32 protein-coding genes and 1 pseudogene are annotated in these 40,597 nt (G+C 69.8%); 23 read left to right on the forward strand and 10 right to left on the reverse strand.

All coding sequences use genetic code 11. The annotated features are described in order from the left end of the window. Positions 1-254 precede the first annotated feature (254 nt). Positions 255-1,409 (forward strand): glycosyltransferase 87 family protein, encoded by a 1,155-nt coding sequence (locus ACQEVZ_RS60285; protein WP_433386360.1) that lies wholly within the window; start codon positions 255-257, stop codon positions 1,407-1,409. A gap of 118 nt (positions 1,410-1,527) precedes the next feature. Here the strand turns inward: ACQEVZ_RS60285 and ACQEVZ_RS60290 are convergent, their stop codons facing one another. After that, positions 1,528-2,553 carry an NAD-dependent epimerase/dehydratase family protein gene (locus ACQEVZ_RS60290; RefSeq protein WP_433386362.1) on the reverse strand — a complete coding sequence of 342 codons (1,026 nt, stop codon included), beginning with the start codon at positions 2,551-2,553 and terminating at the stop codon, positions 1,528-1,530. 113 nt (positions 2,554-2,666) lie between these two features. On the opposite strand from ACQEVZ_RS60290, the gene ACQEVZ_RS60295 reads away from it, so the two are divergent. Genes ACQEVZ_RS60295 through ACQEVZ_RS60305 form a run of 3 tightly spaced genes read left to right on the forward strand, consistent with a single transcriptional unit; the run spans position 2,667 to position 4,736 of the window. Further along, positions 2,667-3,338 carry a glycosyltransferase family 2 protein gene (locus ACQEVZ_RS60295; protein WP_433386364.1) on the forward strand — a complete coding sequence of 224 codons (672 nt, stop codon included), beginning with the start codon at positions 2,667-2,669 and terminating at the stop codon, positions 3,336-3,338. Continuing rightward, positions 3,335-3,970 carry a TIGR04282 family arsenosugar biosynthesis glycosyltransferase gene (locus ACQEVZ_RS60300; RefSeq protein ID WP_433386366.1) on the forward strand — a complete coding sequence of 212 codons (636 nt, stop codon included), beginning with the start codon at positions 3,335-3,337 and terminating at the stop codon, positions 3,968-3,970. Before ACQEVZ_RS60295 ends, ACQEVZ_RS60300 begins: the two co-directional genes overlap by 4 nt. Positions 3,971-4,028: 58 nt before the next feature. Then, a complete protein-coding gene (locus tag ACQEVZ_RS60305; protein WP_433386368.1) occupies positions 4,029-4,736 on the forward strand; it encodes an alpha/beta hydrolase in 708 nt (235 codons plus the stop codon). Between the two features lie 270 nt (positions 4,737-5,006). Here the strand turns inward: ACQEVZ_RS60305 and ACQEVZ_RS60310 are convergent, their stop codons facing one another. From ACQEVZ_RS60310 to ACQEVZ_RS60320, 3 genes are all read right to left on the reverse strand, one after another. After that, entirely contained in the window at positions 5,007-5,918 is a 912-nt protein-coding gene (locus ACQEVZ_RS60310) for a slipin family protein (protein WP_433386370.1), read from the reverse strand. A 948-nt stretch (positions 5,919-6,866) separates the two neighbouring features. After that, on the reverse strand, positions 6,867-8,036 hold the full coding sequence (locus ACQEVZ_RS60315; protein ID WP_433386372.1) for a hypothetical protein: 1,170 nt from the start codon (positions 8,034-8,036) through the stop codon (positions 6,867-6,869). A gap of 297 nt (positions 8,037-8,333) precedes the next feature. After that, positions 8,334-9,578 carry a DUF6880 family protein gene (locus ACQEVZ_RS60320; RefSeq protein ID WP_433386374.1) on the reverse strand — a complete coding sequence of 415 codons (1,245 nt, stop codon included), beginning with the start codon at positions 9,576-9,578 and terminating at the stop codon, positions 8,334-8,336. Between the two features lie 271 nt (positions 9,579-9,849). On the opposite strand from ACQEVZ_RS60320, the gene ACQEVZ_RS60325 reads away from it, so the two are divergent. Continuing rightward, positions 9,850-10,155 (forward strand): hypothetical protein, encoded by a 306-nt coding sequence (locus ACQEVZ_RS60325; protein WP_433386376.1) that lies wholly within the window; start codon positions 9,850-9,852, stop codon positions 10,153-10,155. A 37-nt stretch (positions 10,156-10,192) separates the two neighbouring features. On the opposite strand, the gene ACQEVZ_RS60330 is transcribed toward ACQEVZ_RS60325, so the two are convergent. Continuing rightward, a complete protein-coding gene (locus ACQEVZ_RS60330) occupies positions 10,193-10,861 on the reverse strand; it encodes a TetR/AcrR family transcriptional regulator (protein WP_433386401.1) in 669 nt (222 codons plus the stop codon). A gap of 90 nt (positions 10,862-10,951) precedes the next feature. Here ACQEVZ_RS60330 and ACQEVZ_RS60335 point away from each other — a divergent pair, with 90 nt between their 5' ends. The 4 genes from ACQEVZ_RS60335 (at position 10,952) to ACQEVZ_RS60350 (ending at position 15,131) form a co-directional block, all read left to right on the forward strand. After that, a complete protein-coding gene (locus ACQEVZ_RS60335; protein ID WP_433386378.1) occupies positions 10,952-11,944 on the forward strand; it encodes an alpha/beta hydrolase in 993 nt (330 codons plus the stop codon). A 9-nt stretch (positions 11,945-11,953) separates the two neighbouring features. After that, positions 11,954-13,312, forward strand: coding sequence for an ABC transporter substrate-binding protein (locus ACQEVZ_RS60340; protein WP_433386380.1), 1,359 nt, complete (start codon positions 11,954-11,956; stop codon positions 13,310-13,312). A gap of 200 nt (positions 13,313-13,512) precedes the next feature. Further along, entirely contained in the window at positions 13,513-14,310 is a 798-nt protein-coding gene (locus tag ACQEVZ_RS60345) for a carbohydrate ABC transporter permease (protein ID WP_433386382.1), read from the forward strand. After that, positions 14,307-15,131: a carbohydrate ABC transporter permease gene (locus ACQEVZ_RS60350; protein WP_433386384.1), complete on the forward strand. Its 825-nt coding sequence runs from the start codon at positions 14,307-14,309 to the stop codon at positions 15,129-15,131. The genes ACQEVZ_RS60345 and ACQEVZ_RS60350 overlap by 4 nt, the downstream gene beginning before the upstream one ends. A gap of 112 nt (positions 15,132-15,243) precedes the next feature. Here ACQEVZ_RS60350 and ACQEVZ_RS60355 read toward each other — a convergent pair whose 3' ends face one another. Both ACQEVZ_RS60355 and shbA read right to left on the reverse strand, forming a co-directional pair. Further along, complete coding sequence (locus ACQEVZ_RS60355) at positions 15,244-16,020, reverse strand: anti-sigma-D factor RsdA (protein ID WP_433386386.1); 777 nt, start codon at positions 16,018-16,020, stop codon at positions 15,244-15,246. A 46-nt stretch (positions 16,021-16,066) separates the two neighbouring features. Further along, the gene (gene shbA / locus ACQEVZ_RS60360) at positions 16,067-16,645 is read right to left on the reverse strand and encodes an RNA polymerase sigma factor ShbA (RefSeq protein ID WP_344508913.1); all 579 of its coding nucleotides are present in this window, start codon (positions 16,643-16,645) and stop codon (positions 16,067-16,069) included. Positions 16,646-16,809: 164 nt separating this feature from the next. Here shbA and ACQEVZ_RS60365 point away from each other — a divergent pair, with 164 nt between their 5' ends. The 13 genes from ACQEVZ_RS60365 (at position 16,810) to ACQEVZ_RS60425 (ending at position 36,138) form a co-directional block, all read left to right on the forward strand. Further along, a complete protein-coding gene (locus ACQEVZ_RS60365) occupies positions 16,810-17,763 on the forward strand; it encodes an ABC transporter ATP-binding protein (RefSeq protein ID WP_433386388.1) in 954 nt (317 codons plus the stop codon). Further along, a complete protein-coding gene (locus tag ACQEVZ_RS60370) occupies positions 17,760-18,521 on the forward strand; it encodes an MlaE family ABC transporter permease (RefSeq protein ID WP_344508909.1) in 762 nt (253 codons plus the stop codon). Before ACQEVZ_RS60365 ends, ACQEVZ_RS60370 begins: the two co-directional genes overlap by 4 nt. Position 18,522: 1 nt before the next feature. Next, positions 18,523-19,326 carry an MlaE family ABC transporter permease gene (locus ACQEVZ_RS60375; protein WP_354903933.1) on the forward strand — a complete coding sequence of 268 codons (804 nt, stop codon included), beginning with the start codon at positions 18,523-18,525 and terminating at the stop codon, positions 19,324-19,326. Further along, positions 19,323-20,615, forward strand: a complete 1,293-nt coding sequence (locus tag ACQEVZ_RS60380) for an MCE family protein (RefSeq protein WP_433386391.1) — start codon at positions 19,323-19,325, stop codon at positions 20,613-20,615. The genes ACQEVZ_RS60375 and ACQEVZ_RS60380 overlap by 4 nt, the downstream gene beginning before the upstream one ends. 80 nt (positions 20,616-20,695) lie before the next feature. Further along, positions 20,696-21,733 (forward strand): MCE family protein, encoded by a 1,038-nt coding sequence (locus ACQEVZ_RS60385; protein ID WP_354903931.1) that lies wholly within the window; start codon positions 20,696-20,698, stop codon positions 21,731-21,733. Continuing rightward, on the forward strand, positions 21,730-22,719 hold the full coding sequence (locus ACQEVZ_RS60390; protein WP_433386017.1) for an MCE family protein: 990 nt from the start codon (positions 21,730-21,732) through the stop codon (positions 22,717-22,719). Before ACQEVZ_RS60385 ends, ACQEVZ_RS60390 begins: the two co-directional genes overlap by 4 nt. A 1-nt stretch (position 22,720) precedes the next feature. Next, positions 22,721-23,953, forward strand: coding sequence for an MCE family protein (locus tag ACQEVZ_RS60395; protein WP_433386014.1), 1,233 nt, complete (start codon positions 22,721-22,723; stop codon positions 23,951-23,953). Then, positions 23,950-25,362, forward strand: a complete 1,413-nt coding sequence (locus ACQEVZ_RS60400) for an MCE family protein (RefSeq protein ID WP_433386011.1) — start codon at positions 23,950-23,952, stop codon at positions 25,360-25,362. Before ACQEVZ_RS60395 ends, ACQEVZ_RS60400 begins: the two co-directional genes overlap by 4 nt. Continuing rightward, positions 25,359-26,588 (forward strand): MCE family protein, encoded by a 1,230-nt coding sequence (locus ACQEVZ_RS60405; protein ID WP_433386008.1) that lies wholly within the window; start codon positions 25,359-25,361, stop codon positions 26,586-26,588. Before ACQEVZ_RS60400 ends, ACQEVZ_RS60405 begins: the two co-directional genes overlap by 4 nt. Positions 26,589-26,611: 23 nt before the next feature. Continuing rightward, positions 26,612-27,433, forward strand: coding sequence for a hypothetical protein (locus ACQEVZ_RS60410; protein ID WP_433386005.1), 822 nt, complete (start codon positions 26,612-26,614; stop codon positions 27,431-27,433). 15 nt (positions 27,434-27,448) lie between these two features. Then, positions 27,449-27,940, forward strand: a complete 492-nt coding sequence (locus ACQEVZ_RS60415) for a hypothetical protein (RefSeq protein WP_433386002.1) — start codon at positions 27,449-27,451, stop codon at positions 27,938-27,940. A 324-nt stretch (positions 27,941-28,264) separates the two neighbouring features. Continuing rightward, the gene (locus tag ACQEVZ_RS60420) at positions 28,265-35,623 is read left to right on the forward strand and encodes an FG-GAP-like repeat-containing protein (protein ID WP_433385999.1); all 7,359 of its coding nucleotides are present in this window, start codon (positions 28,265-28,267) and stop codon (positions 35,621-35,623) included. 68 nt (positions 35,624-35,691) lie between these two features. Further along, entirely contained in the window at positions 35,692-36,138 is a 447-nt protein-coding gene (locus ACQEVZ_RS60425) for a hypothetical protein (protein ID WP_433385996.1), read from the forward strand. Positions 36,139-36,610: 472 nt separating this feature from the next. Here the strand turns inward: ACQEVZ_RS60425 and ACQEVZ_RS60430 are convergent. Next, positions 36,611-36,863, reverse strand: a pseudogene (locus tag ACQEVZ_RS60430) (site-specific integrase); the annotation flags it as partial. A 262-nt stretch (positions 36,864-37,125) separates the two neighbouring features. Further along, positions 37,126-38,517 carry an IS1380 family transposase gene (locus ACQEVZ_RS60435; RefSeq protein ID WP_433385993.1) on the reverse strand — a complete coding sequence of 464 codons (1,392 nt, stop codon included), beginning with the start codon at positions 38,515-38,517 and terminating at the stop codon, positions 37,126-37,128. A gap of 655 nt (positions 38,518-39,172) precedes the next feature. Here ACQEVZ_RS60435 and ACQEVZ_RS60440 point away from each other — a divergent pair. After that, entirely contained in the window at positions 39,173-39,871 is a 699-nt protein-coding gene (locus tag ACQEVZ_RS60440) for a reverse transcriptase domain-containing protein (RefSeq protein ID WP_433376118.1), read from the forward strand. A gap of 16 nt (positions 39,872-39,887) precedes the next feature. Here the strand turns inward: ACQEVZ_RS60440 and ACQEVZ_RS60445 are convergent. Next, on the reverse strand, positions 39,888-40,597 hold a 710-nt coding region (locus ACQEVZ_RS60445), incomplete at its 5' end, for a tyrosine-type recombinase/integrase (protein WP_433386393.1).

A 40,597-nucleotide genomic window follows, 5' to 3' on the forward strand; every position in this document is an offset into this window, starting at 1 on the left:
CGGTCCTGCCAACTGCCCACTCGGCAGCCTGGCAAACGTGAACCCGGAGCCCGCCGCCATCGGTTGAAGGATTACTCCGGGGCGGGGCGTCTAGCGTGGACCGCGTGATCAGGACGGTCGTGGCGCTTCTCGTGCTTGTCGGCTGTGTCGGCGCTGCCATGCATCCGCCCGACGGGGTCGGGAACCCGGCTCGGGCACCGATCCTACTGGGCGTCGCGTGGCTGGCTTTCGGTCTCGCCGTGTGGTGGCTACCGGTGCGGCGCCTCGTTCCGCTGATCCTTGGCGGGGCGGTCGCGCTGCAGTTGGCCGCCGGGTTCGCTCCGCCACGCAGCAGCGACGACCTGTACCGCTATGTCTGGGATGGTCGCATCCAGGTTGCCGGCATCGACCCGTACCGGTACCCACCCGCCGCACCGGAGTTGCGGGAGCACCGTGACCCGGACTTCCTGTGGGCGCCGGACGGGAGGTGGTGTGCGGCCGACGGCTGCACACTGATCAACCGGCCGGCCGTGCCCACCATCTACCCGCCGGTCGCGGAGGCGTACTTCACGGTCGTGCACGTGCTGTCGCCGCGCGACGGCCGGACCGGTCCGATGCAGTTCGGCGCCGCCCTGTTCGCGCTGGCGACCACGGCGCTGCTGTTGTGGGGCGGGCACGGACGGTCCGTGGCGCTGTGGGCCTGGTGCCCGACGGTCGCCGTGGAGGCCGCGAACAATGCCCACGTCGACGTTCTCGCTGCCTTCTTGACGGCGCTGGCGATCCTGCTCGTTGCGCGCAGGCGGGTCTGGGTCGGCGGCGCCGCTCTCGGCCTGGCGATCGCCACGAAGGTCACCCCGCTGCTCGTGGCTCCGGCCCTGGCCCGGCGCCGGCCGCTCGCGGTCGCGGTCGCCGCGGTCGGCGCGGTCCTGGCGGTGTACGCGCCGCACGTCGCCGTCGTGGGCCCGAAGGTACTGGGCTACCTGCCCGGTTACCTGCGGGAGGAGGGATACGCCGGTGGCCGCCGGTTCGCGCTGCTGACCCTGCTCGTCCCCGGACATTGGGCCGCCCCTGTCGCAGCTGTGATCCTGGCGCTCGTTGCGGTGTGGGCGGCGCGCGCGGCGGACCCGGACCGGCCGTGGTCTGCCGCTGCGGTCGTGGTCGGCGCGGCGCTGCTGGTGTCCGCACCCGGCTATCCCTGGTACTCGCTGCTGCTCGTGCTCCTGGCAGCCGCGGGCGGGCGGGCGGAGTGGCTGGGCGTCGCGGTCGCCGGCAGCCTGGTGCTCTACGCCGCCGACATCGGCCTTGACACGCTGCTGGCCCAACGGCTCGGATACGGCGCCGCCCTCGCCGTCGTTGTGGCTGTTGCCGCCTGGCGCAGGCGAACCTCCGCCGGCGCGGGCTTGACGTCTCGCCCCAGGTCGCGGCCGTAGTCGGCAACGAACGCTGAGCCGGCCACGTCCACCGTGGACCCGGCGGGACGAGGGTGCCCGACGGCGAGCGGCAGGGCGATCAGTCCCGTGATCGCCGACGCCCACTGTGGGTGCAGGTTCAGCAACGGAGGGCCGCTGCCGCGAAGTCACGTAGACCCTCTTCCAGGCCGATCTGTGCGACGAAGCCCAGTTCGGCGGCTGCCCTCGTCGGCGTGGCCACAATATGGCGGACGTCGCCGGCGCGGAACCGTCCGGTCACCACCGGTGGGGGGCCGGCCATGGCCGAGGACAGGCCCGCGGCCATCTCACCCACCGTCGTGCTGATCCCGGAGCTGACGTTGTACGCGCGGAAGCCGGGTCCCACACTCAACGCCAGCAGGTTGGCCCGGGCCACATCGGTCACGTGGACGAAGTCGCGGCGCTGGGCGCCGTCCTCGAAGACCTGGGGTGCGCGGCCGGCTTCCAGGGCGGAGCGGAAGATCGCGGCGACGCCGCTGTAGGGGGTGTCGCGGGGCATGCCGGGGCCATAGACGTTGTGGTAGCGCAGAGCGGCGACGGCACTGCCGCTTTCCCGCGCCCAGGCGGACGCCAGGTGTTCCTGCGCCAACTTCGTCGCCGCGTAGACGCTGCGCGGCTCCAGCACCGCGTCTTCATCCACTGTGGATGATTCGAGGAACCGCCCGCAGCGCGGGCACGGCGGCTCGAACCGGCCCGCGTTGAGGTCCACTGTGGACCGCGGGCCCGGGGGCACCGACCCGTCAGCCGGGCAACGGTACGCACCCTCGCCGTAGACGACCATCGAACTCGCCAGCACCAGCCGGCCGACCGCGGCGCGGGCCATCTCCGCCAGCAGGACGGCGGTGCCGAGGTCGTTGTTGCCGACATACTCCGGTAGGTCCGCCAGGTCCACGCCCATGCCGACCATCGCCGCGTGGTGCACCACGGCGTCGACCCCGACCAGCGCCTCCCGGACCGCTGCCGCGTCGCGTACGTCGCCGCGGACGTCCGGCAGATCAACGGGTTCGGCCGGGTGAGCCACGGGGTGAAGGGCGTCGAAGACGACCACGTCGTGTCCGGCCTCGCGCAGGATGGTGCTGACGTGGGTGCCGATGAAGCCGGCTCCGCCGGTGACGAGAATGCGCATGCGCCGACAGTATGCGTCGGGACCCGGTGCCGCAGCCGGACGTTCGGGGTTCGTAGTGGTTGGTTGTCGCGAGGTAGGAACGATACGACCGGGTGAGAGACACGCTTCCGATCATGAGTGACGTCGTGTTGCCGTGCCTGAACGAGGCTGCGGCGCTGCCCTGGGTGCTGTCCCGAATCCCCGGCGGTTACCGCCCGATCGTCGCGGACAACGGCTCCACCGACGGCTCGCCGGAGATCGCCGCGGCCCATGGCGCGACCGTTGTACATGCGCGCCCGACAGGGTTCGGCGCCGCCGCACACGCCGGGCTCGTCGCCGCCACCGCCGACATCGTGTGCTTCATGGACGCGGACGGCTCGTTCGACCCCGCGCAGCTCGACCGAGTCACCGCGCCGGTTCGGGCCAGCGCCGCCGATCTCGTGCTCGGACGGCGCCGTCCGACCGTCCGCGCCGCGTGGCCTGTCCATGCCCGCGCCGGCAACGCGGTGCTTGCCTGGCGACTGCGCTGGGCCAGCGGCCTGCGGCTCTTCGACCTCGGCCCGATGCGCGCCGCCCGCCGAGCGGACCTGCTCGCCCTCGACCTGCGCGACCGCCGGTTCGGATATCCGCTGGAGATGGTGCTACGCGCTGCGGAGGAGGGGTGGCGGGTGCGCGAGGTCGACGTCGACTACGCCCCGCGCGCCGCGGGCAGCAGGTCGAAGGTGACCGGCACGGTCCGCGGCACGATGCGTGCGGTGCGGGACATGAGCCGCCTGCTGGCCAACGCGGGCGGGGCACGTCGATGAGGAGCCAGCTGCTGCTGATCGCGAAGACGCCGGTTCCCGGCCAGGTCAAGACCAGGCTTTGCCCGCCGTGCACGCCGGAGCAGGCAGCCGACCTCGCCGCCGCCGCGATCGCCGACACCGTTGCCACGTTGAGCGCCGTTCCGGCCACCCGGCGCACGGTCGTCCTCAGTGGACAGATGACGGTCCCGCGCGGCTGGTCGCGGGTCGAGCAGCACGGCGACGGCCTTGGCCACCGGCTCGCCAACGCGTTCGCGGACACGGCCATGCCCGGCACGGCCAGCGTGCTGGTCGGGATGGACACCCCGCAGCTGAGGGTTGACCTGCTGTCCGCCGCCGCGTCGCTGCTCGACGATGCCGACGCGGTGCTCGGCCACGCCGAGGACGGCGGCTGGTGGGCACTCGGGCTCCGCGATCCTGCCGCGGCCCGCGTCCTGCGTAACGTGCCGATGTCGACCGCCGAGACCGGAGACCGCACCGCGCGGGCGTTGCAGGCCCTGGCACTGCGGGTCGCGCCGCTGCCGGTGCTCCGCGACGTCGACACCTGGGCCGACGCCGAGGCCGTCGCCACCAGCGCTCCGCAGGGCCGGTTCGCCGCCGTGCTGACCGCGATGCGTCCACAGGGGACACGATGATCTCGGCTGGAGCCGGTCCTGGTTGAGCTCGCTCGGCAGCTGGCGTCGTCGGTGGGACTTGCATGGAGGGCGAAGCGGCGGGCACCCGCCCGGCGCCGGACCCGAGGAGCACTCCAAGACTCGCAACGTCGTGCTCGTGCACGGTGGGTTCGTCGACGGATCGGGCTGGCTGGGCGTACACCGGCTGCTGACCGCCGACGGGTTCACCGTCAAGATCGTGCAGAACCCGACGCTGTCGCTGGAAGGCGACGCCGCCGCTACCCGCTTCGTCCTCGACGGCCTCGACGGCCCGGCCGTGCTGGTCGGACACTCGTACGGCGGTGCGGTCATCAGCGAGGCCGGCACTCACGACGCCGTCGCGGCGCTGGTCTACATCGCGGCGTTCGCCCCGGACAAGGGCGAGTCCGTCAACACGCTGATCGCCGACCCGCCGCCCGGCGCGCCGGTCCCACCGATCCTGCCGCCGCGCGACGGGTTCCTGTTCCTCGACCGGGACAAGTTCCACGCCTCGTCCGCCGCCGACCTGCCGGAGGACGAGGCCACGTTCCTGGCCGACTCGCAGGTGCCGTGGGGCGTCGACGCGCTCGCCGGGGCGGTCACCGAGCCCGCCTGGCGGCACAAGCCCGGCTGGTACCTCGTCGCCACCGCCGACCACATGATCCCGCCGCCGGCCCAGCGCGCCATGGCCACTCGCGCAGGCGCGGTCACCGCGGAGGCGATCGGCAGCCACGCATGGCCCCACCCAGCACATCAGCAACTTCAGTGAAGTGAGGAACTCACCATGGCATCGAATGTCTCACGTCGTCGGCTGTTAGAGATGGTGCGAGGCCAGGAAACGTGCACCAGGCTTCAGCCATTTGAAGTAACTCTGGCCGACTTCACCTCATACCGCACGGCTGCGGCCTGAGGCGGTGCGGCAGCGCCGCCGCCGAGCGCTACCGCGGCGAGCCCGAATGGCATTGCTGTTGTTCTGCCGATGGCCGGCACCGGGCCGACCGGCGCGCCGCTGCTGGGCCTTTTCGGGTCATCTTCGTGTTCACGATCGCCGAGTCGAACCGTTCCCTACCGCTACGTACCTGCGCTGCGCGCGGCGTCGAGACTTGGGTTGCCCATTTTCGCTGCCGCGCAGGCTGAGGTGCGGCGTGGAGCCGGACAACTCGGTGGCGTGCTCGGTCTCTGATACCGGGGCCGGCGCTCGCGCCGACTCCGGCTTGTCCAGAAAGCGCAGCAGTTCGACTGGGAACGGCAGGACCAGCGTCGAGTTCTTCTCGGCCGCCACCTCGACCACCGTCTCCAACAGCCGCAGTTGCAGCGCGGTCGGTGTCCGCGCCATCGCGGCCGCGGCGTCGGCGAGCTTGTGCGACGCCTGCAGCTCACCATCCGCGGTGATGATCCGCGCGCGCCGTTCGCGCTCCGCCTCGGCTTGCCGGGACATCGAGCGTTTCATCGACTCCGGCAGCGAGACATCCTTGATTTCCACGCGGTCGATGTGGATGCCCCATTCGATCGCCGGGCTGTCGATCATGACCTCGAGGCCCTGATTGAGTCGTTCGCGGTTGGTCAGGAGTTGGTCGAGGTCGCTCTTGCCGATGATCGAGCGCAACGACGTCTGTGCCACCTGGAGGACCGCGAACATGTAGTCCTGCACGTTGATGGCGGCGCGGATCGGGTCGAAGACACGGAAGTACACCACCGCGTCGACTTTGACGGTCACGTTGTCCCGGGTGATGCCGTCCTGTGCCGGCACCGGCATGGTGACGATCTGCAGGTTGACCTTCTGCAGCCGGTCCACCCCGGGCACGATCAGGACCAGGCCGGGCCCACGCGTCTCGTCCCGCAGACGGCCAAGCCGGAAGATCAGACCACGCTCGAACTGTCGGACGATCCGGACGCTGGTCACAAACCCGGCTATCGCCAGGAGCAGCACCGTTATAAGTAGTGGACCCATGGCATGTCGCCACCATCCGTGCGCGTCGGGTTCCCAATAGCCACTATAACGCGGTGTGCGCAGTGCGCTTCGCTGCGCCACAGCGTCGTGTAGCGCCTCGCTCCGTCCGGGTGGAAAACCCCGCATCCTAGCCGTTGTAGACCGCGACGGCGCGCGCACGGGGAACGACGCCATCGCGCGTACTGGCGCAGGGAGAGCGGTCAGGCGGGCCCCGGTGTCGGGTGCTGATTCGAGGTTGGTGTCGATGCCCTCGGACTTGAGGATCTCCCAGACGGTGGAGGGGGCGACCTTTGATGGCGAGGGTGGCGAGTTCGCCGTGCACCCGCCGGTACCCCCCAGTTCGGGTTCTCCCTGACCAGGCGTAGGAAGAGGGCGCGTATGGAGCGGACGGTGGGTGGGCGTCCGGGCCGCTTGGGTCGGCAGGTGCGCGCGTGACGCTGATGCATCAGGTCGCGGTGCCAGCGCAGGACGGTGTCCGGGCGCACCAGTAGTCGCAGCTGGCGCAAGAGGTGGCGGGGGAGGGGAGCGAGAATGGCGGCGAGGAAGGCCCGGTCCTCGGGTGTGAACTTCACTCGGTCAGTGCCGAGTTGCCGTTCCAGGACGGTGATCTGATGTCGCAGCGCCAGAATCTCGACGTCTTTGTTCCGGTCGCCCATCGGCAGTAGCCGCAGCGCGGCGAACGTGTTCGTGACAGTCAGGTAAGCCAGGCGCAGCAGCACGGGAGCTCATCCTGCCGCGTTCCGATCCGGTCTTGCCGGCCGGGCGACGTGTTGGCCTGGAGGAAGCGGACGGAGCCCACCACCTGCATGGATGGCATTCTCGGCAGGCGCAGAGCGCGGGTGGCATGAATTGGCCCCGCCGGTGGGTTTCCGGCGGGGCGTGGGTGTTCATGCTGTCGTTGCGCCGCTCATTCTGTCGTGACTTCGGTGACCGCGGCGCCGCGAATCGTTATTCGGCGATGCGGGCGAGGTAGTCCGACCTGTCATCGGCATTGACGGCCTTGTGCGGTTCGCCGTTGGCGTAGGGCCGGCAGCGGTCGGCGAGATGGGCTGGTGTGGCGTTGCGTTCGGCGAGCCACTCGGTCCAGTCGGGGATCAGCGCGATGAGGTCGGCGGCGAAGTCGTCCTGGTAGTAGCCGCGGATGTGTTCCACGGCGAGCGCGACGCGGTGTGGCGAGCAGGTGCGGTACAGCTGGCCGGACTCGCCGATGTGCCAGGAGTCGGCCAGCTCGGTGACGAGTTCTTCAAGGTTGGGCCGGGACCGGTCGGGCCGGTGTTCTTGCAGCCATGCGGCGAACGGGGCTGCGGCGGTCGTCCGGCCGAGGTCGGATGGTGCTGAGGTCCGATGCGGATGTGCCGGCTCGATCGCGTCGAGGACGGCTTCGGCCAGTCGTTTGCTGCGGTGGTACTCGGCGAACTGCTCGACGCTCTCTCCGCCGGGCCGCAGCATGCCCTGCTCGCGTGGCATGAGCTCGTCGAGCAGCCACGGGTCGTCGACGGGGGCGAAGACGGTGCCGTCCGCGGCCGGCGCGCCGACACCGGCCTGCCAGTCGGCCAGGGCTTCGGCCGGGTCGGTGTGGTATCGGCTGTGCACAGTGAAGGTGTCATGGCCGCAGCCGTCGATGTCCCACAGGTACCATCGGTCCGGACCATCGGCGGTGCGGAAGGGCGCGGCGACGCCGAACCGGCTGCCGTAAGCGTCCCGGGTCCACAACACCGGCCCGGTGATGGTGGGCCCGGTCGGCGTCTGTGGCAGGCGTTCCGCGCCGGGCAGTGCGCGCAGGTCGTCGATCGATTCGTTGGCGCGTTCGCCGAGCGGGTGATTGAGGATTCCCGTCGTGGCGATCAGCACGCGCCAAGCGTGCGTCCAGCCGTCGGCCGCCCCGGCGAGCGCGGTGCTGACGGCCTGCACGGCGGCGTCGGTCAGAGCGGCGGCGAACGTGTTCGGGCCGATATGATCGTCGATGGGTGCGTCGTCCAGCTCGGTCAGTGTCCTGCCGATCCGCGCGCACAGCTCGTCCTCAAGATCTGCCTCGGAGCTGGTCGCCGCAAGCCCGACCAACTCCGCGATCATGGGTGTGGCCGCCGCTGCGGCGAGGGACGCTCTGCGCTCGTCCATCTGCCGCCGGTACTCCCCGAACCCTGCCATCGCGTCGGCCAGTTCCCGCTGTTGGTCGGTGGGTCCGCCAGGCCAGGTGTTGATTTCCGGCCGGGGCTTTCGGCTGGACTTGCGGGTTTTCTTCCGTTTCCGCGATACCGGCATCGGGAAATGATAGGCCAGCTTCGAACTGGGGGCGGGTGGCACGCCGACATGACCACTCCGATCTGGCCCGGCTCGGTTGCACCCGTCGACCCGGTCGAGCCAGCACCTGAGTTCGCCGCTGTTCAGCGCCGCGATCATCGAACGGTCGCCTGGTCATGGGAGGCCGGCGGTGTCGAACTCGCGTTGAAGCCGTGGCCGGCGGCGATGCTCGTCGCGGAGCGCGGCGATCAGTTCGTCGACCCCGCTTGCCTGATCGGTGCCGGCGGCCAGTCTCCGCATCCGGCCCAGCCGTCGGGCGGCATGACGGTACCCGCGTGCGTCGGCATCGCGCAGGTCGACGAGCACGAGCTCGCGCAGCACCGGGAGCACGCCGAGCGGGTCGACCTTCTCGTAGGCGTCCGCGAGCTGTGCCCAGGTGTGGGTGTCGGTCAGCCCGAGGTTGTGCGCCAGGGTCCAGGCGAGGTTCACGTCGCCGAGGTGGTGCTGGGCGAACGCCACAGCGTCCCGAGGGGAATGCGCGAGTGTGTCGAGGACCTCGTCGCGGTGCACCGGCCACGCCTGCCCGGACGCCCGGCGCAACCGTTCCGCCGTCGACGATGACGGCCAGCGGCGGAACACTTCCAGCCGGGCCGCCGCTTCGTGGTCCGGCCGGTGCAAGGCGAGCAGGTCACACCAGTAGCCGGCGGCCTGCAACGCCTGATGCCCGCCGTCGAAGTCGGCGGCCTGCTTCGCCCAGTCGATCGCCAGGTCGGCCTCGCCGATCTCCGCCAGCGCTTCGGCGGTGTCCTGCAGCCAGGCGGCGACCTTCCGGTCGCGGACGTGGGTGGCGATGATGGCGTCGACGTCCCGGGCCGTGACGGCCAGCCGTCGGGCGTTCTCTTCCAGGACGAATCGGGTGTGCCGGTCGCGGGTCGCCTGCTGGTGCGCCTCGGGTTCGGTGAGCCGTCCCGCGAGGGACGACCTCTCCTGCTCGTCGGTCGGCTCCGGCCCGAGTCCGGCGGCGATCTCGGCCAGCCGGGCTTTGTACAGCGCCAGACCATCAGGCCCCAGCGCCGGCGCATAGTCGGCGATGTCGATGGAGAAGAAGTCCTGGGTGCCGTCGAACTGAAACCTGATCAGCCAGGGGACCAGCTTCGACGCGGCTGGGCTGGCGTTCCGTGCCACCTGCGCGTGGAGTTCGAGCAGGCCACGGATCGCGTCGCCGATGATGCCGCTCGAATCGTCGGCGCGCAGTATGACCCGGACGGCGGAGGCGATCGCTTTCTCCACGACCGGCAACAGCCACGCCGGATCGGCAGCGTCGGCGGCCTGCCGTAACAGGTCCACCGCCTCATGCATGTGACGGCCGTGCGCGTTGGCGGCGCTCCACCGATGCAGGTCCGTCCGGGTCCTGATCATCCCGAGCACCGCGTCGCCAAGGCTGTCATCACGCGAATCGGCAGGCACGCCGCGATTGTCGCTGGGCCCGGCGAAGAACCGCCGACGCCACGCTGTACGGGCACGGTATCGCAGCGATCAGCCGGTCCGCTTGGCATGGGCTGTCTCGTGCGCTCCATCACCACACACACGAACTTGCGCCGGCAGTTGGAGCAACGCGTCCGGCAACGCCCACCGCTCACCCTCGCCGGCAACGCGTGCGTCCTGTATGACACCGTGATGCGGTCGTCTGGTGGTGGATCGGGAGTTTCTGTGGACGGATGAGGGCCTTGCCGTTGCCCGTCGTCGCAACGTTGCCCTCGAGGAGGTTGATCAGGCGCTGCATGCTCCGCCGGGTCTGCGGTTTGAGCGCCGGATCGGTGACCTGCTGCTCGTGGTGATGGGGATGGCTGGCAGTGCCCGGGTCGTTGCCGTCATCCGCGAGCAGATGTATCGGACCACCCCTCTGCGGGTGTGCGGCGGTTCTGGGGGCATCGTCCCGATCGTTCGGGGCTGGGTCGCCTACCACCGCACGGCGGTGTCCAGCGCGGACCCGTGAACTTTTCGATGAGTGCCGGACTCCCGGGGGCGTGTCGTCAGGACGTCGCCGACCCGGTCGCCAACTGCCTGGTCTGCTGTGCCGCCCATTGGGCGGCCGCCGCGGCGACGGGGATCGTCGGGTCCACCAACCATGCGGCCTCGAGGCCGTAGCAGAAAGCGATGATTTCCATTGCCTTGAGCTGCGGGTCGATGTCATCGCGCATCTCGCCGCGCTCTTGTGCGGACCGCAGGGTCGCTGTCACGCGGTCGATCGTTGTCCGGTAGCCGTCGACCAGCCGTGGGTGGAGGTCGGTGTCGGGGCTGACGTTTTCGCCGAGGACGACGGTGTTCATGCCGAGCAGGCTGGCCACCTTGCCGTCGTGCTGGCTGGGCCAGCTGGCCATGTGCCTGGCGATGATGTCGACGATCTTGATGCCGGGGTCGGGTCCGTCGCCCCACAGCCACTGCTCGGAGAAGGCCAGGTGGCGATCCATGACGGCGTTGAGCAGGGCCTCCTTGCTGCGGAAGTGATAGAGCAGCCCGGTCTGTGACACGCCGGCCTCGGCCGCGATGTCGGCGAGGCTGGTGCCGCGCGCTCCGTTGCGGGCGATGAATCGTACGGCGACGTCGACGATGCGGTCCCGTGTCTCGAGGCCCTTCGCTGAGGTCTTGGGCTTCTGGGCAGGGGACACGGTTGATCTCCTCGCGATGGTCGGGACGGTCATCGCCAAGCATAGACAACCGACTGAGTATTCGGTAACTTCTGCGAAACAGACTGAGTGCTCAGTCTTAACTGTGGCGAGAGGCGCGATCGCATGAGTGCAGCTTCCCGGCGGGGAACCCCGGTCGTCCGCGAGGAAGACACTGCGCTGCGGCCGCACGAGCAGGTTCAGGCCTTCCTGGACAGCTCCGGATCATCACCCGACCCGTGGGCCGCCGACATCGCGGCCGTGCGGGCGGACGCACGTGCGAAGGTCCTGGCCGTGACTGGCGAGCCGGCGCCGGTGGCCTCTGTCGAGTCGGTCGACGCGAACGGCGTACCGGCTCGGCTCTATCTGCCCACGGGTGCGGAACGGGAGGTGCTGGTCTGGGCGCACGGCGGCGGCTGGATGCACGGAGACCTCGACACCGCCGAAGGTGTCGCCCGGGCACTCTCGAACCGGGCCGGGTGCGGGGTCCTGTCCATCGACTACCGGCTCGCGCCCGAGTACCCGTTTCCAGCCGGCTTCGACGACACTTGGACGGCCGTCACCTGGGCACGCCACAACTTCGGCAGCGTGGCTGTCGGTGGGGACAGCTCGGGCGGAAACCTCGCCGCGGCGGCCGCGCTCAAAGCGCGTGATGAAGGCGTTCGGTTGGCCGCCCAACTCCTCGTCTACCCGGTACTCGACAGCGTCGAGAACACCGACTACAAGGTCGCGTTCCGGCGGCGGTACGAGACCTTCGCGGGCCAGTCGGGTTTCGGCTCCAACAGCTACCGTCGGCTCCAGCACATCTGGGCGACGTACGTTCCCGACCCAGCACACCGCATGGCGTCGTATGTGTCCCCGCTGCACGCTGAATCTGTGCGCGGTGTCGCGCCTGCGACGATCATCACGGCCGAACACGATTTCCTCCGCCGCGAGGCCGAGGACTATGCCCGGCGTCTGGAGGCGGCCGACGTGCCGGTCGAGCTGACCGAGTACGCGGGGCAGATCCATGGCTTCTTCGAGATGTTCGCCGTGATGACCGACGCGCATCACGCCGTTGGCAAGGCTGGCGACGCCGTACGCCGCGCGTTCCAGTCAACCCACACCATCGAGCCTTAAGGACTTCTCGTGCGATCGCTGACCCATTACTGCGGAACCCTCCGGGCCGCCGGCGTCGCCGCGGCGGCTGCCCTGCTGCTCGCCGCCTGCGCACCCGGCGGCAACTCCGAAGCCGGCCCGGCGCCGTCCAAGCCGGTCTCCACCGGTATCGGCAGCGAACCGGTCACCCTGAAGCTGCTCGTCACCAGCGGCGTCGACGTCCCGTTCTACACCGCTCTCGGCAAGCTGTTCCACGCCAAGCACAGCAACGTGACCGTCAAGGTGGAGAGCCAGGACTACGCCGCCTTGACCACGACCATCGCGCGCACTCTCGCCGGGAACAACGTGCCCGACCTCGTCCGCGTGCCGCAGCTCGGCAACCTGACCAAGGACCACCTGCTGATCGGCCTCGACCCGTATGCGCAGGCGTATGGGTGGAACGAGTGGCCGCAGTCGCAGTTCGCCTCCACCCGTGTCGCGGCGGACGGCAGACAGCGGGGGACAGGCTCGTTGTACGCTGCGGGCGCTGGTTTTGGCCTGACCGGGGTGTATTACAACAAGGCGCTTGCGCAGCGGATCGGTATGGCGCGGCCACCGGCGACTGTCGCCGAGTTCGAGCAGTTGCTCGCCAAGGCGAAGGACGCCAGGCTGCAGCCGATCATGATCAACGGCAAGGACGGCGGCAGCGTCTATCCGCTGCAGAACCTGGTGATGTCCTACGCCGGTGACGCGCGAGCCGTCCAGGACTGGAACTACGCCAAACCCGGCGCGAGTATCGACACCGCGGCGACGGTCAAGGCCGCCACGACATTGCAACGCTGGGGACAGGCGGGATACCTGCCGGCCGACGTGAACGACATCGACCAGACCCGGGCCCCGGCCGAGTTCATCAAGGGCAACGGCGTGTTCTTCCCGAGCGGCAACTGGCAGGCTCCGGGACTCGACAAGACCGGACCCGGTCAGTTCGGGTTTTTCCTGTTCCCGCCCGGCGTCGCCGGTGGGCCGTCGTACGCGATGACCGCCGTCGCCAACCTGGGGATCCCGGCGAAGTCACCCAACGCAGACGTGGCGGCCGCGTTCCTGGACTTCGTGCAGACGGACCAGCAGGCGCGGCAGGAGACGGTCACCCTCGGCGGTCTGGTGCCGGCCGGCCCGTCGGACGCGCCGGCTCCGACCGCGCCCGAGGGGTCGGCGGTCGCAGCCACCGTCAGCGCGTTCCAGGAGTTGCTGAAGAGCGACGGGCTGGTCGGCTTCATGGCTGATGCGACGGCTTCGATCCACGTCAACAGCCTCATCCCGCAGACGCAGCTGCTGCTGGCCGGCAAGACGACGCCCGAGGCGTTCGCGGCCAAGGTGCAGTCCGACTACGAGCGCGATCTCGGGCGATGATCGCGGCGAGCCGACCCAGGGGTGATGCGGTGCTGTCCGTCTCGACCCCGGAGGAGATGCGGCAGGATCCGGCTATGACCGACCCGTCGAGCGTTCCTGCGGCACCACAACCCGCCGCACGGCGCCCATCCGCACTCCGGCGGCGGAGCTGGAGCGCGCTCCTCTGGGTTGCGCCAGCGTTCGGCATGTACGGCGTTTTCGTGCTGTTCCCGATGCTCCAGTCGGTGCAGTACTCGTTCTACGACTGGGATGGCATCGGGCCGGCGACGCCTGCCGGACTGGACAACTGGAAAGCGATCTTCACCCAGCCGGAGCTGCTGCAATCCGTGGTGCACGCGTTCGTCCTCGTCGTGTTCTACACGGTCCTGCCGGTCGGGCTCGGTCTGGTCGCCGCGTCGCTCATCCGCGAACTGAAGCCCAGCGCGTTCAGCACCACCGCCCGGGTCGTACTGTTCATCCCCCAGGTGCTTCCGCTGGTCGCGGCCGGTATCGCGTGGACGTGGATGTACTCCTCGGACGGCCTGGTCAATCAGGTCTTGCGCGCAGTCGGCCTCGATCAGTACACGCGGGCCTGGCTCGGTGACTTCACGTTCGCTCTGCCCGCGGTCGGTGTGATCGGGGTCTGGGTCATGCTCGGCTTCTGCACGGTGCTGCTGCTGGCGGGCATCGGCAAGATCGACCCGGCGCTGTACGAGGCGGCCCGGCTGGACGGGGCCGGGCGGGTCAGTGAGTTCTTCGCCGTGACGCTGCCCGGGTTGCGGCGCGAACTCGTCGTGTGCACGACGTTCACGATCATCGCCGCCCTGGCGAGCTTCGACGTCGTCCAGATCGCGACGCAAGGCGGTCCCGGCTACCAGACGATGGTGCCCGGCGTGCAGATCTACCGGTTGACGTTCCTGCAGCAGCACGTCGGCCAGGCCTCGGCGCTCGCGGTGTTCCTGGCCGTCGTCGTGCTGGTGGTCATCTGGCCGATCCAGCGTCTCGGGAGGGAGAAATGACCACATCGGGCCTCGCCCATCGAGTAACGCGCACTGGGATCCTGCTCGCGCTGATGCTGTTCGCCGTGGTGCCGCTGCTGAGTATGTTCACCACGGCACTGGCGGCGCCGGGCAGCACGCCGCAAGGCCTCAGCTGGCCGAGCGACCCGCACTGGCACAACTTCGTCGACGCGTGGAGCGCGGCGAACTTCGTCGCGCTGTTCCGCTCGAGCACCCTCATCGTGCTTGGCGTCGTACCGGCCACGGTCGCGATGGCCACCGCCGCGGGCTACGCCCTCGCTCAGCTGAACGTGCCCTTCGGTAAGGCGATCTACGGTCTTCTCCTCGTCGGACTCACCCTGCCGTTCGAGGCGCTGATCACCCCGCTGTACTACGACCTGCGCAGCATGGGACTGCTCGGGACGCGGCTGGCGATCGTCCTGCCGCTCATCGGACTGCTCATGCCGTTCGGCGTCTTCTGGATGCGCGTACACTTTCTCAGCGCCGAGCCCGCGCTCACCGAAGCCGCGAAGGTCGACGGCGCCAACACCTGGCAGGCGTTCCGCCGCATCCACCTGCCGCTCGCCACCTCGGCGTGGTCCGCACTATCTGTGCTCTTCTTCCTCGCCAGCTGGAACCAGTACCTGCTGCCCCTCGTCCTCGTCGACGACCCGACGAAGCGGACCGTGGCCGGCGGGCTGGGCGCGTTCCAGGGCCAGTACGGCACCGACATCGTGCTTCTCTGCGCCGGATCCCTGCTGATCATCCTGCCCTCGCTGGCGATCTTCCTGATCTTCCAGCGCAACTTCGTCAAGGCGCTGATGCAAGGAGCCGTCAAGTGACTGCCCGAGTCCCGCCCCTGGAGGTTCCATCGCATCCGCGCTGTTCAGGTCGCGCTGGCCCTCCTCGGCAGCGACCGGCGGTTCGCCGGAGCCGACGACGCCGGGAGTCGGTTCAGCCGGTGAGTCCGGGCAGCAACGACGACGGCAGCAACGACGACGGCAGCGGTGGCAGCGGCAGACTCGGCCCGGGCAGCGGCGGCACCTGCGGTGTCGGCAGGTCGGGGATGAGGGGACCGGGACCGGTCGTGGGGTCCCCGCCGCCCGATCCGGGGGTGTGGCCCGGTGTGGTGACGCCCGGCGACGGCGCCGGGGTCGAGGGGGTGACCGGCGTGGGCGGCGTGCTGGCGGGTGCGGCCGGGCCGGTCACCGTCGGCAGGGAGCGGCGGATCTCCTCGATCCGGTCTCGCAGCCGCTGCCGCGTCGCCGGGTCTTCGATCCGTTCCACGTCCGTCGCGGCGACGTCGAGCAGGCGGCGGGCGTCGTCGTAGTGTCCGGCCGCCGCCGCGTCGCCGGCCAGTGCGATCGTGTGCTCCACCGCCAGGGCTTGGGCCTGCTGCGGGTACAGCACCCGGGTGAGCGGCCAGAGTGGATTGTCCGGTCCCGAATGACGGGCGCCGAGCGCCGCGCCACCGAGGAGCACAGCGGCCGCCACGGCACCGGCGAGCATCCTCCGGACGCCGGTGCGGCGGCGGGCGGGCAGCGGCACCGGGATGCCGGACGGGAGGTCCGCGGGTAGGTCGGTGTCGAGGTCTGCCCTCCAGCCCGCCAGGAGGTCGGCGAACTCGTCGTCGTCCGGTGCCGGTTCGCCGCGGCCGAGGGCGTCGAGCAGCGCGTCGTCGGCCTGGATCTCGGCCAGGTCGACGGGCGGCTCGCCACTGCGCTCCGTCACCACGTCACCTCGCTCCGCTCGACGGCGCGGTCACGCGCCGGCCCGTTCACGCCGCCACCTCGCCCAACGTGTCGCCTGCCAGCGTACGCAGGCGGGCCAGCGCGCGGGACTGCGCGACCCGTACCGCGGGCGCGGACATGCCGACGATCGCGCCGACCTCGTCGGCCGGCAGCCCCACCGCCACCCGCAGGACGACGATCTCCCGCTGCGGCTCGGGCAGCTGGGCCAGCAGTCCGGACAGGCGCCGTGCCAGGTCGGTGCTGAGCGCCCGCTGCTCCGGGCCCGGTGCCGCGTCGGGCCGGTCAGCGAGCGTGTCGACCGGGGCCGTCCCGGCGTCGCGGACGGCGGCGCGCTGCGCGTCGGCGACCTTGTGTGCCGCGATCCCGTAGACGAAGGCGGTGAACGGCCGCCCCTGGTCACGGTACTTGGGCATCGCCCGCAGCAGCGCGAGGCACACCTCCTGCGCGATGTCGTCGGCGGTCGTGTACGCGCCGCCCACCCGCCCGAGCCTGGCCCGGCAGTAGCGGACGATGCCGGGCCGCAGCTCGGCGAGCAGCGCCGCCGTGGCGTCCGGATCGGCCCGCAGGGCGCGGTCCACGAGCTCTGGTTCGATCGTTGCCGTCATCGCGTTGGGTGCGCACCTTCGTTACCGGGGGGTTTCCGCACGGTAACCGGCGGCGGCCGATCCCACCAGCCGGACGGGTGGTCGCGAAAAATTCCGGCCCGCGGTGTTACGCCGGGCGCCCGTGCCGCGATGTCACAGGCAACGGGTTCAGGCAGGAGGGCCGGATGGGCGTCGAGGTGCGTGTCGAGGCACTGGCGAAGTCCTTCGGTGCCCAGCCGGTGTGGGCCGACGTGAGCCTCACCCTGCCCGCCGGCGAGATCTCGGTCCTGCTCGGCCCGTCCGGTACCGGCAAATCGGTGTTCCTCAAGACGCTGGTCGGCCTGCTCAAGCCGGACCGGGGCGCGATCCGGATCGGTGAGCACGACCTGACCCGCCTCGGCGAGCGGGAGCTGTACGAGGTGCGGAAGCTCTTCGGCGTGCTGTTCCAGGACGGCGCGCTGTTCGGCTCGATGAACATCTACGACAACGTCGCGTTTCCGCTGCGGGAGCACACCCGCAAGCCGGAGCGGGAGATCCGGGCGATCGTCGCGGAGAAGCTGGAGATGGTCGGCCTCGTCGGCGCGGAGCGGAAGCTGCCCGGGGAGATCTCCGGCGGGATGCGCAAGCGCGCCGGCCTGGCCCGGGCGCTGGTCCTCGATCCGGAGATCGTCCTGTTCGACGAGCCGGACTCGGGTCTTGACCCGGTGCGCACCGCATACCTGAACCAGCTGATCATCGACCTCAACCAGCAGATCGACGCGACGTTCCTGATCGTCACGCACGACATCAACACCGCCCGTACGGTGCCCGACAACATCGGGCTCATCTACCACGGCCAACTGGCGATGTTCGGCCCGCGCGAGATGCTGCTGTCGAGCACCGAGCCGGTGGTTCGGCAGTTCCTCAACGCACAGCGGGTCGGGCCGATCGGCATGGCCGAGGAGAAGGACGCCGACGAGCTCAAGGCCGAGGCCGACGCCGGTGTCGAGCTTCCGCCCCTGCCGCCGATCCCGCTGCAACTGCAGCCGTCGGACGGCCTGCCGCGCCGGGCGGAGCGACCGCCCGGCGAATGGTGCTTCGAGCACGGCGTCACCCCGCCGCCGGGGTCCTTCCACGCCGAACCGGGGCGGGTCCGATGACCGCGCCGCTGCGCCAGTCCGGGCTGTTCTTCGCGTTCTGCCTCGACGCGCTGCGGGGGCTCGGCCGACGGCCGTTCCAGGTGCGCGAGTTCCTGCAGCAGGCCTGGTTCGTCAGTTCCGTGTCGATCCTGCCGGCGGCACTCGTCTCGGTCCCGTTCGGCGCGGTGATCGCGCTGCAGCTCGGCTCCCTGGTCCGCCAGCTCGGCGCGCAGTCGTTCACGGGCGCGGCGTCGGTGCTCGCGGTGGTTCGCGAGGCCGGCCCGATCGTCACCGCGCTCATCATCGCCGGCGCGGGCGGCTCGGCGATCTGCGCCGACCTCGGGGCGCGGAAGATCCGCGAGGAGCTGGACGCGATGGAGGTGCTGGGCATCGACCCGCTGCACCGCCTCGTCGCGCCCCGGATCGCGGCCACGATGCTGGTCGCGGTCCTGCTCAACGGCCTGGTCAGCGTGGTGGGCGTGTCCGGCGGCTACTTCTTCAACGTCGTCATGCAGGGCGGCACGCCGGGCGCCTACCTGGCCAGCTTCCAGGCGCTGGGGCAGCTGCCGGACCTGGTCGTCGGCGAGATCAAGGCGCTGTGCTTCGGCGCGGTCGCCGCGCTCGTCGCCTCGTACAAGGGCATGACGGCACGCGGCGGGCCGAAGGGCGTCGGGGACGCGGTCAACCACAGCGTGGTCATCACGTTCATGTTGCTGTTCGCGCTGAACTTCGTCATCACCGCCGTGTACTTCCAGATCGTGCCGCAGAAGGGGAGCTGACATGCCGGTCCTGCGACAGCTCGACAACCTCGGCGGGCAGCTGGCGTTCTACCTGCGGGCGTTCGCCTGGACGCCGCGGACGATCCGGCGGTACAAGCGGGAGGTCCTTCGCCTGCTCGCCGAGGTGAGCTTCGGCACCGGAGCGCTCGCCGTCGCCGGTGGCACGGTCGGCGTCATCTGCTTCCTCACCTTCTTCACCGGCACGGAGGTCGGGCTGCAGGGATACCAGGCCCTCGACCAGATCGGCAGCAGCGCCTTCACCGGGTTCATCTCCGCGTACTTCAACACCCGGGAGATCTCGCCGCTCGTCGCGGCGCTGGCGCTGTCGGCGACCGTCGGCTGCGGCTTCACCGCGCAGCTCGGCGCGATGCGCATCTCCGAAGAGGTGGACGCCCTCGAGGTGATGGCCGTGCCGTCGCTGCCGTTCCTGGTCACCACCCGGATGATCGCCGGTTTCATCGCGGTGATCCCGCTGTACGTGCTGGGCCTGCTCTCCAGCTACCTCGCCACCCGGACGATGGCAATCGTCTACTTCGGACAGTCGGCCGGCACGTACGACTACTACTTCCACCTGTTCCTCCCGCCGGAGGACGTGCTGTGGTCCTTCGGCAAGGTGCTGGTGTTCAGCGTCATCGTCGTGCTGGTGCACTGCTACTACGGCTACACCGCCAGTGGCGGCCCGGCCGGGGTGGGCGTAGCGGTCGGTCGTGCGGTACGCCTGGCGATCGTCTCGGTGAACGTCGTGGACTTCTTCCTGTCGCTGGCCATCTGGGGCGCGACCACCACGGTGCGGATCGCCGGATGAACGCGCGGCACAGATTCCTGGGCCTCGCCTTCGTGGCGCTGCTCGGCGCGGCGCTCAGCCTCGCCGTGCTGCAATACCGCAAGGCGTTCGACGACACGACCTGGGTGACGCTTCGGGCGAGCCGAACGGGCATGCAGCTGAGCCCCGGCGCGGAGGTCAAGCTGCACGGCGTGGTCGTCGGCGAGGTGCGCACCGTCTCCAGCGACGGCGCCGGCGCCCGGCTGCGGCTCGCGCTCGACCCGGCGCTCGTGCCGCAGATCCCCGCCGACGTCAGCGCCCGGCTGCTGCCCAAGACGCTGTTCGGTGAGCGGTACGTCGCGCTGGTGCCCCCCGCGCAGCAGACCAGCCGCCCGATCCGCGACGGGGACGTGATCCCGCAGGACCGCAGCGCGAGCGGCGTCGAGCTGGAGCGCGTGCTCGACGACGCGTTGCCGCTGCTGCAGTCGATCCAGCCGGACAAGCTCGCGGCGACCCTGGGCGCGATCGCCACGGCCCTCGACGGCAAGGGCGACCAGCTCGGCGAGCAGCTGGTTTCCCTGGACGGCTACCTCGCCGCGCTGAACAAGGACATGCCGCTGATCGCCGAGGACGTGCGCAGGCTCGCCAACGTCCTGGACGTCTACGACGGCGCGATGCCGGACCTGCTCGCCATCCTGCGCGACGCGTCGGTGACCGCCAGGACCGTCACGGACCAGCGTACCCAGCTCGCCGCGTTCCTCGCCGACAGCACGGAGGCCGCCGACGTGACCCGGTTCTTCCTCGAACGCCACGGCGACCAGCTCATCCAGGTCGGTGACGTGAGCCGGCCGGTCCTGGAGCTGCTGGCCGCGTACGCGCCGGAGTACCCCTGCCTGATGCGTGGCCTGGTCGCGCTGCAGCCGCGGGTGGAGCAGGTGTTCGCCTCCGGGCGGATGCGCATCACGCTGGAGATCACCCGCGACAACGGCAGGTTCGTGCCGGGCAGGGACGAGCCGGTGTACGGCGCGAGGAACGGCCCCGACTGCCGGGGCCTGCCGGACCCGCACGTCCCCGCGCCGTCGACCCCGATCAACGACGGGTACGACTACGGTGCCGCCCGGCCCGGACCGTCGAAGCTGCCCGTCGGGCTGATCCCGGGCGCGGTCCCCGCGGCGCCGCTGCCCACCGCCGACGCCGGCACCGCCGAGGAGCGCAAGCTGCTGGAGCCGTTGCTGGGCGCGACGATGGGCGTGCCGCCCGCCGAGGTGCCGGACATCGCGGTGCTGCTGTGGGGCCCGCTGCTGCGCGGAGCGGTGGTGAACGCGCGATGAGCGGTCCGGAGCGCAGCGGAGGGGCCGCTCATCAGGGGCTCAGCTTGAAGTTCGGGAGGCCGGAGCGAAGCGGAGGGCGCATGAACCGGACTGTGCTCGCACCGCTGGTGAAGCTGACCGTCTTCGCGGCCGTGACCGTGCTGCTGACCGCCCTGCTCGCACAGACGCTGGGCGCGTTCTCGACGGGCGGCACCCGCTACCGGGCACGCTTCACCGACGTCACCGGGCTCCTCGTCGGCGACGACGTGCGCATCTCCGGCGTGAAGGTGGGCGAGGTCCGCGACATCAAGGTCGCCGGCAACACCGTCGCGGAGATCGCCTTCACCGTGGCCGACGACATCCCGCTGACGACGAGCGTCCGGGCGAAGATCCGGTACCGCAACCTGGTCGGCCAGCGGTACGTGGCGCTGAGCGAGGGGCCGGGCGACGGCGTGCCGTTGCGGCCGTCCCAGGTCATCCCCGAGTCGCAGACGACCCCGGCGCTGGACCTGACCGTGCTGTTCAACGGCTTCCGGCCGCTGTTCACCGCGCTGACCCCGCAGGCAGTCAACCAGCTCGCCTTCGAGATCATCCAGGTCCTGCAGGGCGAGGGCGGCACGATGGCGAGCCTGCTGCGGCGGACCGCATCGCTGACCAACACGCTCGCCGACCGCGACGCGGTGATCGGCCGGGTCGTCACCAACCTCAACGCGGTACTGTCCACACTGGACGACCACAGCGGCGACCTCGACGTGACGATCAGCCAGCTGCAGCAGTTCGTGTCGGGGCTCGCGGCCGACCGGCTGGCGATCGGCGACGCCCTGGTGAACCTCGGCCAGCTGACCGGGGCGACCGCCTCGCTGCTCGGTGACGCGCGGCCGGCGATCGCCGCCGACGTGAACGCGCTCGGCACGCTGTCGGGCACGCTCAACGACAACGCCGCGGTCATCGACCGGACGCTCGGCGGGCTGCCGCAGCGGTACACCGCATTGACCCGCGTCGCGTCCTACGGCTCGTGGTTCAACTTCTTCCTCTGCGACTTCGACGGCAACGTGAGCGTGGCCGGGGGCGGCGACCTCAACCCCGCCACCTTCAGCTCCCAGGCGGCGCGGTGCCGGCAACCGGGAGGTGGCGCGTGAAACCGTTCCGGGAACGCAATCCGGTCGTGGTCGGCGCGGTCAGCCTGGCCGTCCTGGCGGCGCTGATGCTCGGCGCGTTCCAGCTCGACGCGCTCGCCGCGCTGACCGCTCAGGGTTCGTACCGCGCGGCGTTCCGCGACGCCAGCGGGCTGGTCCCCGGCAACGAGGTCCGCGTCGCCGGGGTCCGCGTCGGCAAGGTCACCGGCGTCGACCTGGCGCAGGGCAGCACCGGACCGTACGTGCGTGTGCGGTTCCGGTTGGAGGACCACGACGTGCGGCTGGGCACCCGCACAGGCGCGACGATCCGGATCAAGACCGTGCTGGGCCAGAAGTACCTGGCGCTCGCGCCCGACGGGCCGGGCCGGCTCGCCGACGACGCCGAGATCCCGCTGGAGCGCACCGCCGGACCGTTCGACGTGGTCCAGGCGGTGACCGGCCTGGCCGACACGCTCGACTCGATCGACACCACCCAGCTGGCGAACGCGTTCACCACGCTGGCGCAGACATTCGCCGACACCCCGGCGAGTGTGCAGCTGTCGCTGGACGGGCTGTCGCGGCTGTCCAAGACGGTCGGCGACCGCGACGCCGAGCTGCGCGAGCTGCTCGCCCGCGCGCACAACGTCACCGGGGTGCTCGCCGCGCGCGACGAGGAGTTCCGCAAGCTCGTCACCGACGGCAACGCGTTGCTGTCCGAGGTCAGCCGCCGCAAGGACGCCATCCACGACCTGCTGGTCGGCACCAACGCGCTCGCGACGCAGCTGTCCGGCCTGATCGCCGACAACCGGCAGCAGCTGGAGCCGGCCCTGCGGCAGCTGCGCGGCGTGGTGGCCACGTTGCAACGCAACCGCGACAACCTCGAGCAGACCATCCAGAGGATGGGGCCGTTCGTCGACGCGTTCGCGAACGTGGTCGGCAACGGCCGCTGGTTCGACTCGTACGTCAGCGGGCTGCTCCAGCCGTACCAGCCGACGACGGGAGGGCGCTGAGATGCACAGGCGTCGTCTCATCGCGGCGGGTGTGGTGCTCGCCGTCGCCGCGGCAGCAGCCGTCGTGTTCCTGGGCGGGCGGCCGCAACGGCGTCTCGTCGCGCATTTCAGCCGCACTGTCGGCATCCACGAGGGCTCGTCGGTCCGGGTGCTCGGGGTGGACATCGGCGAGGTGGTCTCGGTGACTCCCCAGGGTCGCACCGTCCGCGTGGAGATGCGGTACGACGCCGACCGGCGGATCCCGGCCGGCGCCCAGGCGCTGATCATCCCGCCCAGCGTCGTCAGCGACCGGTACGTACAGCTCACCCCCGCGTACAACGGTGGCCCGGCCCTGGGCGACGGCGCCGACGTGCCGGTGGAGCGCACGGCCGCGCCGATGGAGATCGACGACATCTACCGCGCGCTCGACGACTTCAACCGGGCGCTCGGGCCGGGCGGCGCCAACGCCGACGGCGCGCTCAAGGACCTCGTCGCCGCCGGGCGGGCGAATCTCGAGGGCAACGGCGACAACCTGCACGCCACGCTCGACGGGCTCGGCCGCGCACTGTCCACTGTGGCCGACGGGCGGCAGGACCTCTTCGGCACGGTCGTCAACCTCCAGCTGTTCACCACCGCACTCGCTGAGAGCGACCAGCAGGTGCGGGCGTTCAACCAGCAGCTCGCCGCGGTGGCCGGGCAGCTCGCCGGCGAGCGCGACGAGCTGGCCGCCGCCCTGCGCAGCCTCGCGACGGCGCTCGGCGACGTCACCACGTTCATCCGGGAGAACCGCGACGCGCTGAAGTCCGATGTGGACGCCCTGGCCGACGTGACGGGCATCCTGGTACGGCAGCAGAAGGCGATCATCGAGATCCTCGACGTCACCCCGCTGGCCTTGTCGAACCTCAACCTGGCCTACAACGCCACGTCGGGGACGCTCGACACGCGGGACAACGCGCTCGGGCCGTACGACCCGGCGAGCTACGTGTGCTCGGTCATGGTCGACCTCGTGCCGACGGCGCAGATCCCCAAGGAGTGCTTCGCGCTCGCCCAGACCCTCAACGCCCGGGGGCTGCCGCTGACCGACCAGCTGCGCAAGCTTCTCGGGCTGCCGGCCGCCGCGCCGCCCGCCGCGAACGGCGCCGCGGCGCCCGCCCAGCCGGCCGCGCCCGGACTGCCGGCACCACCTGGACTGCCCGAGCTGCCCGGTGTCACGCGGGATCTCACCGTCGGTGGCATCCTGGGAGGCACGCCGTGAAGCGCGCCGGACGGCACCTGGCCGCGGTGCTCGCCGGCACGCTCCTCGTGGGTGGCTGCGGGCTGCCCGACGTCGCCGGGCTCCCGCTGCCGGGCGGGGCGCCCAGCGGCGACGGGTACCACGTGACGGCCGAGTTCGCCGACGTCCTCGACCTGGTGCCGCAGGCCGCGGTAAAGGTCGACGACGTGACCGTCGGCAGCGTGGAGAAGATCTCGCTGTCCGGCTGGACGGCCCGCGTCCGGCTGCGGATCGCCCGGGACGTGCGGCTGCCCGCGAACGCGACCGCGGCCGTGCGCCAGACCAGCCTGCTCGGCGAGAAGTACGTGGCGCTCGACCCGCCGGCGACCGAGCCGCCGCGCGGCCGGTTGACCGACGGCGCGGTCGTGCCGCTGGCCCGGACCCGGCGGGCGGCCGAGGTCGAGGAGGTGCTCGCCGCGCTGGGCATGCTGCTCAACGGCGGCGGCCTGGCGCAGCTCAAGACGATCAACGAGGAACTGGCCAAGGCTCTCGACGGGCGCGAGCCGGAGGCGAAGGACGCGCTGCACCAGCTCGACACCTTCGTCGGCGGCCTGGACCAGCAGAAGGCCGACATCGTGCGCGCGGTCGACTCGCTCGACCGCCTGACCGGGCAGCTGTCCCGGCAGCGGGACGTCATCGGCACGGCGCTGGGCTCCCTCGCCCCGGGCCTGACCGTCCTCGAGGACCAGCGGGAGCAGCTCACCCTCGCGCTGACCGCCCTGGGTGAGCTGGGCCGGGTCGGCACCCAGGTGGTCAACCAGAGCCGCGACGACACGCTGGCGTCCCTGCGCGCGGTCCAGCCGATCCTCGAACAGCTGGTGAAGGCGGGCGACGCGCTGCCGAAGTCCCTGGACTTCATGCTGACGTTCCCCTTCCCGCCCAACATCACCGGCGCGATCGTCGGGGACTTCGTCAACCTCGGCGCGACCGCGGACCTCGACGCCCCGACGATCCTTTCGAACCTGCTCGTCGCGACCGCGCCGGCCGGTCCGGCGCCCGCGGCGACCGGCGGCGCACAACCGGGGAAGTCCAACCCGGGGACGGGTGGGAAGAGCCCGACGAAGCCGCCCGTCACCACGCCGCCGCTGCCCGGCGTGCTGCCGCTGCCGTGCCTGCCGGTCGGCGGGGTACTGCCGCCCGGTTGGCAGCCCCCGTCCGGCTGCGACCTGCCGAAGGGCTGCACCCTGCTGCCGCCCGGCAGCGTCGCACCGCCCGGCAGCCTGCTCCCGCCCGGCGGCATCGTGCCGCCCGGCACCGTCTTCCCGCCCGGAACGGTGCTGCCGCCCGGCACCGCACTGTCGCCCGGCTGCCTGCTGCCACCCGCGACCGGCGCCGTCACCGGGCGGCAGGGCGGGCTGCCCGACGTTCTCGGAGGAGGGCTGCTGCCATGATCCGACGCTCCGCCAAGCTGCAGGTCCTGGCGTTTCTCGCGGTCGGGCTGGTCGGCGTCGTCCATGTCGGCGTCACGTACGTCGGGCTCGGCGACCGGCTCCTCGGCCGCGGGTACGTCGTCCACGCCGACTTCGCCGAGGCGGGCGGCCTCTTCGCCAGCGCGCCGGTCACCTACCGCGGTGTGCCGGTCGGCCGGGTCGAGGCCGTCACGCTGCACGACGGCGGCGCCCGGGCACGGCTGCGGCTGGACGACGGCGTCCGGGTCGCGAGCGACACCCGGGCCGTCGTCGGACAGCGCTCCGCCGTCGGCGAGCAGTTCCTGGACCTGCGCCCGGACACCGACGCCGGCCCGTACCTCCGGGACGGCTCGGTCATCCCGCGCAGCCGCACCGGCGTCCCACTGGCCCCCGAGACGCTGCTGGCCAACCTCGACGCGCTCGTGCGCTCCGTCGACCCGGCCGCCCTGTCCGTCGTCATCGACGAGCTCGGCACCGCCTTCGAGGGCAACGAGCAGGCGCTGCGCCGCATCCTCGACGCCGGCGACCTGATCCTGCGGGAGGCGTCGGCGAACCTGCCGCAGACGCTCACCCTGCTGCGCGACGGCCGCACCGTGCTCACCACCCAGGAGGAGTCCTCGGCGGCGATCCGGCAATGGGCGAGCGGACTGGCGCAGATCGCCGCGACACTGCGCTCGTCCGACCCCGACCTGCGGCGGCTCATCACCGGCGCGCCACCCGCCGCCCGAGAACTCGTGACGCTGCTGGACGCGCTCGACCCCACGATCGGCACGCTGCTGGGCAACCTCGTGTCGGTCAACGGCGTCGCGGCGCGCCGCCTGCCCGGCATCGAGCAGATCCTCGTCGTGTACCCGATGGCGGTCGCCGGCGGCTTCACCGTCACGCCCGGGGACGGCACCGCCCACCTCGGTCTGGTGCTCAACGTCGACGACCCGCCGCCCTGCAAATACGGGCAGGGCACCCGCTGCGGCGCCGCCGACCAGGCCCAGGGCTCGAGCGTCCGGGGCACGAACAACGTACCGCGCCCGGGCGGCAGCGACCCGCCACCGCCCGGCCCGTCGGACGAGACCGGCGGGTACGACCCGGCGTCCGGGGTGGCGTTGGGCACGGACGGCCACCCGCTGCTGTTCGGCACGACCGGCGGGCAGTACGGACTCGCCGGGGACCAGTCCTGGAAACAGCTCCTGCTCGCCGGGCTCGCCCCGTAGCGCACCTTCGGATGGAGGCAGTTGTGTCCGCACCTGAGCACCGAACGCTGAAGCTCGTGCAGGGCGGCGCGGCCGGGACCGAGCTCCCGCCGCGCAGTGTCCGGCGCCGCACGGCCACCCGCCGCACGCGGCGGCAGCGTGACCCGATCACCGCGGTCCTGCGACAGCTCGGCGAGGAGCCCGTCCTGCCCGACGACGCCCCGACCCCACCGGACGCGACCGAGTCCACGACCGAGGCCACGACCGAGTCCACGACGGAGCAGAAGCGCGCGCCGGAACCGGGTAAGCGGGTCAGGCCGCGACCGCACCGCCGCACGGTGCAGCGTCGCGAGCCGGCCCCGCGCAGCCGGCTCCGGTTCTCCCGGCCCGCGCTCAGCACCGTCGTCCTGGTGGTCGTCATGTGCGTGGCCCTCACCGGGGCGGGCGTCTTCGGCAGCCGCTGGTACGGCGACCGGATGCTCGACCGCGCCCACCAGCAGGCACTCGCCGCGGCGAAACAGACGACCGTCAACTTCGTCTCGGTCAGCGCCGCCAGCGTCGACCGCGACCTGCAGCGGATCGTCGCCGGCGCCACCGGCGACTTCCGCGACGAGTTCACCCGCGGTCAGACGCAGGTGCGGGCCGCGATCGTGGAGAACAACGTCGAGTCGCGCGGGACGGTGCTGCGCGCAGCACTGGTCTCCGGCGACCGCAGCGCGGCCGTCGTGCTGGTCGCCGTCGACGCGACCGTCCGCAACGCCAAGTCGCCGGAAGGGCGTGCCTCGCACTTCCGCATCCAGATCGACGTCGCCCACGACCGCGGATCTGGCCGCTGGCTCGTGTCCCGGCTGCAGTTCGTCGGCTGAAGCAGGAGGTCCGTCATGCCGAGGTTTCCGAAGGGGTACCGCAAGGGCGTCGTCGCGCTCGCCCTTGTCATCGCGCTGGGTCTGGGTTTCGCCGGCGCGGGCTGGTACGAGCACCAGCAGGCGCACCAGCGGGACGTGGCGGCCCGCCAGTCGCTCACCGCCGCAACCGCCGCCGCGCAGGCGATCTTCTCGTACGACTACCGCAGCTTCGACACCAGCGTCGCGAATGCGCGGACGTTTGTGACCGGCCAATTCGCCGACGAGTACGGCCGGACGACCGCCGCACTCAAACCCAACGCGGTGTCGGAACAGGCAATCGTCCGCGCGGCCGTGTCCGCCTCCGGCGTCGTCAGCGCCGGCCCGGAACGCGTCGAGTTGTTGCTCTACCTCAACCAGTACCGTCGCAACACGAACATCACGGGTGAGAAGGTCGACCAGAACCGCGTGGTGCTCACCATGGTGCCCGTCGACGGGGCATGGAAGGTCTCGAACGCCGTCGCCATCTGAGCGTCCGGCCTACCGCCGGGCCGGTCCCCGTGCGGGCGTGCCGTTCGCCGGCCTGCCGGCGATCGCCATGAACTGTGATTGAGCGGGCACTATGCGAATGCCGGCTGTCGTGGCGTCGAGCGATCGACACCTGACTCGGATGCTTGCACCCCCTTTTACTTAAGTGTCCACTGTGGATGATCGCGACACATCCTGAGCGGTGAGCCTTGGCGGGCGAGCCTGCGCGACCGTCAGAGCCGATGCTGTCGAGGTGGCCGAATGCCTCGGTAGCGCCGACTTGGACTCTCGTCCGGGCCGGCTGCCGGTCAATCCTCCGATCGGCCCTTGTATCGAAATACACGACGCCTTATATTTACGCGCGCTGATGCCTGGCTGTGGGCCTCGGCTGCGGGGGAGGGCGCCATGTCAACGTCAGGTGCGGTTCGGCGATTCATCGTTTCTGCAGCGTCCGGCCTGCTGATCGGCGGGCTGTTCGTTGCTTTACCCGCTCGTGCGGCGCCTTCGGGTGCGGAGGTGCCGGTGCAGCCGTCGGCCAAGGTGTCGCCGCAGGCGGTGAAGGCGAAGACGGTGTCGCCGACAGACACTGCCCCGGCATGGAAGCCGGGGGCGGTGCAGTGGCCCGCGGCGGGATCGTCCGTGGTGGACATCTCCGCGCCGCCGACCGGCCGGCGGGCGCAGGCTGGGAGTTCTCCGGTGTGGGCCGGTCGACCGACGCAGGCCAGGACCGCGGATGCCGGCCCGTCCCGGTTGCAGGTCGAGGTGTTCGACCGAGCGGCCGCGACGGCAGTCGGTGTGTCAGGTGTCCTGATGCGAGCATCCTGGGCGGATGACCCCTCAGCGGTGGGTGCAGCTTCGGTGGAGGTGGACTATTCCGGGTTCCGGGATGCGTTCGGTGCCGACTGGTCCTCCCGGCTGACGTTGGTGCAGTTTCCCGCGTGCGCGGTGAGCACCCCCGGCCTGGACGCGTGCCGTCAGACGACCGTGCTGCAAACCAGGAACGACAAGGCGGCCGGCCGGCTGACGGCGGATGTCGCGGTCGGAGCGAAGGTCGCGTCGAAGGCCGATCTGGCCGAGGGGTCACGGTCAGGGGCTGCGGTGGCGTCGGCGCCGACGGTGCTGGCGGTGACAGCGTTGTCGTCGTCAGCGGACGGACCGGACTATTCGCACACGCCGTTGACGGCCTCGGCGTCGTGGCAGGCCGGGAAACAGTCCGGTGACTTCTCCTGGAACTATCCGCTGACGGCGCCCCCGGCGTTGGGCGGTGCGGTCCCGCAGGTCGAGCTGGGGTATTCGTCGAGCGCCGTAGACGGCCGGACGAACGCGAGCGGTGCGCAGACGTCGTGGGTGGGTGAGGGCTGGGGTTACGAACCCGGCTATATCGAGCGGTCGTTCCGTTCGTGCAAGGACGACTACAACAACCGTATCGACGTGTCGCCAGGGTGGACAGGGTACGGGCGGACGTTGCCGGTCCTGGACTACGACGGTGACGGCAAGGTCGATGCGTTGGCGGTGGCCGGGTCGGACATGTGGTTCTGGCGCAACACTTCACGTCCGGGTGCGGCGACTGTGGCAGCGCAGTTCGTCAGCAGCGGCTGGAGTTCGGTCGACTCGTTCATGGCCGGGGATTTCGACGCCGACGGCAAGGTGGATCTGGTCGGTCGGGCTGGTGGCAGTCTGTACATCTGGCGGGGGACGAGCACGCCGGGGACGTTCTCGACGGCGGCGCCGGTGGTGTGGTCGGGTTGGTCGGGGTACAGCACGTTCCTGCCGATGGCGGACTACGACAACGACGGCAAGGTCGACATTCTGGCGGTCAACTCGTCGGGGCAGATGTGGTTCCACAAGAACACGTCGACGCCGGGAAGCTTCTCGGTGTCGTCGTCGCTGCTGAGTGCCGGGTGGGGGTCCGTCAACTCGTTCATGGAGGGCGACTTCGACGGCAACGGCAAGCGTGACATTCTCGGCCGGTCCGGGGACTCGTTGTATCTGTGGCCCGGCAACGGCGCGGCGGGCACGCTGAGCCTCGGGGCGGCGACGGTCTGGGGGACGGGCTGGGCGATCTGGGGCACGTTCCTGCCGTTGAAGGACTACGACGGTGACAGCAAGCCGGACATCATGACGGTCTACGGCTCCGACATGTACTTCCACAAGAACACCTCGACGCCCGGTGCGCCGTCGAAGGCGGCGAGCCTGTTCAACAGCAACGTCTGGTATTCGGTGTCGCTGCTCATGGCCGGGGATTTCGACGGTGACGGTCGCACCGACATCCTGGGTCGTGAGGGTGACACCTTGCGGGCGTGGCTGAACATGAGCCGCACCGATGCGTACTACGCGCCGTTCTACCAGAATGCGACGTCGGACTCGTGCTGGCGGTCGCAGAACGCGACGGTGGTGTTCGGTGGCCGCTCCGGTGACCTGGTCCTGGACGACGCGACCGGCAAGTGGCGGCTGGCCAGCGATGACGGGTCGAAGTTCGAGCTGCTGACCGGGGCGACCAACGGCGACGACAACGGGGAGCACTGGAAGCTGACCGCGACGGACGGCACCCAGTACTACTTCGGCCTGAACCGCATCCCGGGCTGGGCGACGGGAGACTCGGAGACGAACTCCGCGCTGCGCGTCCCGGTGTTCGCCAACCGTGGCGACGAGCCGTGCTTCAACTCCGGTTCGTTCGGCGCGTCGTGGTGCTACCAGACGTGGCGGTGGAGTCTTGACTATGTCGAGGACCGGCACGGCAACACGCAGTCGTACTGGTACACGAGGGAGGAGAACGTCACCGGACTGTTCGGCAACCCCGGTGCGACGGCGGCGTATGACCGTGGGTCGTACCTGAACCGGATCGACTACGGCACGCGGAAAAACCAGTCGCTGTCGACGCCGGCGCCGATGCAGATCGTGTTCTCGGTCGGGGACCGGTGTCTGGCGTCGTGCTGGTCGGGTTCGAACCCGGTGACGGCGAACTGGCCGGACACCCCGTGGGACCTCAAGTGCTCCGCGGTGCCGTGCAACAACAACGTCTCGCCGTCGTTCTGGACCACGAAGCGCCTGACCGGCGTCACCACCCAGGTCAGGGGCAGTTCTGGCTACCGTGTCGCTGACGAGTGGGCATTCACGCACCAGTATCCGCCGACGAACGACGGGACCAGTCCGTCGCTGTGGCTGGCCAGTATCACGCAGACCGGCAGGGTCGGCGGCAGCAAGGCGCTGCCGGAGATCACGTTCGGCGGCACCCCGTACGCCAACCGGATGGACTTCAACGTCGGTGCGGGTGTGCCGCCGACGAACAAGTACCGGGTGACCCGGGTCAGCAACGGCACCGGCGGCGAGATCGGTGTGACCTACGAGGGGACCGACTGCTCGATCTCCGCACCGCCGGACCCGGACAACAACGACAAGCGCTGCTTCCCGCAGTACTACACGCCGCCGCTGGCCCAGCCGGGCTGGTCGTGGTGGAACAAGTACCGCGTGTCGAAGGTCCTGGAGAAGGACCTCGTCGGCGGTAACGCGGACGTCGAGTACAACTACGCCTACAGCACCGCAGGCTCCTCGACGCCGGTGCTGTGGCACCACAACGACAGCGTATGGAGCACGGCGGTCTCCATGCGGAACTGGTCGACCTGGCGCGGCTTCTCGACCGTCAAGGTGACCACTGGTCCTTCGACGGCACCACGTGGCTATGTCGAATACCTGTACATGCGCGGCATGCACCTGGACCGCACCGACAACGGCTCCTACACCCGCACCGCCACCATCACCGCGTCCGAGGGTTCGGTGCTCAACGACGACAACCGGCTCGCCGGGTTCCTCCGCGAGGAACGCCACTACGACGGGCCCGCCGTCGGGGCGCAGCTGCTGTCGGCCACACTGAACGACCCGTGGCAGCAGCAGACCGCCACCCGGACGATGACGCCCGCCTACGCTGCACCGCATGTGCAGAACGCCTCGTATCTGCGGACCTCCCGCGTCCAGAGCCGCACCTGGATCGCTGCGACGTCCAGCTGGCGGCGCACCGACACGCAGACCGCCTTCGACACCACCTATGCCCAGCCGACCAGTGTGCAGGATCTGGGTGACACCAGCCTCACGACCGACAACGTGTGCACGTCGACCACATATGCCCGGAACACCACAGCCTGGCTGATCGACTTCCCGGCGCAGGTCCTCACCACCGACTGCACCGCCAGCCCCGGGCCGGCGAACCACCTGGCCGGCAGCCAGACCCTGTATGACGGCAACACCACCGCCGGCACGATCGGCACCCGCGGCCTGACCACGAAGACCCTCGCACTGGACTCGTTCACCGGATCCACACCCGTGTGGAAACAGACCGGCCGGTCCGAGTACGACGACAACGGCCGCCCGCAGGACAGCTTCGACGCGGCGGACAACAAGACGACGATCCGGTTCACCCCGGAGTACGGTGCGGCGGTCACGTCCGCGACCAAGACCGTCTACCCGCTCATGCACGTCTCCACCGAGACGTTCGACGGCGTTCGCAACCAGCCGCTGACCACCACCGATGCCAACAACAAGGTCGTCACGCTCAACTACGATCCGTTGGGGCGGCTGACCAAGGTCTGGGTGCCGGGCCGGGCGACGAACCTGCCACCGAACATCGAGTACGTCTACAACGTGCGGACCACGCCGGCGAGCTCGGTCCAGACGAAGAAGCTCGGCCCCAACGGCAACATCATCAGCAGCTACGAGTTCTACGACGGGATGCTGCGGCCACGGCAGACGCAGTCGCCGGCTCCGACCGCCAACGGGGGCCGTGTCATCAGCGACACCCGGTATGACGGCAGAGGCGCTGTCGCGAAGTCCTCGGTCGCCTACGACAGCACCAGCGCACCCGCCGACGGCGTCAAAGCCGTCGAGGACAACACAGTGCTGAACCTGCACCAGCACAGCTACGACACCTCGGGCCGGCGGACGGTCGACGCTCTGTACGGCGCGGGAGCGGTGAACCCGACGTTCAAGTGGCAGACGACGACCGCATACGACGGTGACCGCACGACGGTCCTGCCGCCTGCCGGTGGCTTTGCCACCACGTCGTTCCTGGACGTGCGCGGCAAGGCCACGGAGCTGCGGCAGTACCTGGGTGCCACGGCCACCGGCACGTACCACACCACCACGTTCACCAATGACCGGCTCGGCCGGCTGACCCAGGTGCAGGACCAGTCGAACAACACCTGGTCGACGCGGTACAACCTGCGCGGCTGGGTGGACCAGAGCACCGACCCGGACCGGGGCACGAGCAACACCGTCGAGTTCGACCCGGACGGCCGTCCGGTCACCACGACCGATGCGCGTGGGATCAGCCTCACCACCACGTATGACACTCTCGGCCGGACGACCGCCGTGTATGACGGTATCGGCGCGAGCGGGTTCAAGCGGGCCTCGTGGGTGTACGACTCGGTGGCCAAGGGTCAGCTGACGTCGTCCACCCGCTACGTGGGCACGGACAGCTTCACCAGCACCGTCACCGGCTACGACGACGGCTACCGCCCGCTGGGCACCACGACCGTGATTCCGTCGAGCACCAGCATGCCGTGGCTGCCGAACGGCTCCTACACCACATCGATGACCTACAAGGTCGACGGGTCCGCGGACACGGTGACGTACCCGCTCGCGGGCGGTCTGCCTCAGGAGACGGTGACCAGCACCTATGACGATGCCGGCAACGCGCTCACCCGGACCGGCCTCGAGACCTATGTCGCCGCCACGACCTATCACGCGGCCGGTGGCCGGTATCAGCAGCTGCTCGGCTCGGGCAGCAAGCGTGTCCGGCTGACCACCAGCATCGACGACACGACCGGCCGGCTGACCAGTGCCAAGACCGAGACCGAGAACAACGCCAATCCGAACACCTGGGTCGAGCGGCTCACCGAGGGCTACGGCTACGACGCCACCGGCAACGTCACGAACATCACCGAGACCCTCGCCGGGTCGGTCGTGTCGAACCAGTGCTTCGTCTACGACGCGCTGCGGGAACTGACGGAGGCGTGGACGACGACGGCGGCCGCCTGCCAGCCGAGCCCGTCAGCGGGGGTCATCGGCGGGCCGGACAGCTACTGGACCAGCTACCGGTATGCCACCGGCACCGCCAACTACAACAGCGGCAACCGTACCCAGGAGATTCGCCACGCGATCGGCGGCGGCACCGACACCACCCGCACCTACACGTACCCCGGCACCGGCAAGCGGCACACGCTCACCAACGTCGTCGCCACCGGTGGGACGACGGGCACCGACAGCTACACCTACGACAATGCGGGCAACACGCTGACCCGAAACATCGCCGGCAAGCCCGGTCAGACCCTGACCTGGGACAACGAGGGCCGCCTCGCCACTGTCACCGACTCCGCGGGTGCCAGTAGCTACATCTACGACACCGGCGGCACCCGGCTCGTCGGGAAGGATCCTGCCGGCGCGACGGTGTACCTGCCCGGCTACGAACTGCGCAAGGTCGGCAGCACGGTCACGGCCACGCGGTACTACGGGGTTGCCAGCCGCACCCCGGCCGGCCTGACCTGGCTCGCCGCCGACCATCACAACACCGGGCAACTCGCCGTCAACGCGGTCACCCAGGCGGTCACCCGCCGTAAGACCGACCCCTTCGGCAACGTCCGCGGCGCGGACCCGACCTGGCCGAACACCCGCGGGTTCGTCGACGGCACCCGCGACACCACCGGGCTCACCCACCTCGGCGCCCGCGAATACGAACCCGCGACCGGCCGCTTCATCTCCGACGACAAGGTCGCCGATCCGAGCGACCCGCAACAGCTCAGCGGCTATGCGTATGCCGCCAACAACCCGGTCACGTCGAGCGATGCCACGGGCCTGAGGACGTGCAGCGGCGAGGACGACTGCGGGAACGACGAGACGCGCGGCAACCCGGGGTACGGCAACGGGACCACCGAGAAGAGCTCCGCGAAGGACAAGAACGGCAAGACCTACTACCGGCCGCGGGCCGCCCCGAAGCCGAAGTTCGAGGACCTGTGTGCCCAGGCCAGGAAGGGCTCGTGCAACCCGGATCTCCTGGCGAAGACCAAGGACGTCATCCGGATCGCGGCCGAGGTCGGCGTCGATGCCGCCTATCTGCTGGCGTTGTTGATGCAGGAGGCCTCGTCGTTCTACGAGAACAGCTTCGGGGGGATCTCCGGCTCGCGACAAATGTGGACGGCTCAGGCCAACCCTTGGACGACGACCACCACACTGGTGGCGGCTGGGTTCCCGGCGTTCTCGCTTGCGCTCGCGGGGGCATTTGGCGGTGTCGGCCTGCACAAGGGCTGGTTCGGCGGCCGCGGCGCGTCGATCGGGTTCGCGAACGTCACCAAGGAGGTGTTCAATGCGGTGGCCGAAAGTTCGGATCAGCTTGCCGGTCGTTCGTATGAAGAAATGATCTACGACGACGAGCTGTCGATCACCGTCCTCGCCGTTCGGCTCAAAGGTAACGTCACGAATTACAATGGGATGGCCGAGGCCGGCGGGACGGGATTGACGGCGTATGATCTGGCTGGGATGTCCCACATGCACGGTGAGCCCAAGGTAAGAGGTGCGCTGACCAAGCCCGAAGAGCGGCAAAACCTTCCGGGCCTTGCCAATTATGCGCAGGACGTTCGGAACAATCTTCCGCTGGCGATGTACATGGTCTGTACGCAGACGGGTGGTAGCAACTGTTGAGCGCACCTGAGCCGGTCGAGGGCGGTGTGAGGTCCCGCCGGAACGGTCGCTTTGCCGCGGTCCTGGCAGTGGCGCTCGGCGTGATGTTGGTCGGCGCGGTCGGGGTCTGGTGGTATGTGCGGTCGGAGTCACCGCCCTGCATCGCCGGGCTCCGCGTCGACGGCTTCGAGGAGACCTACCGCTGGTATGACGGCGTCGAGGACGTGTCGAGGACGTACTGGGTCGGGCCGGCCGGCGTCGACCCGATCCAGGCGTTCCACCTGCACCAGGTGAAGTTGCGGGATTCGCCGCAACTGGGCAGCTACGGTGCTTACGACGCAGTCGCCAGCGGATACCAGCCCGAAGGGGCGACACCGTCCGCGTCGGTGGTCGTCTACCGGCTGGGAAAGGCCGCCGAGCTCCGCGACGATGCGCTCAAGCTCGTGTTCAAGCGCGCTGATCTATCGGATGCGCAGCGTGCCACGGTGCAGAACGGCACGGCGACGATCCTCCTCGTAGAGGTGCTGTGCGCTTAGTGGATACCTCCTTGTTCCATGAGCCTTTGATCTCGATGACGACGGCTACGCGGTCGACTGGCCCGGGCCCATGGCTGGTCTGCGACCTCGACCTCGCTGGCGCGGCGTAGCATTGCGGCGACGATCGCGGCGCGTACGGCGGGTGAGTCGACGAGTGGGCTGTGCGGTACGAGGCTCTCTGGGCCTGCGTCTGCGAGCCACTGCGTCTCTGCACCGATCATGCCGGCCAGCCAGCCTGCTGTCTCACGCAACGCAACTGGAATGGCGTGGCCGACGCGGCCGACCGGCATGAGGAACAGCCGCCGCAGTTGCGCCTGCGGTACACGGCGTCGGACGAGGTAAGAGGCGGCGAGATAGGCCGCGAATGATGCGTGGCGAAACGCCAGCCGGTTCATCCCTCGCCCGGTGAACAGCCCGGTCGCCGGCGTTGCGGCGACAAGCCTGGGGGTGACGTGGAACGGCCCGCCAGGAAGAGCCGCAGAGTCCGGGCGCTCAGTGCCTGGGCCTTGTCGGCAAGCCAGTGATCGACGTCCTGAGCGCTCAGCTCGCGGAGCTTGCGCGCGCCGAGAGCGGCAATGATGTGCAGCTCGGCGAGATTCGTGTAGTTGGCTCGTGTTGACTGACGTGTCGACGCTCGGAAGGCCGTAGGCCAGGAAGTCTTGCACCGCGTCCGCGACGGTGAAGCCGTGCGGCGCGATCGCCAGACCGTCCTCATGGTCCCTCATCACCTCCTTGAGCTTCAGCCGCGCCTCGGTCTTGGCGTTCCCAGCAGGGCCGGTCGCCGAGCTCCATGCAGGTGACGCCCACACCTTCAAGGTCCTGCCCCGCCGGGCCCTAAGCCTCGATCCACCGCTGATCTTGCTGTCGGTGGCTTGTGATGGCTGTTGATTGATGGTGGCTGATGGGCGGGTTGGTGGGCGTGGTTGTACTGCCGGGCGTGCCGGCCTGCTCCGGTGGTGGTCGGGCCCGGATGGGCGATCGTTCGGGTCAGGCCGTTGCGGGTGGTCCGTGGATGCGGTCGAAGAGTGTCTGCCAGGTTTGCTGCCAGGGCCAGTGGGCGGGGAGGTGCAGCACGACGCGTCTGGCGCGGTGAGCGATCCGGGCCGGGATGTTGATCAGTTGCCGGCGGATGGTGGCGGTTCGGGCGGTGCTGTAGCGAGGGCTGGTGAGGCAGCCGGCAGCGCGTAGCAGGTTGTGGGCCATCGCGGTGAGGGTGAGCCAGGCGGCGTTGGCGGCGAACCGCCCGGAGGGTAGGTGGGCGAGGGGTCCGTCGATGATGTCGGCGAAGACCTGTTCGACGATGGCGTGTCCGCGGTGGGTGAGGTCGGCGTCCACTGTGGACTCATGGGTGTCGGTGAGGAAGACGTGGTGCCGCCAGAGCTGAAACAGTTCCTCCTGGCCTTCCGGGGCGGGGTTGCGTTCCTTGACGCGGCGCACGACGAGCCGGGCGGTGACCTTGTGACTGTTGGACTCGAACGCGGTGTATCCGGTTTCGGCGACCTGCGCGTCGGAGATCCATTCGCCGGTGTCCGGGTCCTGGACAGCGCGCGGGTAGCGGACCGAGGTCCAGGCGGTCTCGTCGATGGCGGCGACCGCTGCGCGGATCTTCGGGTTGGTCTGCAGGGTCACCGAGTAGTTCACCCCGGCTTTGCGGCAGGCCGACACCACGGCGCCGGAACCGAACGCGGAGTCGGCGCGGACCAGGACCCGGCCGGTCGCGCCGCACGCCCTGGCGGTGCGGATCGCCTGCGTGATGAGCGACGCCGCGCCACGGGAGGATCCCGCGCTGCCGCCGCGTAGCCGGGTCGCGGCGATCGCCGGCGCTGACAGCGGGGTGCTGATCGTGGCGAGCAGCGGTGACAGGCCACGCAGCTTGATGTTGTATCCGCCGACCTTGGCGTGCCCGAACGACGCGCCCTGCTTGGCGTGGCCGTAGACCCTGCGCAGCAGCGAGTCCACATCCACATACGTTTGCGTCGCCGCGTCCGGCAGCAACGGCGTTGCTGCCGCGAGGGCGGTCAGCAGATCCCGGCTGGCGGCTTCCAGCTGCAGGGCGTGACCCCAGGTGAAGAACCGCAGGAACGACCCCAACGTCGACGGCGCGTACACACCGGTGAACAGCCTGCCCATCCCGCCGTGCCGCAACACGTCGAGGTCATCGATGCTGTCCGCGCCCACGCACATCCCAGCCACGACTGCGGCGGCCTTCCCGCCCGGGTTCGACCCGGTCGACATGTCCGGCCGCACCCGGCCCTCGACCAGCCCGGCCAGACCGACCCGCTCCGCCAACCCCAACACCGGGACCAACCCAGCACACGACACCAGATTCGCCTCATCGAACACCGCGCCCACCGCACGGCCAGCATGCAACAATCGCACCTACGAGATGCCCTCTCGAGCAGGATGACGGAAGCCTAGAGAACTCCCATCATCCCAGTTCAGGTGTGCCACGAACGTTGATGGAGGTCCTATGTGGACAGTGCCTCCAGAGGCGGTGCTGCGTGGAAGATGAGGGTTTGGCCCCTCGGAGCCGCCCTGTGGGGGGAGGCTCCAAGCCGCCACCTGCTGCGTTGGCTGAAGACCGTCGTGGTGAGCGAGGTGGAAAAGGCGCTGTTCAAGCGTCAGGCAGGGATCGGGAAGGCGTTGCGTCACAGCCTGTGAAGTGTCGAAAGGGAAATGGTTGACATCGAAACCGGGGCATCTGAACTGCTTCGGGATGAGTCTGGCGGTTACCCACTTACTGGCCAGGCGGTGTCCGGCATATAGGCGGCGTGAGCTCGATCTGCGGCTTTCACGTGGAACGTGGGAAGGCGAAGCCGATACGGCTGTCCGGGGTTGACCGGGCGGCGAGAGGGAGCGTTCCAGACCGGTAGCTCCGGGAGGAACTGAGTACCGATGCGGCAACGCCGGCGGACTGGCCCGTAGTAGTGGAGAAGCTCCTGCTTGACGCGGTGGGGGTGGAGCGAAGGGGCCAGGTCATCCGTGGTTCGAAGATTCGATCAACCAGGCCCGGTCCGGGTCGGGGAGGAGTCGGGTGGCCGAGCAGAAATCACCAGGCAAGCCGTTCGAGATCTCGAAGATGGAGGTCTGGCGGGCGTGGGAGAAGGTCAGGGACAACAAGGGTGCCGCTGGGATCGACCGGCAGTCGGTCGGCGATTTTGAACAGGATGTTCACAACAACCTGTACAAGATCTGGAATCGGATGTCGTCGGGGAGCTACTTTCCCCCACCGGTCAAAGCGGTGGAGATCCCCAAGGTCGGGGGTACCAGAACGCTGGGGGTGCCTTCGGTCGGGGACCGGGTGGCGCAGACCGTGGTCGCGGCGAGGCTGGAAGCTCGGATGGAACAGATCTTCCATCCGGACTCCTACGGCTATCGTCCCGGCCGGTCGGCGCTGCAAGCAGTCGCGCGGACCAAGGAACGCTGCTGGCGGATGGACTGGGTGGTGGACATGGACATCGCCAAGTTCTTCGACAGCGTCTCGTGGGACCTCATGGTCAAAGCCGTGGAGGCCAACACCGACCAGCCGTGGATCATTCTGTATGTGAAGCGGTGGCTGGCCGCGCCGATGGTCACCGCGGACGGGACCGTGATCCACCGGGAGCGGGGTACCCCGCAGGGGTCGTTATGTTCAGCTGAACATAATGAACCTTATGAACAGTGCTGGGTTATGCGCAGCGTCGGCCTGTCGGTCCTGGTCAGGGCGGAGCTGGGGGTCGAGCGCTGCGCATAACGCGTGGGTGTTCGGGTCAGAGGTTGGTGAGCCAGTCGAGCAGTCCGGGGTCTTGGTTCCATTCGGACAGGTCGTCGGAGGTTGTGTCGGTGTAGGCGGCTTCGAGGGCTTTGCGTTTCGCTTCGGTCGAGGCGCGGGCGTAGATCTCGGTGGTGGACAGGTCGATGTGTCCGAGGATGTCGCGGATGTAGGGCAGGGGGACGCCTGCTTCGTAGAGGTGCATGGCCTTGCTGTGGCGCAGGGTGTGCGGGCTGACGTCGGCGCCGGCGAGTTGCGGGTTGTCTGTCCTGGCCAGGTATTTGCTGATGACCCAGGCGATGCCGCCACGGCTGAGCTTGCTGCGGTGCTGGTTGAAGAACACCGGGTGGTCGTCGTGGCCGGGTCGGTCCAGGCGATGTTCGGCCAGGTAGGCGGCCAGGATCGCTGTCGTGTTGCCTATCAGGGGGACGTGGCGTGTCTTGCGGCCTTTCCCGGTCAGGGCGGCCATGGCGGGGGGTTCGAGACGGATGTCGCGGACGGTGAGGTCGGCGATTTCCTGGACCCTGGCGGCGGTGTCGTAGAGCGTGGCGAGCAGGGTCGCGTCGCGTCGGCCGCGGTGGGTGGACCGGTCGGGTTGAGCGAGCAGCAGACGGGTCTGCCCGACGGTCAGGTGGTTGACGCCCGGGCGGGCCTGCTTCTTGGTGGGGATGGCGAGGATGTCTTGGTAGCAGGCCATCCGGGCTGGGT

Source organism: Dactylosporangium sp. CA-152071, assembly GCF_050936335.1.
In the GTDB taxonomy this organism is placed as follows: Bacteria; Actinomycetota; Actinomycetes; order Mycobacteriales; family Micromonosporaceae; genus Dactylosporangium; species Dactylosporangium maewongense.

Coding starts and splice junctions, on each gene's coding strand:
- ACQEVZ_RS60370 (WP_344508909.1), top strand. CDS start 17,760: ATGACCGCGCCGCTGCGCCAGTCCGGGCTGTTCTTCGCGTTCTGCCTC.
- shbA (WP_344508913.1), bottom strand. CDS start 16,645: ATGACGGCAACGATCGAACCAGAGCTCGTGGACCGCGCCCTGCGGGCC.
- ACQEVZ_RS60335 (WP_433386378.1), top strand. CDS start 10,952: ATGAGTGCAGCTTCCCGGCGGGGAACCCCGGTCGTCCGCGAGGAAGAC.
- ACQEVZ_RS60300 (WP_433386366.1), top strand. CDS start 3,335: ATGAGGAGCCAGCTGCTGCTGATCGCGAAGACGCCGGTTCCCGGCCAG.
- ACQEVZ_RS60375 (WP_354903933.1), top strand. CDS start 18,523: ATGCCGGTCCTGCGACAGCTCGACAACCTCGGCGGGCAGCTGGCGTTC.
- ACQEVZ_RS60395 (WP_433386014.1), top strand. CDS start 22,721: ATGCACAGGCGTCGTCTCATCGCGGCGGGTGTGGTGCTCGCCGTCGCC.
- ACQEVZ_RS60365 (WP_433386388.1), top strand. CDS start 16,810: ATGGGCGTCGAGGTGCGTGTCGAGGCACTGGCGAAGTCCTTCGGTGCC.
- ACQEVZ_RS60405 (WP_433386008.1), top strand. CDS start 25,359: ATGATCCGACGCTCCGCCAAGCTGCAGGTCCTGGCGTTTCTCGCGGTC.
- ACQEVZ_RS60310 (WP_433386370.1), bottom strand. CDS start 5,918: ATGGGTCCACTACTTATAACGGTGCTGCTCCTGGCGATAGCCGGGTTT.
- ACQEVZ_RS60320 (WP_433386374.1), bottom strand. CDS start 9,578: ATGATCAGGACCCGGACGGACCTGCATCGGTGGAGCGCCGCCAACGCG.
- ACQEVZ_RS60295 (WP_433386364.1), top strand. CDS start 2,667: ATGAGTGACGTCGTGTTGCCGTGCCTGAACGAGGCTGCGGCGCTGCCC.
- ACQEVZ_RS60350 (WP_433386384.1), top strand. CDS start 14,307: ATGACCACATCGGGCCTCGCCCATCGAGTAACGCGCACTGGGATCCTG.
- ACQEVZ_RS60315 (WP_433386372.1), bottom strand. CDS start 8,036: ATGGACGAGCGCAGAGCGTCCCTCGCCGCAGCGGCGGCCACACCCATG.
- ACQEVZ_RS60380 (WP_433386391.1), top strand. CDS start 19,323: ATGAACGCGCGGCACAGATTCCTGGGCCTCGCCTTCGTGGCGCTGCTC.
- ACQEVZ_RS60330 (WP_433386401.1), bottom strand. CDS start 10,861: ATGACCGTCCCGACCATCGCGAGGAGATCAACCGTGTCCCCTGCCCAG.
- ACQEVZ_RS60385 (WP_354903931.1), top strand. CDS start 20,696: ATGAACCGGACTGTGCTCGCACCGCTGGTGAAGCTGACCGTCTTCGCG.
- ACQEVZ_RS60290 (WP_433386362.1), bottom strand. CDS start 2,553: ATGCGCATTCTCGTCACCGGCGGAGCCGGCTTCATCGGCACCCACGTC.
- ACQEVZ_RS60415 (WP_433386002.1), top strand. CDS start 27,449: ATGCCGAGGTTTCCGAAGGGGTACCGCAAGGGCGTCGTCGCGCTCGCC.